Below are 55,687 nucleotides of genomic sequence, written 5' to 3'. Positions count from 1 at the left end.
TTGTGATCTTTAATCCCCACGCGGTGCAGCAGCTCAATGGCGCGGCGTTTGCGCCAGCCAAAACGCTGCCACCAACGGCCTTTATAGGTCCAGGCCGGGATGTTTTGCATTAACTGACGCCCCACACGTTCAGAAGGGTCGAGACACGATTGTGGTTCCTGAAAAATCATCGACACGTTGTGCCCAACCAGCTTGCGCCGTTCGCGCGCGGAAAGACGCAGCAGATCGATGTCATCAAAACGCATACGGTCAGCGGTAACACGCCAGTTATCTTTATTGACGCCACAAATCGCTTTCGCAATCAAACTTTTGCCGGAGCCGGATTCACCAACAAGGCCCCGGATTTCGCCTTCGGTTAAGGTCATACTCACGCGGTCAACGGCTTTAACCCACTCATCACCGGTTTTAAATTCAATGGTCAGGTTACGAATATCCAGTAACGGCATTATTCCACCCCCGCAATAATTGCACGACGCACACCATCACCAAGGAGGTTAACCAACAACACGCTGATCATAATTGCCGCCCCAGGAAGCATGACGGTCCACGGGGCGACATAAATCAGTTCCAGTGCATCGCCGAGCATCGCTCCCCATTCAGGAGAGGGAAGTTGCGCGCCGAGATCAAGAAAGCCCAGCGCGGCAATATCAAGAATTGCCATTGACAGTGCGCGGGTGATCTCAGTGACCAGTCCAGCGGTGATGTTTGGCAGTACGGCAAACCAGAGAATATTCAGCGTCGTTGCCCCATCCAGGCGAGCAGCGATAACGTACTCTTTTTCCAGTTCATCATGCACCATGCTGTAGACCGAACGCACCATACGCGGCAGCAGCGCCAGCCAGACGGCAAACATCGCGTGCGACAAACTCGGCCCGGCAAATGCCACAACGATAATTGCCAGCAGCAGGGACGGGATCGCCAGTAAGGTATCCAGAATATGATTAAGCACCGCTGACCGTAGACCATGCGTCGCACCGGCGAAGGTGCCGAGCACCAGACCACAGATGGTAGCAGCAAGTGTCACCACAAATGCGCCGCCAACGGTAGGCGCAGCGCCGCTCAATAAACGGCTTAAAACGTCGCGTCCGAGGTCGTCAGTCCCCAGGAAGAAAGAGACTTCGCCATAGCGAGACCATGACGGTGGCAACAATTGATAACCGAGAAATTGCTGGTCAATGCCGTAAGGCGCAAACCAGCCGCCAAAAATACACAGCACAGCCAGCCCCGCGCAGCCGTACAGGCCGACCATTGCAGCGGCATCACCATAGAATTTGCGCCAGGCGGTACGCAGCGTGCCCGGTGGGCGCTTCTCGCTGTATACGCTATCGTAAGGCATACCATTCCTTATGTTTCAGAGGGTTAGCCATAGCACCCAAAATATCAGAAATCACGTTAATAATAATGACCAGAGAGCCACACACCATCACACCGGCGGAAATCGCTGCGTAATCTTGTTGGCGAATGGCGTTAATTAACCAGCGCCCCAAACCAGGCCAGCTAAAGACCATTTCGGTGATCATCGCCAGCGTCAGCATGGTGGAAAATTGCAAGCCCAAACGAGGGATGACGGGGGGTAGCGCGTTATGCAGCACATGGCGACGCAAAATAGTAAAGCGTGACAAACCACGGGTCGCCGCCGCTTTCACATAGTTCTGGTCATACACTTCGATAGTGCTGATACGCATCAATCGGATCACTTCAGTTGTTGGCGCAACCGACAGGGTGATAACCGGCAACACCATATGGCGTATTGCGCTCATGATCATTTCATCCCGCCACGGAGAGTCTGAAAGCCAGGCATCAATCAACGCAAAGCCAGTAACAGGTTTCACTTCATAGAGCAAATCGAAACGCCCTGAAACGGGCAGCCAGCCCAGCGTCAGCGAACAAAACAGCGTCAGCAGAAGCGCCAGCCAGAAAACCGGGATTGAAAAGCCCAGCAACGCGATGGCATTGATCAAGTTATCTTGCCACTTATGGCGCGTAATCCCGGCAATCATGCCCACCGGGATGCCGACAATTAGCGCAAAGCCGAAAGCGAGGATGCATAGCTCAATCGTTGCCGGAAAAACCTCTTTTAACTGTTCGGCTATCGGTTGTCCGTTAATGCTGGAAACGCCAAAATCCCAGTGGATCAGGCCGTTAAACCAGAATACCCAGGCATTCCCCAGTGAAGCGCCTTGTAACGGCGCATGTGGCGTGAAATAGCTCAAACTGAAGCCAACAAAAGTCAGCAGGAACAGGGTCACGATCAATAATAAAACGCGGCGTAAGGTGAAGATAATCATGGTTTTTTCACCTCTTGCTTTTCGCGGTATACGCCAGCGAAGGAGGCGTTACCAAATGGGCTAAGAACCAGCCCTTTGATATCGTACCGATAGGCCTGCAAGCGTAATGATGAGGCCAGCGGCAGAATGGGTAACTCCTGCGCCAGAATACTTTGCGCTTCGTCATAGGCTTCAATACGCGCCGCCAGTTGCTGCGAAGAGAGCGCCTTACGCAACACGTTGTCGAATTTCGGGTCGCACCAGTGGGCGAGGTTGGTCTGCGAATGAATTGCCGCGCAGCTCAGTAGCGGACGGAAGAAACTGTCCGGGTCGTTACTGTCCGTCGCCCAACCGGATAACGTCAGATCATGGCTCATATCCATCAACCGCGCCTCCTGAAAACGACCTTCTACCGGCACAATCACCACTTTCACGCCGACCTGTGCCATATCCGCCTGAATCAGTTCGGCAGTTTTCAGCGGACTGGGGTTCCACGCCTGCGAACGTGTTGGCACCCACAGTTTCAGCGTTAAGTTTTCCAGCCCCAATGCCTTTAACTGTTCGCGTGATTTCGCCGGATTGTATTCGGTAATTTTAGCCTCGTTGTCATAAGCCCACGAGGCGCGCGGTAAAATAGAGGCCGCCGTTTCAGCCGTACCGTAATAGATAGATTGCATCAGGCGCTGGTTATTAATCGCCAGTGCCAGCGCATGACGGACAGCCGGATTATTTAGCGGCGGTTTGGCGGTGTTAAATGCCAGATAGGCGACGTTCATCCCCGGACGCAGCGTTAAACGCAAACGCGGGTCGTCGCGCAAAATGGATAGCTGGCTGGCAGCAGGCCAGGCCAGAACATCACATTCACCGGTCAATAGTTTCGACAGACGTCCGGTGCCACCAGAGCCTAAATCCACCACCACCTGCGGCATCAACGGTTTGCCTCGCCAGAACTCATCATGACGTTGCAGGCGAATATATTGCCCCGTGCGATTTTCCGACAGTTTATACGGCCCGGTGCCTACGGGTTGGCGGTCGAGTTGTTCCTGACGATCTTCTTTCTCTAATTTCTGCGCATATTCGGCAGACATTACTGACGCATAATGGGTCGCCAGATGCCATAAAAAAGAAGCATCCGGCTGGGCCAGACGGAACTCAACGGTATGATTATCCAGCTTGCGGACGCTTTTCACGTTATCAGCAAATTGCAGGCTGTCGAAATAGGGAAAGTTGCTCCCGTTGACGTTATGCCACGGGTTGTTACGGTCAAAAATTCGCTGGAAGGTAAACACCACATCGTCGGCATTCATTTTGCGAGTAGGCGTAAACCAGTCGGTTTTTTGAAACGGGACATCGCGACGCAGGTGGAAGCGATAGGTCGCGCCGTTGTCGAGCACTTCCCAGCTTTCGGCAAGTTCCGGCATCAGACGATAAGTATAAGGATCGACATCCAGTAGTCGATCATAAAACTGGGCGGCAAGGGTATCGACAATTAACCCACTGCTCGCTTTGGATGGGTTAAAGGTGTTGACCTGCCCGCTGACGCAATAGACAAAACCGCTGTCGCGGATATCAGCGTGCGGGGTGGGTTCAGGCGCGGCGATTGCCTGACCACTCACAAGTCCAGCAATCACCAAAAGAGACGATAATACCTGGCGCATAATATTAAGGGATTTTATGTAAAGAGGCTATCTTACTAATATTTAATGACATTTGCCATTACCGTTTGTGTTCAGGGGTCGCAATGAGGGCAGTATGGTTGGTTGTTGCACATGTGGCGTCGCCATCTGTTCAACATTCGTACCCGTGATTTCTTATAACTATAACTCACAGAACTACTTAGCGAGGTGCCGTTTGACTTGCTCGTAAGAAGCCAGCCCGAACTGGCCTTAATAAAGGATTACTCATTACCCCATTGATTCAAAAACTCTGCGATCTCATCAATGCGTGCGGGATTGATCCCCGCTTCAGCAGCCATGTCATGCTGAGCTTCTTCGCTGATCTCTTCATTATTCATCAAACGGGTGAGCAGTAACTGGAAGTAGTGAGCCAGTGGCGTGCGTTCAGCTTCTGCGACAGGTTCTGCGCATTCGGTCGCGTACTCATCGGCAATATCAAAATATTTTAGTGGGATATCGTGGTTCATTATCTGCCCTGGGGTTAATGCGTTAAGCACAGGGGCGGATGATAGCACTCGTGATCCGGGTCATACATCTTTTTATGGATAATGGCGCTGCGTATTGCCAACAGGCAGGGCAATACGCAGCGCATCCAACACATTACGTCTCGCTCACTGGTGTTCTGTCACCTTCATACAACGGCACTTTGCGATAGCGGCGGATCAGATACCACAAATATGCGCCGCCTAACGAGGTCCAAACCAGACCGAGCGTCAGTGAAGTTGACTCCAGGTTAACCCACAACACGCCTACCGTCAGCGCGCCAACCAGCGGCATCAGCAAATAGTGAAAGTGATCCTTCCAGCTTTTATTCATTCCTTTACGCCGCCAGAAATGATTAAACACCGACAAATTGACGAAGGTAAATGCCACCAACGCGCCGAAGTTAATCAATGCTGTAGCGGTGACTAAATCAAAGAACAGCGCCGACAACGCGACAATCCCGACCATAATGACGTTCAGCGCCGGGGTGCGCCATTTCGGGTGCACATAGCCAAACACGCGCTCCGGAAACACATTGTCACGCCCCATCACATACAGCAGACGCGACACGCTGGCATGTGAAGCCAGGCCAGACGCTAATGTGTTCACAAACGTGGTGCAGAGGAATATCGACTGGAACAGCTTGCCGCCGACGTACAGTGCAATCTCCGGCAGCGCGGCATCCGGGTCTTTAAAGCGGCTGATATCCGGGAAGAACAGTTGCATAAAGAACGACGCGGCAATAAATATAACGCCACCGTAAACCGCCGTCAGGAAGATGGCTTTCGGGATCACGCGCGCGGCGTCCGGCGTCTCTTCTGAAAGCGTGGTCACCGCATCAAAACCAAGAAACGAGAAGCACACGATCGTCGCCCCGGTAATAATCGGAATCAGATGCGCGTTCTCACTGATAAACGGCTGTAGCGACCAGACGGTGCCAACGCTTTCTCCTTTATGCAGTCCCTGAACCACCAGGAAGATAAACACCACCATGATGGAGATTTGCACCAGTACAAACAGGGTATTGAAGTTAGCAACCAGATTGACGCTCTTCAGATTCGCGGCGGTTAAAATGGCGACGAAGGTTACCACCCACACCCACGGCGGCACTTCCGGGAAGAGGGCGGAGAGATAGATTTTCGCCAACAAAACGTTGATCATCGGCAAAAAGAGATAATCCAGCAGCGATGACCAGCCGACCATAAAGCCGACGTGCGGGTTAATCGACTTTTGCGCGTAGGTATAGGCCGAACCGGCCTCCGGAAACTGGCGAACCAGTTTGCCGTAGCTGATAGCGGTAAACAGCACACCCGCCAGCGCCAGCAAATAGGACGCCGGAACGTGACCGTCGCTAATGCCAGATACAATACCAAAAGTATCAAATACGGTCATCGGCGTGAGATAGGCCAGACCCATCATCACCACCTGCCACAATTTCAGTGATTTTCGCAGACGGGTTTTGCCGGGTTGCGCAGCAATATTCAGTGGTGAATTAATAGCCATAATTGCTGCCTCCCCTGCGTAATAAGGTTTGCGGTCGTGTCGACCTGAAATCAAACCTGTTTAGCAAGGGAAGCAAAGGGGGCGGAGTCCAGTCAGTCGCAGGAGGGGCGCATACGCAGCCTCCCTCGCCATGCGGGGATTTAATCATCGGCATCATCTCATTTCCTCGTCACAGTCTTAATCGTTAACGGAAGCCCGTTGCCGCCTGCGCTCCATAACGCGACATCCGGGAAATGTCTGGATTACCAGCAAATGTCAGGCCTGGCTCCGCTCAGGCCGATGAAACAACCCCGCAAGGGGGATTACGCGTTTTTCAACATCCACTCAATTTCTGTTTCTGTGATAAGGCGCTCAAACTGCAACAGCTCATCATTTTTACAGGCGTGATACACATGACAGAAACGTTCGCCTAAATAGTGGCGCAGGTGATCATTCTCGATAAACTCACCCAGGGCATCGCTCTGGCGAATCGGGAAGGGTAAGCCTTCCTGTTCCAGGCCGTTGCCTTCGACTTCTTCCTGTAACGGCAGCTCGTTATCAAGGCCATGCAAAATACCGGCAAAAATCGCTGCCATCACCAGATATGGGTTGGCATCGGCACCCGCCACGCGATATTCCACGCGGTGGTTATGACGGTCGCCGCACGGAATACGCAGGGCGACGGTACGGTTGTTATGGCCCCACGACGCCTGCGTCGGTACATACATACCTGGCTGGAAGCGGCGATACGAGTTCACGTTTGGTGCCAGCAACGCCATTGATGACGGCATCAGGTCAATCATCCCGGCGAGCATCTTTTTCAGTAGCGGCGAATCTTCGCCTTCCGCGTCAGCTAGCACGTTCTCTCCACGATTATTTTGCATACTAATATGGATATGCATCCCGCTGCCCGCGTGTTCTTCATACGGCTTCGCCATAAAAGTGGCGTGCATCTTATGCTTTTCCGCCATCAAGCGCACCAGGCGTTTAAGGGCTAATGCATCATCGCAGGCTTCAAGTACGTTATCGGTATGGTAAAGGTTGATTTCAAACTGGCCTGGCGAAGCCTCGGCGACCGCACCATCTGCCGGAATCAGCTGTAATTGCGCCAGTTCATCAATATCATTGAGCACATCGGCGAAGTGGTTGAGGTTATCGACAGAGTAGACCTGGCTTTGGGTATTGCGGTCATCGGTGCCGGGCGCGCAGGGCGGTTGCAGATACCCTTCGGCGTCGCGCTGGCGATCCAGTAAATAGAACTCCAGCTCTACCGCTACGACCGGGAACAATCCGCGCTGGCGTAGCTGCTGCCACAGGCGGTTGAGTACATTCCTCGGCTCAACGTCAAAGGGAGCGCCATCTTCATCGACCATGGTCAGAAGCATTTGACCAATAAACTCAGGATCGGCGGCAGAAGGGGTTAAAGAACCGAGAATAGGGGCACAGGTACGATCTGGCTCGCCCATTTCTTGACCTAGCCCTGCTTCTTCTACCACATTGCCCAGAATATCCATCGCAAACACCGAAGCCGGGAAGTAGCATCCTTTCTCCAGTTTTTTCAGGCTGGAGAAGGGGACGCGTTTTCCACGAAAACAGCCATTAAGATCGGTAAGTAAAACATCAACATATTGCGTATTCGGGTAGCGTTCCAGATAGCGTTTCACTTCCTGCGTAAAGGCGCTACCCCGCCTCTCTTCTGACTGCTGAACAAAGTTCTCTACTTCAACGATATTGGTTTCCATGATTCTTCGCCTTTGGTTTTGTTTTCCACTCGTTATCAGAGCGTAAAATATAATGACCACTCTTCGAATCTGTATGTAAACTAAATGTTTGTCAAATGTTAAATTGAGTTTGCAAAAAAGAAAACTCACTGCTAGATTGAAAAAATATTGAACAGAAAGGTCATTTAAACCGCAGTAATGGCGATAATTTAGTCCACTTTGTGAGATTGAGCATGGAAAATATAATGAACAATCCTGTTATCGGTGTCGTAATGTGCAGGAACAGGCTTAAGGGGCATGAGACCCAGACTCTGCAAGAAAAGTACCTGAATGCCATCATTCACGCAGGTGGTTTGCCGATTGCGCTTCCCCATGCGCTGGCTGAGCCGTCATTACTTGAAGAACTTTTGCCGAAACTTGATGGCATTTATCTTCCTGGTAGCCCCAGCAATGTGCAGCCGCACCTATATGGTGAAAACGGCGATGAGCCTGACGCCGATCCCGGGCGTGATCTTCTGAGCATGGCGTTAATTAACGCTGCACTCGAAAGGCGCATCCCCATTTTCGCCATCTGCCGGGGGTTACAGGAACTGGTGGTGGCAACCGGAGGTTCGTTGCATCGCAAGCTGTGCGAACAGCCTGAATTGCTGGAACATCGGGAAGATCCCGAACTGCCGGTGGAGCAGCAATATGCGCCGTCGCATGAAGTTCAGGTTGAAGAGGGGGGATTACTGTCTGCGCTGTTACCTGAATGTAGCAACTTTTGGGTAAACTCTCTGCATGGACAAGGGGCGAAGGTTGTTAGCCCACGGTTGCGTGTTGAAGCTCGCTCGCCGGATGGCTTAGTTGAGGCGGTTAGCGTCATCAATCATCCTTTCGCGCTGGGCGTACAGTGGCACCCGGAATGGAACAGTAGCGAGTACGCGCTTTCGCGTATATTGTTCGAGGGCTTTATCACCGCTTGTCAGCACCATATCGCTGAAAAACAGCGACTCTGACCACTACAGTTTAAGGAAATGCAAATATGAGTGATGAGGGACTGGCGCCAGGAAAACGCTTGTCGGAAATCCGCCAGCAGCAGGGGCTTTCACAACGTCGTGCCGCCGAACTCTCCGGGCTGACTCACAGTGCTATCAGTACGATAGAACAGGATAAAGTCAGCCCTGCCATCAGTACGCTGCAAAAGCTGCTGAAGGTGTATGGACTGTCACTCTCGGAATTCTTTTCCGAGCCGGAGAAACCTGATGAGCCGCAGGTCGTCATTAATCAGGACGACTTAATTGAAATGGGCAGTCAGGGTGTGTCAATGAAGCTGGTTCATAACGGTAACCCGAATCGCACGTTGGCGATGATCTTTGAAACGTACCAGCCGGGCACAACCACTGGGGAAAGAATTAAGCATCAGGGTGAGGAAATAGGCACTGTACTGGAAGGTGAAATTGTTCTGACCATTAATGGACAGGATTATCACCTCGTCGCGGGGCAAAGTTATGCCATTAATACCGGCATCCCGCACAGTTTCAGCAATACGTCGGCAGGCATTTGCCGAATTATCAGCGCCCATACACCCACCACGTTTTAATCTTTTAGCTCTGTAAGCCGGGTAAGCGCAATGCGCCCGGCAATCTATAAAGAATGTCGCCAGAAATAAACGGGCATACGGCCCGGGGAGCTCTGCGCCCTGACGTTCACAAACTGCATATATCTGATAGACGTGAAACAGGAGTCATAATGAATTTTCATCATCTGGCTTACTGGCAGGATAAAGCGTTAAGTCTCGCCATTGAAACCCGCTTATTTATTAACGGTGAATATACCGCTGCGGCGGAAAACGAAACCTTCGAAACCGTTGATCCGGTCACCCAGGCGCCGCTAGCGAATATTGCGCGCGGTAAAAGCGCCGATATCGACCGCGCGGTGAGCGCGGCACGCAACGTATTTGAACGCGGCGACTGGTCGCTCTCTTCTCCGGCTAAACGCAAAGTGGTACTGAATAAACTCGCCGATTTAATGGAAGCCCACGCGGAAGAACTGGCGTTGCTGGAAACGCTCGATACCGGCAAACCGATTCGTCACAGCCTGCGTGATGATATTCCCGGCGCGGCACGCGCCATTCGCTGGTACGCCGAAGCGATCGATAAAGTGTATGGCGAAGTGGCGACCACCAGTAGCCATGAGCTGGCGATGATTGTGCGCGAACCGGTCGGCGTAATTGCCGCCATCGTCCCATGGAACTTCCCGCTGTTGCTGACCTGCTGGAAACTCGGCCCGGCGCTGGCGGCAGGTAACAGCATTGTCCTGAAACCGTCCGAAAAATCGCCGCTCAGTGCGATGCGCCTTGCGGGGCTGGCGAAAGAAGCCGGTCTGCCGGATGGCGTGTTGAACGTAGTAACTGGTTTTGGTCATGAGGCGGGGCAGGCGCTTTCTCGTCATAACGATATCGATGCCATCGCCTTTACCGGCTCCACGCGTACCGGTAAACAACTGCTGAAAGACGCAGGCGACAGCAACATGAAACGCGTCTGGCTGGAAGCAGGTGGTAAAAGCGCCAACATCGTTTTTGCTGACTGCCCGGATCTGCAAAAAGCGGCGAGCGCGACCGCCGCAGGTATCTTCTACAACCAGGGCCAGGTGTGCATCGCCGGAACGCGTTTGTTGCTGGAAGAGAGCATCGCCGATGAATTCTTAGCCCTGTTAAAACAGCAGGCGCAAAACTGGCAGCCGGGGCATCCGCTTGATCCCGCAACCACCATGGGCACCTTAATCGACTGCACGCATGCTGACTCGGTCCACACCTTTATTCGTGAAGGCGAAGGCAAAGGGCAACTGCTGCTGGATGGTCGTAACGCTGAACTGGCTGCGGCCATCGGCCCGACCATCTTTGTGGACGTAGACCCGAATGCGTCCTTAAGTCGCGAAGAGATTTTCGGCCCGGTGCTGGTGGTTACCCGTTTCACATCAGAAGATCAGGCGCTACAGCTTGCCAACGACAGCCAGTACGGGCTCGGCGCGGCGGTGTGGACGCGCGATCTCTCCCGCGCGCACCGCATGAGCCGCCGTTTGAAAGCGGGTTCCGTCTTCGTCAACAACTACAACGATGGCGATATGACCGTACCGTTTGGCGGTTATAAGCAGAGCGGCAACGGTCGCGACAAATCCCTGCACGCCCTTGAAAAATTCACCGAACTGAAAACCATCTGGATAAGCCTGGAGGCCTGAAATGACCGAACATACCAGCAGTTACTACGCCGCCAGTGCGAATAAATATGCCCCTTTCGAGACGCTGAATGAGTCAATCACCTGTGATGTTTGCGTGGTTGGCGGCGGCTATACCGGGCTTTCCTCTGCACTGCATCTGGCAGAAGCGGGCTTTGATGTGGTAGTACTCGAAGCCTCACGCATCGGCTTCGGCGCCAGCGGGCGCAACGGCGGCCAGCTTGTGAACTCCTACAGCCGCGACATCGACGTTATTGAAAAAAGCTACGGCATGGATACCGCCCGTATGCTCGGCAGCATGATGTTTGAAGGTGGCGAGATCATTCGCGAGCGCATCAAACGTTATCAGATTGACTGCGACTACCGCCCCGGCGGCCTGTTTGTGGCGATGAATGATAAACAGCTCGCGACTCTTGAAGAGCAGAAAGAGAACTGGGAACGCTATGGTAACAATCAACTCGAACTGCTGGACGCCAGTGCCATTCGCCGTGAAGTTGCCAGCGATCGCTACACCGGTGCGCTGCTGGATCACAGCGGCGGGCATATTCACCCGCTGAACCTCGCTATTGGTGAAGCCGACGCCATTCGTCTGAACGGCGGACGTGTGTATGAGCTTTCTGCGGTCACGCAGATCCAGCACACCACGCCAGCCGTGGTGCGGACTGCCAAAGGTCAGGTAACGGCGAAGTATGTGATTGTCGCCGGGAATGCGTATCTGGGCGATAAAGTGGAGCCGGAACTGGCGAAGCGCAGTATGCCGTGCGGCACGCAGGTAATCACCACCGAGCGGCTTTCCGATGATTTAGCCCGTTCGCTGATCCCGAAAAACTACTGTGTCGAAGACTGTAACTATCTGCTTGATTACTACCGCCTGACTGCCGATAACCGCCTGCTGTACGGTGGTGGCGTGGTGTATGGCGCACGTGACCCGGATGACGTTGAGCGCCTGGTGGTGCCGAAACTGCTGAAAACCTTCCCGCAGCTGAAGGGCGTAAAAATCGACTACCGCTGGACGGGCAACTTCTTGCTGACCCTGTCACGTATGCCACAGTTTGGTCGCCTTAATAAAAACATTTACTACATGCAGGGCTACAGCGGCCACGGCGTTACCTGTACCCATCTCGCCGGGCGTTTAATTGCTGAACTGCTACGCGGAGATGCCGAGCGTTTCGACGCCTTCGCCAATCTGCCGCATTACCCGTTCCCTGGCGGGCGCACGCTGCGCGTGCCGTTTACCGCGATGGGCGCAGTCTATTACAGCCTGCGCGATCGTCTGGGCGTTTAATTTCCGATTAACAGTGAAGAGTCAAAAGGTGTGAAACATGAGCAACAATGAATTCCATCAGCGTCGTCTTTCTGCCACCCCGCGCGGGGTTGGCGTAATGTGTAACTTCTTCGCCCAGTCGGCAGAAAACGCCACGTTGAAGGATGTTGAGGGCAACGAGTACATCGATTTCGCCGCAGGCATCGCGGTGCTGAACACCGGACATCGCCATCCTGAACTGGTGGCGGCAGTGGAACAGCAACTGCAACAGTTTACCCACACCGCGTACCAGATTGTGCCATACGAAAGCTACGTCACCCTGGCGGAGAAAATTAACGCCCTTGCCCCGGTGAGCGGTCAGGCCAAAACCGCGTTCTTCACCACCGGTGCGGAAGCAGTTGAGAATGCGGTGAAAATTGCCCGCGCCCATACCGGGCGTCCAGGCGTGATTGCGTTCAGCGGTGGCTTCCACGGCCGCACGTATATGACCATGGCGTTAACCGGAAAAGTTGCGCCGTATAAAATTGGCTTCGGCCCGTTCCCGGGGTCGGTGTATCACGTGCCGTATCCGTCAGAACTGCATGGCATTTCGACGCAAGATTCCCTCGACGCCATCGAGCGTCTGTTTAAATCAGACATCGAAGCGAAGCAGGTTGCCGCCATTATTTTCGAACCGGTGCAGGGCGAGGGCGGTTTTAACGTGGCGCCAAAAGAGCTGGTTTCTGCGATTCGCCGTCTGTGCGACGAGCACGGTATTGTGATGATTGTTGATGAAGTGCAAAGCGGTTTTGCGCGTACCGGAAAACTTTTTGCCATGGATCACTACGCCGATAAGCCGGACTTAATGACGATGGCGAAAAGCCTCGCGGGTGGTATGCCGCTTTCGGGCGTGGTCGGTAATGCCAACATTATGGATGCGCCCGCGCCGGGCGGGCTTGGCGGCACTTACGCCGGTAACCCGCTGGCAGTTGCCGCCGCGCACGCGGTGCTCAACATTATCGACAAAGAATCCCTTTGCGACCGTGCGAATCAACTCGGTCAGCGCCTGACGCAAACGCTGATTGAGGCCAAAGAAAGCATTCCGGCCATTGCTGCGGTACGCGGTCTGGGGTCGATGATTGCGGCAGAATTTAACGACCCGCAAACGGGCGAGCCGTCAGCCGCCATTGCGCAGAAAATTCAGCAACGCGCGCTGGCGCAGGGGCTGTTACTGTTGACCTGTGGCGCATACGGCAACGTGATTCGTTTCCTGTATCCGCTGACCATCCCGGATGCGCAATTCGATGCGGCAATGAAAATTTTGCAGGATGCGCTGAGAGATTAATAGCCCAACGCAATAATGCCTGATGCGCTGCGCTTATCAGGCCTACAAACGGCGTATTGATTTTGTAGGCTTGATCGCCTCATCCGGCAAGCCACATTGCCCAACTCCACTAAATCTGGTGCTTTTTAAGCAATGCGCGGAACTGATGATAGGTTAACCCCAGCAATTCAGCCGCGCGCTTCTGGTTATATTTCCCCTGTTGCAAACTGAGTTGCAGTAACTCTTTTTCCTGCTGCAGCTGAAACTCACGTAAATCCAGCGGCAGTGCCGGAAGCGAGGTGGTTTCTGAAACGGCGATAGTGTCTTCAGGCGGACGCCGTTTAAAGGGATCAATAATGATGTCATCAAGCGGATAATCGCTGGTGCCGTGGCGATACACTGAACGTTCCACCACGTTTTTCAATTCACGAATATTTCCCGGCCAGCGATAATTCAGCAATGTTTCTCTGGCGTGCTCGGTAAAACCCGGGAACAGAGGCAGCTTGATTTCCCGACACATCTGGATGGCAAAGTGTTCTGCCATCAACATAATGTCGCTTTCGCGCTCGCGCAGTGGTGGCAGTTGCACTACATCAAAAGCCAGCCGGTCGAGCAGGTCAGCGCGAAAAGTACCTTCATTGACCATCGCCGGGAGATCGGCATTCGTCGCGCATACCAACCGCACATTCACCTGCAATGGCTGGCTGCCGCCGACGCGTTCCAGTTCACCATATTCAATCACGCGTAATAACTTTTCCTGCACCATCATTGGTGCCGTAGCGAGTTCATCAAGAAACAGCGTTCCGCCGTCGGCACGTTCAAATCGTCCCGGATGGCGTTTTTGCGCTCCGGTAAACGCACCGGCTTCGTGACCAAACAGTTCGGAATCCAGCAGATTTTCATTTAACGCCGCGCAGTTAAGGGAAATAAACGGCCCTTGCCAGCGGGAGGAGAGATAATGCAAACGGCTGGCGATCAGCTCTTTACCGGTGCCGCGTTCGCCAATAATCAAAACCGGTTTGTCCAGCGGCGCGAGATGCGAAACCTGTTCCAGCACTTCAAGAAAGCTGTTCGCCTCACCGAGTAAGTTATCTTTGTATTCTGCCATGATGAAATTCGCCACTTGTTAGTGTAATTCGCTAATTCATCCTGGCATGTTGCTGTTGAATCTTCAATCAGATCTTTATAAATCAAAAAGATAAAAAATTGGCACGCAAATTGTATTAACAGTTCAGCAGGACAATCCTGAACGAAGAAATCAAGAGGACAACATTATGGGTATTTTTTCTCGCTTTGCCGACATCGTGAACGCCAACATCAACGCCCTGTTAGAGAAAGCGGAAGATCCGCAGAAACTGGTGCGTCTGATGATCCAGGAAATGGAAGATACATTAGTTGAAGTGCGTTCTACCTCGGCGCGTGCACTGGCGGAAAAGAAACAGCTGACTCGCCGTATTGAACAAGCGTCGGCACGTGAAGTTGAGTGGCAGGAAAAAGCCGAACTGGCGCTGCTGAAAGAGAGAGAAGATCTGGCGCGTGCGGCACTAATTGAAAAACAGAAACTGACCGATCTGATTAAGAGCCTGGAACATGAAGTGACGCTGGTGGACGATACGCTGGAGCGTATGAAGAAAGAGATTGGCGAGCTGGAAAACAAATTGAGCGAAACTCGCGCTCGCCAGCAGGCATTGATGTTGCGTCATCAAGCTGCAAACTCGTCGCGTGACGTGCGTCGTCAACTGGACAGTGGCAAACTGGATGAAGCAATGGCGCGTTTCGAATCTTTCGAACGTCGTATCGACCAGATGGAAGCGGAAGCAGAAAGCCACAGCTTCGGCAAACAAAAATCGCTGGACGATCAGTTTGCCGAACTGAAAGCCGATGATGCAATCAGTGAGCAACTGGCACAATTAAAAGCCAAAATGAAGCAAGACAATCAATAATAACATCCAGGCGGCGTCCGAACGCGCCGCCGCTCATCGTCTAAGGAGTACTTATGAGCGCGCTATTTCTGGCTATTCCGTTAACCATTTTTGTGCTGTTTGTTTTACCGATCTGGTTATGGCTGCATTACAGCAACCGATCCAGTCGCGGTGAATTGTCGCAAAGCGAACAGCAGCGATTAGCGCAACTGGCTGATGAAGCAAAACGGATGCGCGAACGCATTCAGGCGCTGGAATCCATTCTTGATGCAGAACATCCGAACTGGAGGGATCGCTAATGGCGGGCATTAATCTCAATAAAAAATTATGGCGTATTCCACAGCAGGGTATGGTGCGCGGCGTCTGCGCGGGGATTGCTAATTATTTTGATGTACCGGTAAAACTGGTGCGTATCCTCGTGGTGCTGTCGATTTTCTTCGGCCTGGCGCTATTTACCCTGGTTGCTTACATCATTTTGTCATTTGCTCTTGACCCGATGCCGGACAACATGGCGTATGGTGAACAACAACCTTCCAGCAGCGAATTGCTGGATGAAGTCGATCGTGAACTGGCGGCCAGTGAAACGCGTTTACGCGAGATGGAACGTTATGTCACTTCCGATACCTTCACGCTGCGTAGCCGTTTCCGTCAATTGTGAGGAAAGTTATGAATACTCGCTGGCAAAAAGCTGGGCAAAAGGTGAAGCCTGGTTTCAAATTAGCAGGCAAGCTGGTTCTTCTCACCGCTCTGCGCTACGGCCCGGCGGGTGTGGCGGGTTGGGCGATAAAATCTGTTGCTCGCCGACCACTGAAAATGTTGTTGGCTGTGGCGCTGGAACCGCTGTTAAGTCGTGCTGCCAATAAACTGGCGCAGCGTTATAAAAGGTGAGGGGAGTTTCGCAAAAATTGTTAAATCTCAGGCGTATAATGGATGGCAATTTTCATCCATAGAAGGACGCTTACATGTTTAAAAAAGGCTTACTTGCGCTGACGCTGGCGTTTTCACTGCCTGTTTTTGCTGCTGAACACTGGATCGATGTTCGTGTTCCAGAACAGTATCAGCAAGAACACGTTCAGGGAGCCATCAATATTCCCCTGAAGGAAGTGAAAGAGCGCATTGCCACCGCCGTTCCGGATAAAAACGACACCGTGAAAGTGTATTGCAACGCCGGACGCCAGTCCGGGCAGGCAAAAGAGATCCTCAACGAAATGGGATATACCCACGTTGAGAACGCCGGTGGTCTTAAAGACATTGCGATACCGAAGGTCAAAGGTTAACAAATTACTTATTGAGCGGTGTAAATAACGCCGCTTATTCATTTGATAAATCAAAATTAACCCACATTATTATCTCCAGCATCTCATCCTTTCTACAGCTTTCTGGCACAGGATAGCAATGAAGCGACTTAAAAATGAACTTAACGCGCTGGTGAATCGTGGCGTCGACAGGCACCTGCGACTGGCGGTAACCGGACTTAGCCGTAGTGGCAAAACGGCGTTTATCACCGCGATGGTCAATCAGTTGCTCAATATTCATGCAGGAGCACGCTTGCCGCTGTTAAGCGCGGTGCGTGAAGAGCGCCTGCTGGGTGTGAAGCGTATTCCACAGCGCGATTTTGGCATTCCGCGTTTTACTTACGACGAAGGGTTAGCGCAGCTGTACGGCGACCCTCCCGCCTGGCCGACGCCAACGCGTGGTGTCAGCGAAATCCGCCTGGCATTGCGTTATAAATCGAACGATTCGCTACTGCGTCACTTCAAAGACACCTCCACGCTGTATCTGGAGATTGTGGATTATCCCGGCGAGTGGCTACTCGATCTACCAATGCTGGCGCAGGACTATTTAAGTTGGTCACGCCAGATGACGGGCTTGCTTAATGGTCAGCGCGGCGAGTGGTCGGCAAAATGGCGGATGATGTGCGAAGGACTTGATCCGTTAGCGTCTGCCGACGAAAACCGTCTTGCAGATATCGCCGCCGCGTGGACCGATTATCTCCACCACTGCAAACAGCAGGGGCTGCACTTTATTCAACCGGGGCGCTTTGTTCTGCCGGGGGATATGGCAGGCGCACCCGCGCTGCAATTCTTCCCGTGGCCGGATGTCGATGCCTGGGGCGAATCGAAACTGGCACAAGCAGATAAGCATACCAACGCCGGAATGCTGCGCGAGCGGTTTAATTATTACTGCGAGAAAGTGGTGAAGGGGTTCTATAAAAACCACTTTTTGCGTTTTGACCGCCAGATTGTGCTGGTGGATTGCCTGCAACCGCTCAACAGTGGACCGCAGGCATTTAATGACATGCGTCTGGCGCTGACGCAGTTGATGCAAAGTTTCCACTACGGGCAACGTACGCTTTTCCGCCGCTTGTTCTCGCCAGTTATCGACAAATTGCTGTTTGCCGCGACGAAAGCGGATCATGTGACCATCGATCAGCACGCCAATATGGTTTCATTACTGCAACAACTGATTCAGGATGCCTGGCAAAATGCGGCGTTTGAAGGGATCAGCATGGATTGTCTGGGGCTGGCCTCCGTACAGGCGACCACCAGCGGCATTATCGACGTCAACGGCGAGAAAATCCCGGCTCTGCGCGGTAATCGACTGAGCGATGGCGCACCGCTCACCGTTTACCCTGGTGAAGTTCCTGCGCGTTTGCCCGGTCAGGCGTTCTGGGATAAGCAAGGCTTCCAGTTTGAAGCGTTTCGCCCGCAGGTGATGGATGTCGATAAACCGCTGCCGCATATTCGCCTTGATGCCGCGCTGGAATTTTTAATAGGAGATAAATTGCGATGACCGAACCGTTAAAACCACGTATTGATTTCGACGGTCCGCTGGAAGTCGATCAGAACCCTAAATTTAAGGCGCAGCAGACCTTTGATGAAAATCAGGCGCAAAATTTTGCCCCAGCGACGCTCGACGAAGCGCCGGAAGAAGAGGGGCAAGTCGAAGCGGTAATGGATGCGGCGCTGCGTCCGAAACGCAGTCTGTGGCGTAAAATGGTCATGGGTGGGGTGGCGCTGTTTGGCGCGAGCGTTGTTGGCCAGGGCGTGCAGTGGACGATGAATGCCTGGCAAACTCAGGATTGGGTAGCACTGGGCGGTTGTGCCGCTGGGGCATTGATTATCGGGGCTGGCGTTGGCTCAGTGGTAACAGAGTGGCGACGCTTATGGCGCTTGCGCCAGCGTGCGCACGAACGCGATGAAGCGCGCGATTTGTTGCATAGTCACGGCACTGGCAAAGGGCGCGCATTTTGCGAGAAACTGGCGCAGCAGGCCGGTATTGATCAGTCGCATCCGGCGCTGCAACGCTGGTATGCCTCAATCCATGAAACGCAGAACGATCGTGAAGTCGTCAGTCTGTACGCACATCTGGTTCAGCCAGTGCTGGATGCGCAGGCGCGCAGAGAAATCAGCCGTTCGGCGGCAGAATCTACCCTGATGATTGCCGTAAGCCCGTTGGCACTGGTGGATATGGCGTTTATTGCCTGGCGTAATCTGCGGTTGATTAATCGTATCGCTACGCTCTATGGCATTGAACTGGGTTATTACAGCCGTTTGCGCCTGTTCAAACTGGTATTGCTGAATATCGCTTTTGCCGGTGCTAGCGAGCTGGTGCGTGAAGTGGGGATGGACTGGATGTCACAAGATCTCGCTGCTCGTTTGTCAACGCGTGCTGCCCAGGGGATTGGCGCCGGACTCCTGACCGCGCGACTGGGAATTAAAGCTATGGAACTTTGCCGTCCGCTGCCGTGGATCGACGATGACAAACCTCGCCTGGGGGATTTTCGTCGCCAGCTTATCGGTCAGGTAAAGGAGACGCTGCAAAAGGGCAAAACGACCAGCGAATAATAACGCAATATCGGGTGCTGATCGGATATCTTTACGCCGAAGTGCCCGATTATCCGTCGTTGTGTCAATCTTTGTTGACAGAAATCTTCCTGCCACTCGAATAGTGTCATATCATCATATTAATTGTTCTTTTCTCAGGTGAAGGTTCCCATGCGTCTGGAAGTCTTTTGTGAAGACCGACTCGGTCTGACCCGCGAATTACTCGATCTACTGGTTCTAAGAGGCATCGATTTACGCGGTATTGAGATTGACCCAATCGGGCGGATTTACCTCAATTTTGCCGAACTGGATTTTGACAGTTTCAGCAGCCTGATGGCGGAAATTCGCCGTATTGCAGGTGTTACCGATGTGCGCACTGTGTCATGGATGCCTTCCGAGCGCGAACATCTGGCGTTGAGCGCATTGCTTGAGGCGTTGCCTGAACCCGTGCTTTCGGTCGATATGAAAAGCAAAGTGGATATGGCGAATCCGGCGAGCTGTCAGCTATTTGGTCAAAAACTTGATCGTTTGCGCAATCATACCGCTGCGCAATTGATTAACGGATTTAATTTTTTACGCTGGCTGGAGAGTGACCCGCAGGATTCGCATAACGAACATGTGGTGATTAACGGGCAAAATTTCTTGATGGAGATAACGCCGGTTTATTTGCAGGATGAACACGACCAACACGTCCTGACCGGTGCGGTAGTGATGCTGCGCTCGACGATTCGTATGGGGCGTCAGTTGCAAAATGTGGCTGCGCAGGATGTCAGCGCCTTTAGTCAGATTGTCGCCGTTAGCCCGAAAATGAAACACGTTGTCGAGCAGGCTCAGAAACTGGCGATGTTAAGCGCGCCACTGCTGATTACGGGTGACACGGGTACTGGTAAAGATCTCTTTGCTTACGCCTGTCACCAGGCCAGCCCTCGCGCCGGTAAACCTTACCTGGCGCTGAACTGCGCGTCTATACCGGAAGATGCCGTTGAGAGCGAACTGTTTGGACATGCCCCGGAAGGGAAGAAAGGGTTCTTTGAGCAGGCGAACTGCGGTTCAGTGCTGCTGGATGAGATTGGTGAGATGTCGCCGCGAATGCAGGCTAAATTGCTGCGTTTCCTTAATGATGGCACTTTCCGTCGGGTTGGCGAAGATCACGAGGTGCATGTCGATGTGCGGGTGATTTGCGCGACGCAAAAGAATCTGGTTGAGTTGGTGCAAAAAGGCGTATTTCGGGAAGATCTCTATTATCGCCTGAATGTGTTGACGCTGAATCTGCCACCGCTGCGAGACTGTCCGCAGGATATCATGCCGTTAACCGAATTGTTCGTCGCCCGCTTTGCTGACGAGCAGGGAGTACCCCGGCCGAAATTGGCTGCCGATCTGAATACCGTGCTGACACGTTATGGCTGGCCGGGTAACGTGAGGCAGTTGAAAAATGCTGTCTATCGTGCACTCACCCAACTGGACGGCTACGAACTGCGTCCACAAGACATTTTGCTGCCAGATTATGACGCGACAACCGTTGCCGTGGGCGAAGATGCGATGGAAGGTTCGCTGGATGAAATCACCAGTCGATTTGAGCGTTCGGTGTTAACCCAGCTTTATCGCAATTATCCCAGCACGCGCAAACTGGCAAAACGTCTGGGCGTTTCACATACCGCGATTGCCAACAAATTGCGTGAATACGGCCTGAGCCAGAAAAAGAGCGAAGAGTAAACACGTAAAATGCCTGATGGCGCAATACCATCAGGCATAATAAATTACGCTTTCAGTACCGCCAGAGCTGCTTCGTAATCCGGCTCAGTGGTGATTTCATTCACCAGCTGGCTGAAAATCACATTGTCATTTTCATCAATTACGACAACTGCGCGCGCAGCCAGACCTTTCAGTGGGCCTTCAGCGATCTCAACGCCGTAAGCTTGCAGAAATTCGCTATTACGGAAAGTGGAAAGGGTGATGACGTTGTTAAGACCTTCCGCACCGCAGAAACGAGACTGGGCGAACGGCAGATCGGCGGAAATACACAGTACAACGGTGTTGTCGATTTCTGTCGCCAGTTGGTTAAACTTACGTACTGATGCGGCGCAAACACCGGTATCAATACTTGGGAAAATGTTCAGCACTTTGCGTTTACCTGCAAACTGCGTGAGGGTGACGTCAGACAGATCTTTTGCCACGAGAGTAAAAGTCTGCGCTTTGCTACCCACTTGCGGGATGGAATTGGCGACTGTAACCGGGTTGCCCTGGAAATGAACGATTTGTGACATGATTATCTTTCCTGTTTACATATAGTTAACGTCATACCTAGTTTATGCTAACTGTCAATAACACAGCAATCGCTATTTGCGCTTAATCCGCAGTCCATCGCGGCAACAAGGAGTAAAGATGAGAACCGTAAAGGTATTTGAGGAAGCCTGGCCGTTACATACCCCGTTTGTAATTGCTCGTGGCAGCCGCAGTGAAGCGCGCGTGGTGGTTGTTGAACTGGAAGAAGATGGTGTTAAAGGTGCTGGGGAATGCACTCCCTATCCGCGCTATGGTGAAAGTGACGCTTCAGTAATGGCGCAAATTATGAGTGTTGTGCCGCAACTGGAAAAAGGGCTGACACGTGAAGAACTGCAAAAAATACTGCCAGCGGGCGCGGCGCGTAATGCGCTGGATTGTGCATTGTGGGATCTCTGTGCACGTAAACAGCAGCAGACGCTGGCTGAATTTATCGGTATAACGCTTCCCGACACCATTACCACTGCACAGACGGTTGTCATCGGTACGCCTGATCAAATGGCCAGCAGTGCTGCGGCACTATGGCAAGCAGGGGCGAAATTGCTGAAAGTGAAACTGGATAACCATCTTATTAGCGAGCGGATGGTGGCAATTCGCTCGGCTGTACCCGATGCGACGTTGATTGTTGATGCGAATGAATCCTGGCGCGCAGAAGGATTGGCAGCGCGATGTCAGTTGCTGGCTGACTTAGGCATCGCGATGCTGGAACAACCGCTTCCCGCACAGGACGATGCGGCGCTGGAGAATTTTATTCATCCGTTACCCATTTGCGCTGATGAAAGTTGTCATACCCGTAGCAATCTGAAGGCGCTGAAAGGGCGCTATGAGATGGTTAATATCAAACTCGATAAAACGGGGGGGCTGACCGAAGCCCTGGCATTGGTGACCGAAGCGCGTGCACAAGGTTTTAGTCTGATGCTGGGCTGCATGTTGTGTACCTCTCGTGCTATTAGCGCCGCTTTACCGCTGGTGCCGCAGGTCAGTTTTGCCGATCTTGATGGACCGACCTGGCTGGCGGTGGATGTGGAGCCGGCGCTACAGTTTACGACCGGCGAATTGCATCTTTAGGATGCCAGCGCAGTAAATTCGCCATTGCAAAGAGATACTTTTCACTGGCTTCATCGGAGGAGATGGGCGGAAACTCGGCGGTAATACAGTGCAGGTTCAGATCCGCACACCAACTGCCGAAGGAGCCGGGGGTTTCGTATCCGACGCTGGTCACCAGCGGCAATTCAAATGCCTGAGCCAGCCACTCACCTAATTCACTGTGTCGGGGATCTTCAATACAAGCCAGCGGATCGTGAAAAGAGACAATCCAGGCGGGGTGGATACGATGAATGAGCTGGCACAAAGCCTGAGTTTCAGGTTCGGAGCCGGGTTTATCGCCGGTCAGCAAGACCACGTCGCGCTCTTCGGCGGCACTGTTCCAGCGGTACACCGTTTCACCTTCCTTCCAGTTCGCCGCCGGAAAGTTTCTGTTTAGATCCACACCATTGGCATTAGCCCGCAGACCAAGCTGGCAACCGTCAGGATTCACACAGAGGACGACATGATGGCGGCGCAGAGACGGTGTTAACGTGCGTAATGCGCAGGAGAGGGTGACGACGGAAGAATTTTCGTCGCCGTGGGTGCCAGCCAGGATTAAACCACTTTCGCTGCTGGCGGCAGAAGCCGGAAACCAGATCAACGGCGCACCTAATAATGAACGTCCGTAATGTTCGGTTCCTGGCGGAAAAGCGCCCCGTTCGGCGCGCGGGCGGGTCACGGTCATAATCGTCTCGAATATAAGAAGTATTACAGGCAGTGTTGTGCAAATTTTGCGGATTATCAAATCCTTTTCGACAACGATATGTTATCGATCCTTTATCACTTTTTTGCCGGAAGTTATTTGCATTTCTTCAAGGAGAAACAAATAATTACGCATCATTATTAACGCAGGTTTGAGGGTAACTTATGAAGCACTCTGTTTCAGTCACGTGTTGTGCGCTGTTGGTCAGCAGCATTTCCCTGTCGTATGCTGCAGAAGTTCCGAGCGGCACAGTACTGGCAGAGAAGCAGGAGCTGGTGCGCCACATTAAAGATGAGCCTGCGTCGTTAGATCCCGCCAAAGCAGTGGGCCTGCCGGAGATTCAGGTCATTCGCGATTTGTTTGAAGGTCTGGTGAATCAAAACGAGAAAGGGGAGATTGTCCCCGGCGTTGCGACTCAGTGGAAAAGTAATGACAATCGTATCTGGACTTTTACCCTGCGCGATAACGCAAAATGGGCGGATGGCACACCGGTAACGGCGCAAGATTTTGTCTATAGCTGGCAACGTCTGGTGGATCCCAAAACATTGTCGCCATTTGCATGGTTTGCCGCGCTGGCGGGAATCAACAACGCACAAGCGATTATTGATGGTAAAGCCACGCCTGACCAGCTTGGCGTCACCGCAGTTGATGCCCATACTTTGAAAATTCAGCTTGATAAACCATTGCCGTGGTTTGTGAATTTAACCGCTAACTTTGCCTTCTTCCCGGTGCAAAAAGCCAACGTAGAAAGCAGTAAAGAGTGGACGAAACCCGGAAATCTGATCGGCAATGGCGCTTATGTTCTTAAAGAGCGCGTAGTTAATGAAAAACTGGTCGTGGTGCCGAATACCCATTATTGGGATAACGCCAAAACGGTGCTGCAAAAAGTGACCTTCCTGCCAATTAATCAGGAATCCGCAGCCACTAAGCGTTATCTTGCAGGCGATATTGATATCACTGAATCCTTCCCGAAAAATATGTACCAGAAACTGTTGAGGGATATTCCTGGGCAGGTTTACACGCCGCCACAGTTGGGGACGTATTATTATGCATTTAACACGCAAAAAGGGCCGACGGCAGATCAACGAGTGCGTCTGGCATTAAGTATGACGATTGATCGCCGCCTGATGACGGAAAAAGTGCTGGGTACAGGTGAAAAACCAGCATGGCATTTCACGCCAGATGTTACTGCCGGATTTACGCCAGAACCTTCGCCGTTTGAACAAATGAGTCAGGAAGAACTGAATGCCCAGGCGAAAACATTGTTGAGCGCCGCCGGGTATGGTCCACAGAAGCCGTTAAAACTTACACTGTTATATAACACTTCGGAAAATCACCAGAAAATTGCCATCGCTGTGGCGTCGATGTGGAAAAAGAATCTTGGCGTAGATGTCAAACTGCAAAATCAGGAATGGAAAACCTATATCGACAGCCGTAATACCGGCAATTTTGATGTTATCCGCGCCTCGTGGGTTGGGGATTATAATGAACCATCAACCTTCCTGACGCTGTTAACGTCAACGCACTCAGGAAATATTTCCCGCTTTAACAATCCGGCATACGACAAAGTGCTGACTCAGGCATCGACTGAAAACACCGTTAAAGCACGCAACGCCGATTACAACACGGCAGAGAAAATCCTCATGGAGCAAGCACCGATTGCGCCAATTTATCAATATACCAATGGACGGCTAATCAAGCCGTGGCTGAAAGGTTATCCCATTAATAACCCGGAAGATGTGGCTTATAGCCGGACTATGTATATTGTAAGACATTGATTATGTTCTCATCTGGCGCAAAAGTTGCGCCAGATTTTACAACCCCGATAAAATTTCTCTCTTTTTTAAATTTACCCTATAAAAGATTGCTCTCAAGATGAGACTGTGAAATTTCCAGTTTATATTAAGTACAAACTCTAATCATAAATTTTATTTGTCTGCTGTATTACATACTCCAAATATAAGCTGTGCTTTACTTTTTTTTACAACGTGAATGCATTTCATCACTTGTAAAACATCTTCATTTGAAAATAAACACACAGCTAAAAATGGGGTGGTAAAATGAAAAAAGCCTCTGCTATTCCGTTAGTTATCTCTCTATTCCTCTCTCATTATTCTTCTTTTAGTCTGGCCGCAGAGCCGCTTCCCGATGCCGCATCACTGGGACTGGAAAACTTAACTCATGATCTCTCACGACAGGAGTTATTTGTAAAAATCCTGGGATCAGATCTTTCCCGTGAAATGGAATATGACACGTTCGCAGTAAAAAAATACTTTAAATTTCCGACTGATGTCTCTTATGACTCGGTATTAAATCAACCGCGACCAAGTTCTTTATTTGGAGTGGATATCAGCCATCATAACGGTAAGAATTTTCCAATCGAACTGTTGGCAAAAAATAAGTCTGTGTTTCTGTATATGAAGTCCAGTCAAGGAACGCGTTATGTCGATCCCGAATTTTCCGGTTTCTGGCAACGGGCCGGGGATACGGAACGGGGGGTAAAATTACACCGTGGAGCATATCATTTTCTTTCCAGCGGCACTCCGGCAGACGACGCTGAAACATGGGGACGTAAGCAGGCGATGACGTTTGTTAAAATTATTAAAGCTAACGGGGGATTACGCGCAACGGATATGCCACCGGCGGTGGATGTGGAGTGGGATGTGGACTCATCAACGGGTAAGGATCGTTGGCAAAAGCGTAAACCTGCTGAAATTATAACGATGATCAAGGCGTTTACCGCACAGGTCGAAGCCGATTTAGGGCGTAAACCGGTTATCTACACTGCGCGAGCCTGGTGGAAAGATGCCGTTGGTGGGGAAAATAGTTTTGCCCAGGTTGCAGATCACAAACTGTGGCTGGCTGATTACTCTAATCAGGCTCAGGCCAGTGAAACCCCGCGTTCAATCAACCAGACAAAATGGGCGATCTGGCAGTTCACCGACGCAGCACAGCTTAATTTAGGATCGAGTAAGAAGTTTGATGCCAGTATTTATAAAGGTCCAATTGCTGAATTTTATACCACTTTGGGCGTGCAGGAATTTTAACTTATGAACAGACGATGGCTTACTTTATGTATATCAGTTCTGGGGCTATTCGTTGCCGGAATATCACAGGGAATATCAGATGCACGTGCAGATGATATTTGTAAAAATGGTGCAATGGTTCCTGATGAGTATTGTCGTTTTTTTATCCATTATGGGCCTGAGGCTCCTGGTAAACTGGATATCAGAATCAGTGATGCGTTAAAAATACCAGATCAGGATGCAGCGAAAACCCGCGCGATTGGGCTGATTATTTCAATTTCAAAATATCCACTGTTACATGCAGATATTCCAGCAGCTGCAGTAGACGGTCAAAGAATGGCTGATTTTCTTATTAATGGGCAAAAGTTTGATGAGGTTATTTTACTGAAAGATCAGGATGCGTCACTGGATAACATTAATTATTTTCTGAAAGAATATCTCCCTGCCAGAGGGATGATGTTTGATAAGAAAGCTCGCTTGTTAATTGCTTATTCAGGTCATGGGCGTTTTGGCACTCAAAATGGTAATTCTGATAAGGCACCGGCATTTGTTTTGAGTAATGCTACAGATATTGATGGTTCAAAAGGCATGTATGAAATGCCAGCTTTGAATGCTCAACTCAACATTCTGGCAAAGCGTTATTTCCATATTTTGACTTTAGTCAATGCTTGTTTTGGTTCAGGTCTTTTTGGCATGACAGATGGCGCAGGGAATTCAAACGCGTATAGTAAACCAGGTGCGTATGCGATAGCCGCTGGTGATGATAAAACAGAAGTTTATTCCCTGGAAAAAGATAAAGGCAGTGTATTTTTTGATACCCTTATAAAAGGAGTTGCTGATGGCGTTGCCGACGAACGCTTCGGGAAATCGTATATGGTAAAAATTGATGGTAAAAAGGAATACTACGCGGGCATTACCCGAACATTAAGTTTGTTTATCTATGTGAACGACCAATATATAAAAATCAATGAAAAACTGGACGAGGAAGGGAAAGGAATACATCTTAGTGATGCCTGGATAGGAGCAACAGAAAACCCAGCCGGACCGGGTGGATTCTTCTTTATTAACGATCCTGCGGTCAGTCATCTGGATAAAAAAACACAATTATCAGCCGGGAATGCAGATGAATTTACGAATGTTGATAAGACCGCATATTCTATTAAAGAACCGCCTACTGCGCCAGATGAACCAAAGAACAAAGATATAATACCTATTGAAATTCCTTATGGCCCCGTAAGTGCAATTCCCAACCGACCTGATATCCGTATCTTCAAAACACCGGATATTTACCCGATCAGTGGCCATGATATCTCGTCTAACGATGGCGAAATCGACTGGAAATTGTTTCAGGAGAAATCACCTGCGCGTTTTGTCTACGTGAGAGTGGTTAGCTGGAGAGGGCCAGACTCGTCGTTTAAGGCTCACTGGAAGCAATTAGCAGATTCAAAATTTGATCGCGGAGGCTATTTTAAATTTGATTTTTGCCGCACTCCTGAGGCGCAACTGGAAACAGCAAAAAGCCTGCTGCCTGAAGACCCGAAAATGTTGCCTCCCGGTATTTTACTGGTGAATCCAGAAGGTGAAGATACAACCCAACTGGCTTGTTTTAAAAAATCGGGAATGGTGAATGCACGGAATGATATTTTACGTTTTGCTGCCCTGATATATAAAAATTACCATAAAATACCAATATTTTATGGCAATCATAATAATTTGTCCCATTTCATGGACAGTCGGTTCGACCAGTATATGGTGTGGATGGGGTATTGGGGACAAGCTGGTGTGAAGCTTGAGGGGCGTAATCCCTGGACACTTTGGCAATATTCAGGAAACGAAAAGGTGCCAGGCATTGGTCACAGCACAGAGTCAGAAGTATTCTTTGGTACTGAAGAACAGTATGCCCAGTTTAAAGCGGGTGAGAATAATGTCGCTCTGGCTGCGGTAAATTGAGGTAATAAATAAAACCGGATGTCGAATATTATTATCGTCATCCGGTTTTGTTGAGTTTTATTTAAGCTGTTCGGGAGGTGTAATATTATCCATATACAGCGTCTGGCTGGGGAACGCAAAATCCGCGCCGTGCGACTGCACAATATCGATAATCTTCAAATAAACATCCTGCTGGGCGGCCAGCCATTCGGCCCAGACCGTGGTCTTAGTAAAGCAATAGACCATAATATTTAATGACGAATCGGCAAACTGGTTGAAATAAACCAGTAAGGTTTGTCGCTGGTCGATAGCAGGGTGATTTTTCAGCATCTCACGTACGGCTTCGACAATAGCCCCAACTTTTGCGGCATCTTCATAACGTAAACCAATGGTAGTAGTAATACGCCGGTTGGTCATTCGCCCCGGGTTTTCTACGCTAATGGACGAAAAAAGCGAGTTTGGTACGTACAGTGGGCGATTATCAAAGGTGGTGATTTTTGTAATACGCCAGCCAATTTCTGCTACTGTGCCTTCGATATTCCTGTCCGGTGAACGGATCCAGTCGCCAATACTAAAGGGGCGATCGAAATAGAGCATAATCCCGGAAAAGAAGTTACTCAGAATATCTTTACCGGCCATACCGACAGCCAGACCACCAATACCACCAAAGGTCAACAAACCGGAAAGGCTCATGCCGAAATGTTCGCCATAAAGCAGAACAATCACCACGATAATGCTGATTTTGATGATGCGCGACATAATCCGCGCGCTGGTGATATCTCGACCTTTTTTTATCTGTTGCCTTTCAAACTGATTAATCAGGAGAAATAACTTAACCGTCAGAATAAGCGCAATCAGTGACGTACAGATAAAATCGATAACGCCTGGGGTGATAAATTTGAGTTTGTAATTTTCAATAACATAATTAATGATGCTGCCGACAGCACTGATAATTATGGTGTAGATCAAAAATTGAACCGCATGGAATAAGAATCCTTTTCTTTTACGATTTCCACGACGAAACCAAAAGCTCATCAGAATCAATGCTGCGCAGCTACCGAAAATAATGACCAGATTAAGCGCATTATTTGTAAACAGTTCAGCGATCATTGTTTTATCAGGCTCCTCCAGATAATTGATGTCATGCCGGAAACCCCTGGCGGGGGTATTTTATCGCGATAATTCATTCATATCATCAATAGACAGGGAAGGAAGTAGCAACATTAGCGAATTTATCAATGGGTTGATGATTTGAACGACAACAATCTCGTGCTTTCGGGGCAGACAACGAGGAAATGTCATGATATTGTTACACACAAGTAACAAAGGGTTTATCTGCATAAGGATTACATCATGATCATGGCGAAGCTGAAGTCAGCAAAGGGGAAGAAGTTTCTCTTTGGTCTGTTGGCGGTTTTCATTATTGCGGCGTTAGTTGTGACTCGCGCGACTATCGGCGGTGTTATCGAACAATATAATATTCCGCTTTCTGACTGGACGACATCAATGTATGTGATTCAGTCATCGATGATTCTTGTTTATAGTCTGGTCTTTACTGTATTGCTGGCAATCCCGCTGGGAATTTATTTCCTCGGTGGTGATGAGAAGTAAATAAAAGAAAGGCCCGAGATATCGGGCCTTGCAAGTAATTGATAAACAATTAATCGTCTTCTTCGTCATCCAGTTCTACAGGCGTCTGGTACTGGTCAGGTTTAATCACCAGCAGGTCGCAGCGGAGATGATCAATCACCTGTTCAGCCGTATTACCAAGGAATGCCGCAGAGATACCGGTGCGTCCCACAGTGCCAAGAACGACAATCCCTGCCTGCAAATGTTCGGCCAGATCTGGAATCACTTCTTCTGGCAGACCTTTTTCAACGTGCGTCATGTTTTCATTAATGCCGAATTTCTGCCGCAGGGCTTTCATCGCCAGCAAATGTTGTCCACGAATGGCATCGTTATAAACACTTGGATCAAATTCCGGCAGTTCAATGGCAATATTGATAGGTGTTACGGGGTAGGCGCCAACCAGATGGACTTCGGTGTGATTTACCTGTTCCGCCAGCTCGATCGTTTCTTTCACCAGTTTTTCATTGAGCGCATTATGATATGGCTCTTCACTGGCGAGATTCACCGCCACCAGCGCCTTACCACCTTCCGGCCACGGCTGGTCTTTCACCATCCACACCGGGCTTGGGCATTTGCGTAACAGGTGCCAGTCGGTAGGGGTGAAAATAACCGCTTCCAGACGGTCATGTTGGTGCGCCATTTTTAGCACCAGATCGTGCCCACTGCTAACCACTTCCTGAATGATGGCTTCGAAAGGACGGTTATGCCATACCACTTTAATTTCAATCGGGACGCCAGCGTTGAGATAATACTTTGCCTGCTCATGGATCCAGGCTGTGCGCTGGCTGATAACCCCCTGACGCATAGCGGTACGCTCGTCGGGAGAGAGCAGGGTAGTCATTTCGTATGAGAAGTCATAAATCGGCAAAAAGGCTTTAATTTTGCCACCAATCCGTTGATGTAAATAAACAGCTCGCCGTAATGCCGGTTGATCGTCCTGGTTAGGATCGATAACAACGAGCATGTTCTGATACATAGCCATACAGGGTCTCCTTACAACAACTGTCAACGCAGTTTGTAATTAAAAGATTAACCCATATCTGGTGAATGAAACAGTGATGAACCTTCTGCCAGATCAATAAATCAGAAAAATTTAATGATATGACAGAAGGATAGTTGATTATGCGGAAAAATCAGGCAACGTTGCGCGTATGACCAGCAAGCTGAGCCAGCGCATCGTTATTTTCGATGGTGATGTATTTACCTTTGACCGCCAACATGCCGCTTTTCTGGAAACGACCCAGCAGACGACTGATGGTTTCTACCGTCAGGCCAAGATAGTTACCGATATCGCCACGAGTCATCGTCAGGCGGAATTCACGAGGGGAGAAGCCGCGTTGGGCAAAACGACGGGACAGGTTGTAGATAAAAGCAGCCAGGCGTTCTTCTGCATTTTTCTTCGACAACAGCAGGATCATGTCCTGATCGCCTTTGATTTCACCGCTCATCAGACGCATCATCTGCTGACGCAGATTCGGCATTTTACCAGACAGATCGTCCAGGGTTTCGAACGGGATTTCACATACCATTGAGGTTTCCAGCGCCTGGGCGAAACTCGGGTGATGACCGCTACCAATAGCGTCAAAACCTACCAGATCGCCTGCTAAATGGAAGCCAGTGATTTGCTCGTCGCCTTGCTCTGTGATGGTATAACTTTTAATCGTACCGGAGCGGATGGCATAAAGCGATTTAAGTTCATCACCAGCCTTAAACAGCGTCTGGCCTTTCTGAATAGGCTTCTTTCGCTCGATGATATTATCAAGCTGATCAAGCTCATGTTCGTTGAGTGTGAACGGGATGCAAAGCTGACTGATGCTGCAATCCTGGCAATGGATAGCACAACCGCCAGACTGAATGCGCCGTATAATTCGCTTTTCCGGGATCATAGGTCTGCTCAAGCCGTAATTGATATTTGTCAATTTTAACATCTTTTTAGGGAGCAAGTAAGTCTAAGCAAACCTTAACAGCGGAGAATTCCGATAATAGATGTAAATTTATGTCTATCCCTTTGAAAAGCTTTAAATTGTTAAGGGTAACTTTACATAAAACTGTGAAAAAATCGGCACAAATTGTTTAAGGTTTACAGTAGCAGATAGCCTTCATGGCGCAATAACCACTCTTTTCGCTGCACTCCGCCTGCATATCCTGTCATCGTGCCGTTTCGTCCAATAACCCGGTGGCAAGGGATGACGATGCTGATCGGATTAGAGCCATTTGCTGCGCCAACGGCACGCGCTGCACCTGGTCGACCCAGATATTCAGCCAGTTGACCGTAATGCATTACCTGCCCGCAGGGGATAGTGCGCAGTGCCTTCCAGACTTCGCGCTGAAATGGCGTGCCTCCCGTGGCGGTAGGAAGCGTATCAATAATGCTAAGATTCCCGGCGAAATAGTCACGAAGCTTGTCGCTTAAACCACCTGGGTTGGTGGCAGAAATGCGCTTATAACCTTCTTTGCGATAATGGATGTCCAGCAGCTGCACCATGCGTTCGCTGTACTCTTCCCATTCAACCGCCCGCAGACGAAATTGTTCATCGCAGATCACCCACAGCGGTCCCAGTGGCGTGGCAATTTTTTCTTCAAGTAATCTCAGCATCCGTTCTCTCTTAAGGCTTAAGACAAACGTGGGTAAATCCCCGAACCAATAGGCAGACCGATAAGATACCACGCCAGCAACATTAGCAGCCATACCACCAAAAAGATTAAGACTAACAAAGAGTAAGTAGCTGGTTTCGCGTCTGGTTTGTCGCAGTCTGGTAGCATAAAGCGATTTTTTGATTTTTCAGCCTGAAGAAATGAGGGCAATCCTTCACATGGATCGAGGCTGGAATAATTCCAGTCAGCGAAATTTTACCGTAGGCGACCTGTTATTTGATTCAGCAGCGTGATAGCCGCCAGGCACCACTGATCTCGTCATTCATCACCCAATCCCGGCGAGAATGTGGTTATTTACAGAGCTAAAAATGAATAAAAAAATAGAGCCTGTCGACATCCGCCAGACTCTACAGTACACACAGCAGTGCATCCGCGTCTTAAATCCGGCCTGGGTTCCTGGTGACCGGTGACCGGTGACAGTGTTATAACGGTTTTGCCCATCCGTTGCCAATTTTCTTCAGTGACAGATTTCACGAAAATATAAGTTAAATCATTCGTCTCGTGATTGCATAATCATGCATCGCTAATCGACTGGTAAATTTACCGGGCGAGTAACCCGTTCGACGCTTAAACATATTGCCGAACGATTCGGCTGAGGCATAGCCCAGACGATGGGCAATTTTGGCCAACGAATATCCATCATCAAGAAGCGTTACTGCAGAAATAACGTGCATTTGCTGAACCCAGTGGCGAAATGTTAATCCCGTTTCTTTAACAAATAAGCGCATGAGTGTACGGCTACTGACGTTAATTTTATCCGCCAGATTATCCAGTGTTGGCAGATACCCTTGGTTGTTTAGCAAATTCTCACAAAGCTGCTGTAGCCGCTCATCATTTGGCCAGGGGAGTTCAAGTGACATTTTCACCCCCATTTTTATTTCCTGAAGTATCAGTGTCTCGAGGGCTGAAAAACGTAACTGTTGTTTATCTGTGGTATTTTGCGACGGTGGAAGTTGGTTAATTGCAATTAGTAATTCCCTTAACAGGGGTGAAATACCGGTCATGAAGCAAACTTTTCCCAGCGTTTCACTTTCCGCTTCTGAAACCAGTACGGTTTTTAAAAGTACGTTGCCCGTCGCAACAAACTTATGCGGCATTTGTGGAGGCAGCCAAAGCGCGCTGCTGGCATGGACTAGCCAGACGCTTTCTCCAGCCCATACACGAACGACGCCTTCAGCCGGGTAAAGCAACTGGGCATAGAGATGTTTATGCTAGGGAACTGTGCCTCCATTCAGATGTTCCGAATCCAGTCCGATAATGTGATGCCCTGGTGATGCTTTGGGTTGCAGTGTGATTGTCATTTACAGTAGGTATTTTGTCATAAATCATCAAATAAGCCATGTTAAATTTTAAATATGACGTATGCAAGTTTCCGGATATATACGGTGTAAAGAGTGATGATAATTTCTAAAAAACAGCTTATTGGGGTGGTTGCGATCGGTATTCTTTTGGCTGGCGTTGTCTTTTTTATCTGGTGGGTAAGCAAAGGAAGATTTATACAGACGACGGATGATGCTTACATTGGTGGTAATATCACCACGGTGGCAAGTAAAGTTTCTGGTTATATTTCTGCTATAGAGGTGCTCGATAATCAGAGCGTAAAAAAAGGCGATATTATCCTGCGTCTCGATGATCGGGATTATCGTGCAAATGTCGCCAGGCTTGAGGCAAAAATAAAAAGTAGCAAAGCCAATCTCGAAAGTATTCAAGCCACTATTGCGATGCAGCAGTCGATAATTCAAAGTGCCAGTGAAACATGGCAGGCAGTAAAACATGAGGCGCAAAAGCGCCTGCGAGATACTGAACGTTATGAAAAACTCGCACAATCAGCGGCAATATCGCAACAAATTATTGATAACGCCAGGTTTGACTACCAGCAGGCCGCAGCAAAGGAGCGCAAAGCCGCGAACGATTTCCTGGTGGAGAAGCAACGGCTGGCGGTTTTATCTGCTCAGGAAGAAAATGCACGTGCGAGTATCGAAGAAGTTCAGGCCGCTCTGACTCAGGCACTACTGGATCTGGAATATACCCTTGTTCGTGCGCCGATTGATGGCATTGTCGCAAACCGCAGCGCCCATACAGGCAGTTGGGTGGAGGGCGGCACATCGTTAGTTTCACTAGTACCAGTCAGTGAGTTGTGGGTTGATGCAAATTTTAAAGAAAACCAAATAGCGGGAATGAAGCCTGGAATGAAGGCTGAGATCCGCGCAGATGTGCTCAAAGGGAAAGTGTTCAAGGGCTATGTTGAGAGTCTCGCCCCAGCGACAGGTGCCAGTTTCAGTTTGATCCCGATAGAAAATGCCACCGGAAATTTTACCAAAATTGTCCAGCGTGTTCCGGTACGGATTGCCTTTGACAGGCCAACAGAATTAAAGCAACTCCTTCGTCCGGGGCTGTCAGTCACTGTTAGTATTGATGAAAAATGATGATGGGGATGGCTATGCGTAAACATATTGCCTTCGCCAGTATGTGTATTGGGTTATTTATTGCTCAGCTTGATATTCAAATTGTTTCGTCATCCCTAAATGAAATAGGTGGTGGTCTGTCCGCAGGTAAAGACGAAATGGCCTGGCTTCAGACCAGCTATTTAATTGCTGAGATTATTATTATTCCGCTCTCTGGGTGGCTGTCACGGGTATTTTCCACTCGTTGGCTTTTTACGCTATCTGCGGGAATATTTACTTTAATGAGTATCGCTTGTGGTCTTGCATGGAATATTCAGAGCATGATTTTGTTTCGTGCTTTACAGGGAGCTGCTGGCGCATCCATGATCCCTTTAGTTTTCACGACGGCATTTATTTATTACCAGGGCAAAGAGTTGGGGTTGGCTGCTGCGGTAGTCAGTGCGCTGGCCTCATTGTCACCGACGCTAGGGCCAACTCTGGGGGGCTGGATCACTGATAACCTCGACTGGCGATGGCTATTTTATATCAATATATTACCGGGCATATATTTAGTTTTGAGTATTCCTTTTCTGGTTAATTTTGATAAACCTGATCTCTCTTTACTGAAAGTTGCTGATTATCCTGGTATTATCCTGTTGGCTCTGACACTAGGATGTCTGGAATATACCCTTGAAGAAGGAGCGCGCTGGGGATGGTTGAATGACAATACTATTTTGCTGACATCAGTTCTGGCATTGGTGAGTTTTATTTTATTTGCTGCGCGTACACTTACAATATCCAATCCGATCATGGATCTTCATGCTTTTAAGGATAAAAATTTTACGCTGGGATGTTTTTTTTCTTTTTCTGGAGGAGTTGGGATATTCTCTACTGTATATTTAATACCTGTATTTTTGGGGCGGGTTCGCGGATTAAATGCCGAAGAGATAGGTTTTGCCGTTTGCACAACAGGTATCTTCCAGTTACTTTCTGTTCCCTTTTACTTCTGGTTAACTAAAAAAATAAATCTGCGATGGCTGTTGATGGCGGGGCTGGGGGGATTTGTGTTTTCAATGTATCTTTTTACCCCTATAACCCACGAATGGGGATGGCAGGAGTTACTGTTTCCACAGGCCATCAGAGGGATTTCGCAGCAGTTTGCGATGGCTCCCATCGTAACATTAACGCTGGGAAGAATTCCCAAAGAACGGCTGAAGTTAGCCTCAGGTGTATTTAATTTAACACGTAATCTTGGGGGCGCGATTGGTATTGCTCTGTGTGGCACTATTCTCAATAACCGAACTAATTTTCATTTTTTGAGAATGGGTGAAAAAATGGTTTCTGTTCCCCATACGGTGAATGACTTCATTTCCAGAAGTGCTTTATTTTTTAATCGCAGTGGAAGTGACCAGACATCGGAAATACTGGCTTCAACCAAATTGTTGAGTCAATTGATGTTGCGGGAGGCACAAACTATGGCATTTTCGGATACCTTTCTGCTAATCAGTGGTCTGTTACTCATCGCATTTATGTTGACTCCTGCGATGAACAAATCACCCTGATCGGATGCCTGTGCTGAATTAAACCCGGTCTAAACTGTTCGATACTGTCACCAGGCTAGTATAAAATGCCCCGCCTGTGCAGACACCAGCAGGTATGGAGCAAAGTATTGTTTCAATCTGTGAAGTGAACGATGCCGCAAATATCAGATGTGTGAAGGTGCATAGGAGGTTACATGAACCTTGACGACAAATCGCTGTTTCTTGACGCCATGGAAGATGTCCAGCCACTGAAGCGCGCTACAGATGTCCACTGGCATCCAACGCGTAACCAACGTGCGCCGCAGCGTATCGACACGCTGCAACTTGATAATTTCCTTACTACTGGATTTCTCGACATCATCCCGCGAAGCCAGCCGCTGGAGTTTCGGCGAGAAGGGCTGCAACATGGGGTGCTGGATAAGTTACGCAGCGGTAAATATCCGCAGCAGGCCAGCCTGAATCTTCTACGTCAGCCGGTGGAAGAGTGCCGCAAAATGGTGTTCATTTTTATTCAACAGGCATTGGCGGATGGTTTACGTAACGTGCTGATTATTCATGGCAAAGGGCGGGACGATAAATCGCACGCCAACATTGTTCGCAGCTATGTGGCGCGCTGGCTGACTGAATTTGATGATGTCCAGGCATATTGTACCGCGCTACCGCATCATGGCGGCAGCGGGGCGTGTTACGTCGCACTCCGTAAAACGGCGCAGGCGAAGCAGGAAAACTGGGAGCGCCACGCTAAACGCAGCCGTTGATCACGGGACGCTTCCGTGGCTTATGCTGCCAGCACGCGGTTGCGTCCATCATTTTTTGCCCGATACAACGCATCATCGACCCGTTTAAACAGTTCATCGATACTTTCATTTCCTTCGTGATGCGCCACGCCAATACTGACGGTGAAGCGCGGCAAGCCCGAAATGCTCACTTTTGCCACGCTCAAGCGGATCGTTTCAGCCAAGGAAAGTGCAGTATCCAGAGGGGTTCTGGGCAATAATAAGACGAACTCTTCACCACCCCAGCGAAACACCAAATCGCCTTTGCGGGCGCTGCTTTCGAGTGTACGGGCAAGCGTGCATAACACTTCATCCCCTTTCTGATGACCGTATAAGTCATTGATATGTTTAAAACGATCGGTGTCGATGAGCAACAAACTGTAGTCCTGAGCGATTGCCAGGTGCTGCATCTGTCCTGGGTCAGTTATGTGGTAAAACTGTCGACGGTTAAGTAACCCCGTTAGCGCATCATGGTGGGCAGCATGTTCCAGCTGTTCCTCCAGCCTTTTTTGCTCAGTAATATCATGTACGATACATAACATTAACCTGTCACCGTAAATCTCAATTGGCCCAGCATAAGTTTGTACGTGTCGAACGGAACCATCTGCCAGTTTATGGACAAAATTGAGGGGTTTATGCCCGCCGGGCAAACGTGAAATTTCATGCATGACAGGCATAACGCGACGCCCAAGCATATTAATTTCCCAAGTGTGTTTCTGACACATTGTTTCATGGTTATAGCCATAGAAATTAAGCGCTGCCAGATTAGCATCGACGATTTGGCCATCACGCGAGGGATCTATCAACAACATTGGCGCGGAGTTAGTCAGAAAAAAACGAGCATAAAACCCTTGTTTTTTACGTTGATAATTCGCTGAACGGCTGGCCTTTAAACCCAGAGTTGCGGGTGTTTCCATTCCTTCAAATATAATGACTTTTCCAGTGTCACTAATCTCGTTGAGGGTCAACCGACAGCTTAATGCTGTATCTTCACCATTACGCTGGACAGTGAGGATTTCTACAATATCAAGCTGGTTATGCAGGTCTGTCAGGTATTTTGGCAGTTCGTTTTGCGAGGAGATGGAATAGAGCCCGGTACGTAGCTGACTAAAAGTGCGTTCTTGCATCAACAGTCGCGCAGCACTATTGGCATAAATTAATTTTTCCTCGAAAGGGGAAACGATCCAGACAGGACTTGTTAATAAGTCCAGAGTATTGAAGTTGTGCGTAGTCATTGAAATCCCGTTATTTTTATCAATCTTTTGTTGCTACCTGATCGCAAAAATGCCACGACAAATGATCAGATAATTCTGATAATGATAGACGCTATTTAACGCTTTACACGTTTTCAAATCAGGAAAAGTATTTTGCTTTCTGTATTTAATTTTGACAGGATTTTATTAATCATTTCAGGGTAATGGGGTGATGAGATTTTGCGTAACATGACCAGAAGACTAGACTACAAAATAATCCGTTGATGATGGAGGCAACTGTGGAAGTGATTAAGGGAGCGGACGTAAATGTCCCGGATGCAGTATTTGCCTGGATTCTGGATGGCAAAGGTGGCGTTAAACCGCTGGAAAATACAGATGAGATAGATGAAGCGCATCCTTGCTGGCTCCACCTCAATTATGTGCACCATGACAGCGCCCAGTGGCTGGCGACGACACCACTGCTGCCAAATAATGTGCGCGATGCGCTGGCGGGAGAAAGTACACGGCCCAGAGTCAGTCGTCTTGGCGAAGGGACGCTGATTACTTTGCGCTGCATTAATGGCAGTACTGATGAACGTCCCGACCAGTTGGTGGCCATGCGTGTTTATATGGACGGACGGTTAATTGTCTCGACCCGACAACGTAAAGTGTTGGCGTTGGATGATGTGGTTAGCGATCTGGAAGAGGGCACTGGTCCGACCGATTGCGGCGGCTGGTTGGTGGATGTTTGTGATGCGTTGACCGATCATTCCAGTGAGTTTATAGAACAACTGCACGATAAAATTATCGACCTGGAAGATAATCTACTCGATCAACAAATTCCTCCGCGCGGTTTCCTGGCGCTACTGCGTAAACAATTAATTGTTATGCGTCGCTATATGGCGCCTCAACGTGATGTTTATGCTCGTCTTGCCAGTGAGCGCCTGCCGTGGATGAATGACGACCAGCGCCGCCGAATGCAGGATATTGCCGATCGTCTCGGACGTGGTCTGGATGAGATTGACGCTTGTATTGCCCGAACTGGCGTGATGGCGGATGAAATCGCCCAGGTCATGCAGGAAAACTTAGCGCGTCGCACGTATACGATGTCCTTGATGGCAATGGTCTTTTTACCCAGTACGTTTTTAACGGGATTATTTGGTGTCAACCTTGGTGGTATTCCTGGCGGGGGATGGCAATTCGGTTTTTCGCTTTTTTGTATTCTGTTAGTTGTTCTTATTGGTGGTGTTGCTTTATGGTTGCATCGTAGTAAATGGTTGTAACAAAAGAAAATTTGTCTACTTCCTGTATACAAAAACGCCGTAAAGTTTGAGCGAAGTCAATAAACTCTCTACCCATTCAGGGCAATATCTTCCTCGCAGGTGAATGCAACGTCAAGCGATGGGCGTTGCGCTCCATATTGTCTTACTTCCTTTTTTGAATTACTGCATAGCACAATTGATTCGTACGACGCCGACTTAGATGAGTCGGCTTTTTTTTGCCTGTTATTTGTCAGCGTCTACCCTTTAAGAGTCCACCCAATGACCGGAGGGAAATATGACGACACTCATTTATTTGCAACTTCCTGTCCCTGAACCGATTCCTGGCGATCCCATTCCTGTGCCTGATCCGATTCCTCGTCCGCAACCTATGCCCGACCCGCCGCCAGATGAAGAACCGATTAAATTGTCGCATCGTGAGCGTAGATCTGCGAGGATACGCGCCTGCTAATTTTGCGTCGATGACCACGAGAATAGATTGTGACCGCTTTTTCTACCCTGAACGTTTTGCCTCCCGCCCAGCTCACTAACCTTAATGAGTTGGGTTATTTAACCATGACACCGGTACAGGCCGCCGCGCTTCCGGCGATCCTTGCTGGAAAAGACGTTCGCGTGCAGGCGAAAACCGGCAGCGGCAAAACGGCGGCATTTGGCCTCGGGTTGTTACAGCAAATTGATGCGTCGCTGTTTCAGACCCAGGCTTTAGTACTGTGTCCTACGCGTGAGCTGGCGGATCAGGTTGCCGGGGAGTTACGTCGGTTGGCGCGTTTTCTGCCGAATACCAAAATTTTGACCTTGTGCGGTGGTCAACCGTTCGGTATGCAGCGTGATTCGCTGCAACATGCGCCGCATATTATCGTGGCAACGCCGGGTCGTTTGCTGGATCACCTGCAAAAAGGCACGGTATCGTTGGATGCGTTGAATACGCTGGTGATGGATGAAGCCGACCGCATGTTGGATATGGGATTTAGTGATGCCATTGATGAGGTGATCCGTTTTGCACCGGTTTCTCGTCAGACGCTTTTGTTTTCGGCGACCTGGCCAGATGCAATTGCCGCGATTAGCGGTCGTGTTCAACGCGATCCTTTGGCGATTGAAATTGACTCAACAGATGCTCTGCCACCCATTGAACAACAATTTTATGAGACATCCAGCAAAGGCAAAATTCCGCTGTTGCAACGGTTATTAAGTTTGCATCAGCCATCCTCTTGCGTGGTGTTTTGCAATACCAAAAAAGATTGTCAGGCTGTGTGTGACGCGCTTAATGAAGTAGGGCAAAGTGCATTGTCGTTACATGGCGACCTGGAGCAACGTGATCGCGATCAGACCCTGGTACGTTTTGCTAACGGTAGCGCCCGCGTGCTGGTAGCGACCGATGTCGCAGCGCGCGGTCTGGATATCAAATCTCTTGAACTGGTAGTGAACTTTGAGCTGGCGTGGGATCCCGAAGTTCATGTACATCGCATCGGGCGTACAGCGCGTGCAGGAAATAGCGGACTGGCGATCAGTTTCTGTGCCCCGGAAGAAGCACAGCGCGCCAATATCATTTCTGACATGTTGCAGATAAAACTTAACTGGCAAACGCCGCCAGCCAGTAGTTCCATTGTGCCGCTGGAAGCAGAGATGGCGACGTTGTGCATTGATGGCGGGAAAAAAGCCAAAATGCGACCGGGTGATGTGTTAGGTGCGTTGACGGGCGATATCGGGCTTGATGGCGCAGATATTGGCAAAATCACTGTGCATCCGGCGCATGTTTATGTCGCAGTGCGTCAGGGTGTTGCCCATAAGGCATGGAAGCAGTTACAGGGCGGGAAGATTAAAGGGAAAACGTGCCGGGTGCGGTTATTAAAATAATGAAATGTTGTAATGCCGGATGCGACGCTGGTTGCGTCTTATCCGGCCTAAACAACAGTTGCCCGATAATCTTGCGCATCGGGCGCTATCCTGGTTATTTCACTTCAACCACATTCAGCCGTAATTCATCCAGCTGATTCTCATCTTCTTCAGGCTGCCAGCCCGCTGGCTGTAGTGGGATATCTTCGCGATCAAACGCCAGATCACCGCCGTTAACCACTTCGGAACCGTGGGTAATGCCTTTGAAATCGAAAAGAGTGGTATCGCACAAATGAGACGGCACAACATTCTGCATCGCGCTGAACATCGTCTCAATTCGCCCCGGATAACGCTTATCCCAGTCACGCAGCATATCGGCAATCACCTGACGTTGCAGGTTAGGCTGTGAACCGCAAAGGTTGCACGGAATAATCGGAAACGCTTTCGCATCGGCAAAACGTTGAATATCTTTTTCGCGGCAGTAGGCCAGCGGACGAATCACGATATGTTTGCCATCATCGCTCATCAGTTTCGGCGGCATACCTTTCATCTTGCCGCCGTAGAACATATTCAGGAACAACGTTTGCAGGATATCGTCACGATGGTGACCCAGCGCGATCTTCGTCGCACCCAGCTCCGTTGCAGTGCGGTAAAGGATACCGCGACGCAGACGAGAGCACAGTGAGCAGGTAGTTTTGCCCTCCGGGATCTTCTCTTTCACGATACCGTAAGTGTTCTCTTCAACAATCTTGTACTCAACGCCCAGCTTTTCAAGATACTCCGGCAGGACGTGTTCCGGGAAGCCAGGTTGTTTCTGGTCGAGGTTAACGGCAACCAGCGAAAAACTGATTGGCGCACTTTGCTGCAAATTACGCAAAATCTCCAGCATGGTATAGCTGTCCTTACCACCGGAGAGGCAAACCATAATGCGATCGCCATCTTCAATCATATTGAAGTCAGCAATGGCTTCGCCTACGTTACGACGCAGACGTTTTTGCAATTTGTTCAGGTTGTATTGTTCTTTCTTTGTAATTTGTTGATTTTCTTTCATTATTTCAGTTCTCTGGTACTAAATGGGGCAAATTGGGGGCAAACTTTGCAACTACGATAACCGCGCATTCAACATGGCTACCTGTTCGTCGTTCATGTCATCAATCCACATACCGTAAATTTCATACACCATCTGCGCAGTTTCATGCCCCATCTGGCTGGCTATAAACGCCGGGTTCGCTCCTGCCGTCAACAGCCAGCAGGCAAAAGTATGCCGCGTATGGTACGGATTACGGCGGCGAATACCAGCACGTTTTACTGCTGCATTCCATCTCGCACCCAAACTGCTTACCGAGTAATAAGGTTTCTGTTTTCCGTTACACACTCTGGGCATGAAAACAAAATGCAGTTTTTGCTTTTCGGTTCTGCCGTACTCCCGATGATAAAAAGTGATTTCGCTTTTGCGATGATGCCCGGTCAGTTTGTATTGCTCCTTCAGTGCTTCAAGAGCAGGCTGCAGTAGTGTTACTGTCCGGATCCCGGCATTTGTTTTTGGGGGACCGAACATATCAAGTATCGTCAGGTTTCTTCTGACATTCACTATTCCCTTTTCGAGATCCACATCCTCCCACGCCAGAGCTGCCAGTTCCCCGTGACGAAGTCCTGAGTAAACGGCAAATTTCCACAAGTTCTGGCTCTGTCCTTTTTCACTTTCCATTAATGCATTGAATTCTGTTTTAGATAACGGATCAGGCTTTATTCTGTTTCGCTGTAATTTTTTTACTCCTTCAAATGGTTTGGTTGATATAAACCCCGACTGATACGCAAAACGCAACAGCGAACAGAGCAGGGCGATATAGTTATCAACTGTGCGCACGGTTCTTCCTTTTTTGTTGGATCTTGGATTATCCAGGTAAAGCGTTTCTCCATGCAGCAGTTCATTCCGGTAGATTAAGATATCGCTATAACGAATATGTGATATCGGGGTACTTTCACAAATTATTATTCTGAGTGTTTTTAATTGTGATTTCGTTTTCTTCATTGTGTTTGTTGTTAACTCTGTCTCTTTAATTTTTGTCCAGATATCACAAAGTTCTCCGAACGTTTTTATGACTCTCGTTGTCACCATTTTTGCCCCAGTGCTGGACTGGGGAAAACGTCTTAAATACTCAAATTCACCGGAGTTTATTTCATGAACTATCAGCGATCTTAAATTTCCGGCCTTTTTAATATTACTGTTTGTAATCTCCCAGCCTTTTAATGTTTCCCGACATCGTTTTCCTCGAAACATGAACCAGATGCGAATGTATCTACCTCTAATCTCGACACCTGTTGGTAATTTAGACATATCATGAGTCTTTGATAAACTGATTTATCTTTGGATAGTTGTACCAGATAATCCCTCGCTTACTGTCTGGCTTCCCTAAAGGAGATACTCGTTTGAAGTGGAAGCCTTCCACCCAACAGTTCTGGCGGTATGCTTCAATTTGTCTGGCCCCCAGACCAGTGCGAAGCATCAGGCCGTATTCAACCATCCACTCTTCATTAAAGATTACTTGTGCCATCGCATCACCTCTGGCAGGCGCCAATGTTAGACTGAAATTGACGCCCGATGTTGATTATTAATAATCAGCTATGAAGTTTTAATTTGAATACAATGCAATTCACGAGGACTGAAGTCTCTCGCAATTAAAATTTATCAGTTTTACTTTCTGCTCTCTGGAAACGGCTGCTTCTTTTTTACCTGAGAGCATTTTTTCGCATTCTGATTTCGTTAGTTTAGATTTTGAATATCTTGTCCAGTTAGTAGGAGTGCCACCTTCCTTTTCAATAGTGGCGGTAATTTTATACATGAACACCTCCATTATTATTTCCAGTGGTTCGTTTATTCCATCTTTCGAGTGCTTCTTTTTCACTTCCACCATAACCGGTTCGGGATTCGCATCCGTTACACTTCGCTCGGTAATATCCTGAAATGGCTTTCACCGTTACTGATGGACAACCACAAAATGGACATGGTTTAACATTGTCATATCTCATAATTTTTCTCATAAAAAATATTTCAAGTTGGCGGTGCATTACACCGCCAGACTGAATTATTCCTCTGAATTATCGATTACACTGTATTCCCCGGTTAATACAGAGGAATCTGCAGGATCGATTGTCAGTGGTTCCTTTTCATCCATTGATACTGCACGCTGGATCTCAATTGATACGGGCAGATATTTGAACAGGCGACGAATAGCTGTTTTCTTTGCCATTTCTTCCCAGTGAGTTACCCACGGCCCGTTATTACCAGCTTTACTCTGGCTGCGCACCAGCTCAATCTGTCTGCGCGTCATAACTTCAAACTGAGTACCTCCGTCTTTCAGTCTTGCGACAGCATAGACGTGGGTAACCGGGGCATCTTCGTTTTCTCCTGGGCGGTGTATTAACTTTTCATCAAGGCCAAATTCGAAATTAAATTCGTCACCTTCACGGACAACACGGGCTGACAGACTGGCGATTTGACCTGAACGGCGAGCCAGATCAATCATGCCGCGATAGCCAATGATTAGCTGAACGTTTTTTTTACCGCTCTTTTCGTTTTTATTACCAAAAGGCAGTAAATATGCATGACCGAGGGCGCTACCTGGCTCAAGTCCGAGCTGTGAACACTGTACGATTGCACTGACAAAACTCATAGTGTCACAGTTTCCTAACGCCGGAACTTTACGAATTTCTGTGGTGGCGATACGGATCATACGTTCAGCCGTCATATGGCGTGGAAGAGCTGCTGCCAGTTGCTCTTTCATTGATGGCTGGTTAATAAAACTAATCACGTCGTTATTTTTAATTGCTGCTGGTGCACGGTTTTCCTGAGTTTTTTGCAGATCGGCTTTTGCGATTGGTGGTTGCTTAGTCATTTGCATATTCCTTAGCCCAGCGGGGCAGTGATAACGTCTTAATAGCTGGCCATTCATCGGTATTGAGGCAGTCAGCCAGGGTTCGCAGATTGCGGTGATATTCCAGCTGACCTGCTAGTTTTGCTTCTTCGCCCATCATGAAAATTTCAACCGGATAACGTCCGCATTCAATAGTTGTGCTGGCAACCAGAAAAACGAAAGTTGGCTGCACTCCAAACTGTGCTTCATAACCGTCACTGTAGAATGCATCCTGAACGTGATAGCGGTAGTCGTAATAAGCGGTTTTGAATCGTTGAATATCCGCCGTAGTTTTCACGTCCATGATCCAGTGAAATTCAGGGATAATTTTGTCCGGACGGCACCGACACAAAATTCCTGTTTCAGGATCTTCCCAGTAAATTGATGATTCAGCGTGTCCGGCGCTTTCAACAAGCCATTGCCCCAGCGGCAAAGCCATAACGCTTTGATACATCAGTTCAATTTTCCGGCCTTCTTCCGCAGTGATAACCATTTTTCCTGTGCTTGCGCATTCCATCAGAAACGCTTTCTCTTCTTCTTTTCCGGCGTTTGTACGGCGGTTAAATTCAGGTGCTACGATAAAGCGGTTACTGAATTCTTCCGGTTCAAGTACCCGGCAGTGGAAAGCGGTTCCTAAATCGAGCGTTTTTGTCTTTGTGGTGTCCACGGGGGCATTTTTACGCCACAAATACAGTGCCGGAGTATCAGCAATGTCATCGAGCTGAGACTTACTGACACCGGGACCTGCGTGGTAATTCTCATTCGAAATTCCGTAATAAATACCTGGCTCTATGTCTTCTACGATTACGGGATCTGCGACTTCGCCAGTTTCATCACTGCAATCGCGATGCGGATCGCTGCCAGCATTCTCATTGTGCGGATGTTCAGCGCCTTCCATTTCCTCCGGATCATTTTCCTTAGCTTCAACCTGATTCTCTTCATCGAATGTTTCCTGGTTTGTTGCGTCGCCCATCACCGCACCACAGTCAGGGCAGTTATCCCCGCCAGTCTGGCCGCAGGCATTGCAGGCTATTTCCGGTTCCTGTTGCACTACTGGCTCAGGTTGTTTCATATCCGGGCTGGTTTTTTCCGTTTCTGGCTGGTTCTGGTACACAGAATCGCGAGTCTGGATCCCCTTAACCCATTTCGGATCGTTCGGGTCGCTAATTCCGTCAACAAATTCACCACGTGATGCAGCAAGCAATTTATCGGCATCGACAGGATTTTTTGATGGAATGTTTTTCCGAGCTTCATGGAGTTCTGCCCGCAGTTCCTGATATTTCGCATCAACAGAATTTACCTGTGACTGAGCATCCAGCGGCTGCGTGTCCTGATGATGTTTAGTTGCGTCCGGTTCCATTGTTTCAGCCTCTCCCTGTTCATCTGCCGTTGTTCCAGATGGTTGCAGTTTTTCTTCATCATCCTGTTTTCCTTCTTCTGTTACTCGCTGCGGCATCGGGGCAGAGGAGCGACCGCAGGCAATATCCACGATTTCCGGATCAGGGTTGGCATGATCGGTTTCAGTCAGTACTTTGTTCAGATATGCAGTGACGTGAGCGGGGATGACCTCGATCCCAATTGGTGCTTCTTTCACGGACGCAACCACGATGGCGCGGGAATAATCCAGCCCGCCAGGCATGGTGATGAATTTGTCGCGGAAAACAGAAAAGGGCGGTTTATTTTCAGCGATAATTTCCTCAATGCGTTTAGCGTGTGCCGGATGAAGGTTATAGATGTCCACGTCCATTGAACGGGCCAGTACGCCAGTGGCTATATCGCGCGCCAGTGACGTCAGATCGTGGACGAAACCTTCGCCGCGATCTGTGAGGTTCCCGCCGCCAGCATTAGCACCGGAAGCCGTGCGAGTGATGCGTGAAACACGATTCCCTTTTCGCCATTCTTTTGTCAGAAGACCGCGATCAATGTGTTCGGTATCCAGCCAGGCTGAAATGAAATTCTTAAATTCATAGGGCTGATGTTTTTTAGTGATAGAGAAAACTGCCTTAATTGCATCAGTCAGGCGGAGCAGGGCGGCATTATCCAGAGTTGTCGGTTCTGCCATGCCGCGTATGGCCAACAGCAGATTCTGGACATAGCTGTTTTCCTGATCCATCTCAAGAGCAGTAATGTGTTCGCGTTGTTCTCGGGTGGCATGATGCAGGTATTTCCGATCCCCGGCCGCATACGTAAAAATGTGCAGAAGACGCTGTGTGAACCGCAAAGTGGCTACAGAGACTTCGCAATCCTGGCAATCCTCGTGGGCGTCTGCCTGCGCGTTTTCTTCCTGGCCTCCCGCCAGTTCGTTGGTTTCTTGAGCATTATCCTGGTGGTGAACGTCGTCTGGCGCTGCTCCCGGTTTTAGTTCCCATGTCATGGAGTCTTTGCTGAGTTGATAGCGTTCACTCCAGGTAAAATCGATCTCACCTTCAGGGGGAAGGTCATTAACGACAGGAAAATTTGTGGCAACAGCTTTAAAATAGTTGCTCAGTTTTTTACCTGACTTAACGATCAGGTAGTCCAGAGTGGCACAGGTCGATTCAAAATCGTCGCTTGCCCACAGGACGACGTCAGGTTCACCGGATGATTTTTTCGCTTTCCGTAACAGGAAGAGTGGTTTTGTGCTCATTGTTTTTTAACCTCAACTCAGATTAAAATTCGTTTTGTTCAGTGAATGATCTTGCCGGATACACACTGTTCATAGCCTGCGCCATACGCAGGCTATTTCTTTCAGATTTCACCTTTTAATTTCATTGCAATTAGAGTTGCCAGAAATTCGGCTTTTTTTTCTGCGGGCAGATTCTTTCCGGTATGCACCAGGCACATTTTTTTGACACCTTCGTGAAGTGTTTTAACGTTGCCTGATGGACCGTCGATATCAACCACAGTGAATGGGGTTTCTTTATTTTCTGTTTTAATCACGTAGCCAATACGCTTTCCTTCCAGATTAACCTCGTGAACAATGTCATCAGTAGTTACAACAGTGGCTTCATAACTGGTAATCATGTTTTTCTCCTTAATTAAGGTTGAGCGAATCCCTGCCATTGCTGGCATAAATTCAGTTTCGCATAGTCAGTTAATTAAAGTTCGTGTGCCATCTGGTCTTTTTCGGCACAACTTTCACTACAATATTTTTTCATTTCCGTCGTTTGGATAACTCCACGCATGAAATGAAGTGGTCTTTTGATACTTTTGCTTTCTTCAATTTCTTTATTGCAAAGGTGGTAAGCACATTTTATTTTCTTAGTCATCACCATGACTCCGCCTTTACAGGTAAACCATTACGACCGAGGAAGACTTTAATCATGCAGTCAGTAATGCATGTTTTTGTGGTCAGGTTACGAATATAAAGTTTTCGCTTTTTAATATTGTTTGCCGAGGCAATATATGTCCGGCCTTCATGAAGAACATAGTCACCAGGAGTCACACACTGACGTGGTATTTCATCAGTTCCGAAGTGATGTGCAATCATAATTATCTCCATTTTTACAAATGAACTTTGTTGATGCGGTGCCTGGTGCCTCCAGGTGACTGCAACCAGTTAACAATTACAGTCGGCTTTCCCACCCAAACCAATAAGGACTAACATGACTTTTAACTGTGCCGCGTGCGCTTAGCCGCATTCACCGCATCACAAAATTCACTTTAAAAAGGGCGGGCATCAGTCGAACTTCAAGAAAAAACTGATGCCGCCAAGACTACACATAGCAGTGTTGTTATCCACAACCGGAGGCGCACTCCCACCATTTAAATTTAACAGACAAGACCGACTCTTTATGGATATCGGAAATGCGCCTTCGTGTTGTGCCCGGTTTTATTTCACCACCTCCGGGCTTTGGTGGTTTCTGCTATACCCCTACAGCGAGAATATTGAATTAATCCAAATAATGGATTAGCAAGTATTTCTGGCAAGCCAGCGACGTGCGCCTGTTTCTGTTTTAAATGTTTTGCTTTTGGTATACGTCATAGCAGTGAACGTTCCATCTTGGTTAGGGAACACGCCGCACACCATGGATTCGTTATTGCCGAGGTCGATTTTTTGCATTTTTCGCACCTCACATCTTGTTGTTGCGGATAGAGGCTTCTGCTTGCCAGAGATCCCAGTCGTTGCTACGTAAAGCCTGCACAGCCTGGCTGTAAGTGATACCGCAACAATCCATCAAATACTGAACTACTTCGTAATGCACCATCTTATCTCTCCCCTTAACGCCGGGTGGCGGAACTAACTGCTGCACTGCAAAATTTGAATCCCGCCGTCATGTTCATACGCCTCGGGCTGGCTACTTAACCCCTGACCACTGCCTGGTAACTCGAAGTATTGCCTGGCGTTCTGTGGGGCGGGGTGGGTGGTATGCTGGAGCTATAGGTAATGCCTAATTGATTGTCAATAGGCTATGCCTAATATTTTAAGCGTAACCTAATAGGTGATGGCGACTGGAGAAAGTGATGGGGGGGTTAAATAACGGAATCCAGGAGTTTTCCGTCAGACCATATAAGTTTAAGTTCCAGTTTTTGTGATGTTCTGGCTTTTCCGTTCAGATTCTAGAGCTTTCAGATACTTACCCACTTTCATTTCCATCGCTGCTATGTAGGCGCGAACATCGTGGTCAACCCAATCTGGTTCTGTAGCATTTCCAGATAACAGGAAAGCTACAATCGCTCTTATTTCATCAGAGGCTGCTTGATAAAGGTTGTTTATATCTAAAAGTTCACTTTTTGTATCTGGATTGGTGGGGGTTGGTATGGGGTATTCGTTAAGCCCCCAATGCTCTGGACCAACAACATCAGCAAAGAAACGCCATAATTCTGGAAGTTTATCTTTACTTATGGAGCCTTTCTTAATCCAGTCATAGATTGATGGTGGTTGGACTTTGAAGTGGCGTGCGACCTCCGCCTTTGATTTGACGGATCCCGATGCGATTTTTTTGTTAATGGCCTGCTCTATCGCTCGGCCTAAGTCTTTACCACTAAGCATTGCTTAATATTCTCCTATGCTCATTGCATTAGGCAATCCCTACTCTCATTGTATTAGGCATAGCCTATTGACATTTGTATTAGGCGTCGCCTAATATCTCTGTGTGTTTTTGGAGTTCATTCGATGAAAAAAGAGAACTATTCATTCAAGCAAGCTTGTGCTGTTGTCGGTGGGCAAACAGCAATGGCTAGGCTTTTAGGTGTATCACCTCCAAGCGTAAATCAATGGATCAAAGGGGTACGTCAATTGCCTGCCGAGAGATGTCCAGCAATTGAACGTGCAACAAGAGGTGAGGTGCTGTGCGAAGAACTTCGTCCTGATATTGACTGGTCATATTTACGACGTTCGGCATGTTGTTCGCAGAATATGTCAGTGAAGCAACTAAATGACAGTAACAAATCCTCATTTGATCATACCTGAAACATCAAGAGGCAAATGATTCATGAAAATCAAGCATGAGCACATCGAATCGGTGTTGTTTGCCCTGGCAGCCGAAAAAGGGCAGGCATGGGTAGCCAATGCAATTACTGAAGAATATCTGCGCCAGGGGGGCGGCGAATTGCCCCTGGTTCCAGGCAAGGACTGGAACAATCAGCAGAATATCTATCACCGTTGGTTGAAAGGTGAAACGAATGCGCAAAGGGAAAAAATTCAGAAGCTGATCCCAGCAATTCTGGCAATCCTTCCGCGCGAGCTGCGTCACCGACTCTGCATCTTCGATACCCTGGAACGCCGTGCATTACTGGCGGCGCAGGAAGCGTTAAGTACGGCAATTGATGCGCATGATGATGCAGTCCAAGCCGTTTACCGGAAAGCGCATTTCAGCGGCGGCGGGTCTTCCGACGATTCTGTCATTGTTCATTAAGCAAAAGTTTTCATGCTGTTTGTGCTTATTCTAAGCCACCGGGCAGCATCATACGGGGCAATTATGGCCGCATTACCATACATGCAACTGTACATAGCTGATTACCTGGCTGACACCATGCATTTGTCAGCAGAGGAGCATGGTGCGTATTTGTTGCTGATGTTCAATTACTGGCAAACAGGAAAGCCAATACCTAAAAACAGGCTGGCAAAAATTGCCCGTCTGACTAACGAGCGATGGGCTGATGTTGAACCATCCTTGCAGGAGTTTTTTTGCGATAACGGCGAGGAATGGGTGCATCTTCGGATTGCGGAAGATCTGGCATCAGTCAGGGAAAAATTAACCAAAAAATCAGCCGCAGGAAAAGCATCTGTTCAGGCCAGAAGAAGCAGAAAGGAAGCAGATGTTCAAACAAAACAAGAGAGAAATTTAACAGGTGTTCAAACAGATGTTGAAGTGGTGTTTGAACATGATGTCAACACAAAGGCAACTAATAAAGATACAGATAAAGATCTAAAAACAGATCCCCCCCTAAATCCCCCCCGGGGGAATCGAGGTGTCAAAAAGTTTGACCCTCTGGATATTGCTTTGCCGAACTGGATTTCTGTCTCGCTTTGGCGTGAGTGGGTTGAATTTCGCCAGGCATTGCGAAAACCGATTCGAACGGAGCAGGGCGCTAACGGGGCGATACGGGAGCTGGAAAAATTCCGCCAGCAGGGTTTTTCACCTGAGCAGGTGATTAGACACAGCATCGCCAATGAATACCAGGGCTTGTTCGCGCCGAAAGGTGTTCGACCTGAGACGTTACTCCGACAGGTTAACACCGTCTCGTTACCGGATAGTGCGATCCCGCCAGGCTTCAGGGGGTAACTGTCCATGAAAAATATTGCGACAGGCGACGTTCTTGAACGTATCCGCAGACTGGCCCCGTCACATGTAACCGCGCCATTCAAGACGGTAGCGGAGTGGCGCGAGTGGCAACTTTCCGAAGGCCAGAAACGTTGTGAGGAGATCAACCGTCAGAATCGTCAGTTGCGGGTGGAAAAAATTCTGAATCGCTCTGGCATCCAGCCATTGCACCGCAAATGCTCGTTTTCGAATTACCAGGTGCAGAACGAAGCGCAGCGATACGCGTTGAGTCAGGCGAAATCCATCGCTGATGAACTGATGACCGGGTGTACAAATTTTGCGTTCAGCGGAAAACCTGGTACCGGGAAGAACCACTTAGCGGCAGCTATCGGGAATCGCCTGCTGAAAGACGGTCAGACAGTGATTGTGGTTACCGTGGCTGATGTTATGAGTGCCCTGCACGCCAGCTATGACGATGGGCAGTCAGGCGAAAAATTTTTGCGGGAACTGTGCGAAGTGGATCTGCTGGTTCTTGATGAAATTGGCATTCAGCGCGAGACAAAAAACGAGCAGGTGGTGCTGCACCAGATTGTTGATCGCCGGACAGCGTCGATGCGCAGCGTGGGGATGCTGACAAACCTGAACTATGAGGCCATGAAAACATTGCTCGGCGAGCGGATTATGGATCGCATGACCATGAACGGCGGACGCTGGGTGAATTTTAACTGGGAGAGCTGGCGTCCGAATGTCGTCCAGCCAGGAATTGCGAAGTGATTTTTACCGGGAGGAAATTTTAATGGAGACTGTTTTTGACGCACTGAAAGCAATGGGAAAAGCCACGTCGGTAGAACTGGCTGCGCGACTTGATATCAGTCGTGAAGAGGTACTGAACGAGCTGTGGGAGCTGAAAAAGGCTGGTTTCGTTGATAAAAGCGTATACACCTGGCGTGTGGCTGATAACAACGTTCAGCAGGAACAGCCAGAGCAGGCAGAACCGCCGGAAGAAACCACCACGGCAACAGTCGCGAAAATTTCGGAGTGCGATTTAACTGCGACGATTGAACAACGTGGACCACAAACGGCGGATGAGTTGGCTACATGGTTCGGTACCACATCACGCAAAGTGGCTTCAACGCTGGCAATGGCAATCAGCAAAGGTCGTCTGATTCGCGTTAATCAGAACGGTAAATTTCGTTACTGCATACCGGGCGATAATTTACCAGCAAAGCCGAAAGCTGCATCGGTAACGGAAACTGATTTTAAAGCCTTTCCTCAGCCAGCAGATGTTGCGTTACCAGTACAGGAAGCTGCAACACAGGAAGATATTAAAACAGAAACTGTGGCGGACATTGTGCAGTCGCTGCCATCGTTTACTGAAACGCGAGCTGATGACCTGATTTTGCCATCGCTGCATATGGCAAACCGCGAACTGCGTCGGGCGAAAAATCATGTCCAGAAGTGGGAGCGAGTCTGCGCCGCGCTGCGGGAGCTGAACAAGCACCGGGATATTGTTCGACAGATTGCTGATTCTTCCCGCCGTGTTGTATCGGAAAAGTGATTGCCGGAGGCGCTTATGGCAAAAGTATTTACACAAGAAGAGCGGGAAAAAATTAAAGGGCAGGTTGTTGAGCTAGTACGCCGGAGTGGACGCGAGACGTTACGACAACTGGAGGCCAAGACAGGTGCGACAAGATATCTGATGAGCGTTCTCGCCAGAGAGCTGGTTGCCAGTGGCGATGTATACAACTCTGGTTACGGGTTATTCCCGTCTGAACAGGCTCGTAAGGACTGGCAAAATGCCCGCAAAAAACTATCCAGGGCAAAGGTGAAGAAACCATCTGTGGTTGATCCGGACCTTATCTGGTCATTACCAGACGGAGAAATACGCCGCTACGACAGGCGTCTGAACATAATCTGTCGCGAGTGCCGGAAGAGTGAAGTTATGCAGCGTGTGCTGGCGTTTTATCAGAATGGTTTTCGAGAGAGGCTTGGAGATCAGGGATGAATAGAACGATGAAGGATGGAAGCTACATATTCTCGGTACTAAGATTTATTTTTCTGACACAAAATGACCATTTGGCGTTACATAATCCCAAAAAAACGTATCAAAAATCTCAAAATGCGTTACGATTAGAGAGTATTTTGATTCTGCGTGCTCATTTTTTGATTGCTGTGGCTTTTTGTTGTGGGAGTGTTGAATGGATTATTTATCAGAAGTGTTAAAAATCATTGAAGGTGCAACAAAGGCAAATGCTTCGATGGCTAGTAATTATGCTGGGTTGCTGGCAGATAAGCTCGAACAAAAAGGGGAGGTCAAGCAAGCCAGAATGATAAGAGAAAGGTTGCTTAGAGCTCCCCAGGCGTTGGCAGGAGCTCAAAGGGCTGGAGGTGGGATATCTCTGGGCTCATTACCGGTAGATATTGATAGTCGACTCAACACTGTTGATGTCAGTTATCCTAAATTAGACAGTTCAGAGATTTTTCTGCCTGCAGCAATCAGTACCCGTGTTGAAGAGTTTATCACTAATGTTCAACGTTATGATGAGTTTGTTAAAGCTGATGCAGCATTGCCGAGTCGTATGCTCGTGTATGGAAAGCCAGGAACAGGTAAGACTATGTTATCTAAGTACATCGCTACCCGCTTAGATTTTCCACTTCTTACAGTGCGTTGCGATACTTTGATTAGTAGTTTATTGGGACAAACCAGCAAAAATCTTAGACAGGTTTTCGATTATGTAATGCAGAGGCCATCAGTGCTTTTTTTAGACGAATTTGATGCTTTAGCTGGAGCAAGAGGTAATGAGAGAGATATAGGTGAGCTTCAGCGAGTTGTCATTTCACTATTGCAGAATATGGATGCGGCATCAGAGGATACGGTAATTATTGCCTCAACTAACCATGAGCAACTTCTGGATCCTGCAATCTGGAGGCGATTTAGCTTCAGAATTCCAATGCCTCTGCCTGACATACATCAGAGAGAGTTAATTTGGAAAAATCGTTTAAAGAATATGATATGTAGCGATCTAGATTTAAGTGATTTATCAAGAAAATCGGAAGGATTATCCGGAGCAATAATTGAACAGGTGAGCTTGGATGCACGTAGGGATGCAGTTATTGAAGGTGCAAGTGTGATAAATCACCATAAATTGTATAGGCGTTTGTATCTTGCTCAATCGCTTATGGAAGGTGTAAATTTAAGCACTTACGAAGATGAAATTCGTTGGTTACGTTCTAAAGATAAAAAATTATTTTCTATCAGAGTTCTTGCTAATTTGTACAAACTTACATCAAGAGTAATTTCAAACATTCTGAAGGAGTCAGGAGCATATGAGCAGAAGGGGTACACAGTTTAGTAACGCAAAAGTTACAAACCCAATGTTAAGAATCCCTTTTTCCAGTAGTGACTTGGGTGCAATAGTAAACGCTGGCGGTGGGGCAAAGGTATTGGTTGATGTAACAGCCGAATATAGACAAGGGCTAGTAAGAAATTTAACAACCAGTAAACATTATTTAGAATCCAAACTTTCAGAGTACCCTGGAAGCTTGGGTTGTAGTGGTCAACAAAAACTGGCCACAGCTTTAGAGTTTTTCCAGAACAATCGTTCTGATTC

General features: G+C 48.8%; 61 protein-coding genes and 4 pseudogenes (1 of these 65 cut by a window edge). 34 read left to right on the top strand and 31 right to left on the bottom strand.

The window, feature by feature from the left end; translation table 11 throughout:
* The 8 genes from sapD to puuA form a co-directional block, all read right to left on the bottom strand.
* On the bottom strand, positions 1 to 446 hold the 5' end (the start) of the coding sequence (gene sapD, locus A7098_RS06515; protein WP_001128858.1) for a peptide ABC transporter ATP-binding protein SapD. Its footprint begins 547 nt before the window's first position; only the first 446 of its 993 coding nucleotides appear in the window; its start codon is at positions 444 to 446; its stop codon lies beyond the left edge, outside the window.
* Positions 446 to 1,336, bottom strand: coding sequence for a peptide ABC transporter permease SapC (gene sapC, locus A7098_RS06510; protein ID WP_001146145.1), 891 nt, complete (start codon positions 1,334 to 1,336; stop codon positions 446 to 448). The genes sapD and sapC overlap by 1 nt, the downstream gene beginning before the upstream one ends.
* Positions 1,323 to 2,288 carry a putrescine export ABC transporter permease SapB gene (sapB, locus tag A7098_RS06505; RefSeq protein ID WP_000583301.1) on the bottom strand — a complete coding sequence of 322 codons (966 nt, stop codon included), beginning with the start codon at positions 2,286 to 2,288 and terminating at the stop codon, positions 1,323 to 1,325. The genes sapC and sapB overlap by 14 nt, the downstream gene beginning before the upstream one ends.
* A complete protein-coding gene (gene sapA / locus A7098_RS06500; RefSeq protein WP_001250190.1) occupies positions 2,285 to 3,925 on the bottom strand; it encodes an ABC transporter substrate-binding protein SapA in 1,641 nt (546 codons plus the stop codon). The genes sapB and sapA overlap by 4 nt, the downstream gene beginning before the upstream one ends.
* Positions 3,926 to 4,164: 239 nt before the next feature.
* Positions 4,165 to 4,410, bottom strand: coding sequence for a DUF2543 family protein (locus tag A7098_RS06490; RefSeq protein ID WP_001015108.1), 246 nt, complete (start codon positions 4,408 to 4,410; stop codon positions 4,165 to 4,167).
* Between the two features lie 133 nt (positions 4,411 to 4,543).
* Positions 4,544 to 5,929, bottom strand: coding sequence for a putrescine/proton symporter PuuP (gene puuP, locus A7098_RS06485; protein WP_105280523.1), 1,386 nt, complete (start codon positions 5,927 to 5,929; stop codon positions 4,544 to 4,546).
* The gene (locus A7098_RS23665; protein ID WP_120795382.1) at positions 5,919 to 6,083 is read right to left on the bottom strand and encodes a protein YmjE; all 165 of its coding nucleotides are present in this window, start codon (positions 6,081 to 6,083) and stop codon (positions 5,919 to 5,921) included. The genes puuP and A7098_RS23665 overlap by 11 nt, the downstream gene beginning before the upstream one ends.
* Positions 6,084 to 6,231: 148 nt before the next feature.
* Positions 6,232 to 7,650 carry a glutamate-putrescine ligase gene (gene puuA, locus A7098_RS06480; RefSeq protein WP_105280522.1) on the bottom strand — a complete coding sequence of 473 codons (1,419 nt, stop codon included), beginning with the start codon at positions 7,648 to 7,650 and terminating at the stop codon, positions 6,232 to 6,234.
* A gap of 212 nt (positions 7,651 to 7,862) precedes the next feature.
* On the opposite strand from puuA, the gene puuD reads away from it, so the two are divergent.
* From puuD to puuE, 5 genes are all read left to right on the top strand, one after another.
* Positions 7,863 to 8,627: a gamma-glutamyl-gamma-aminobutyrate hydrolase gene (puuD, locus tag A7098_RS06475; protein ID WP_010344757.1), complete on the top strand. Its 765-nt coding sequence runs from the start codon at positions 7,863 to 7,865 to the stop codon at positions 8,625 to 8,627.
* A gap of 26 nt (positions 8,628 to 8,653) precedes the next feature.
* Positions 8,654 to 9,211 carry an HTH-type transcriptional regulator PuuR gene (gene puuR / locus A7098_RS06470; RefSeq protein WP_001278727.1) on the top strand — a complete coding sequence of 186 codons (558 nt, stop codon included), beginning with the start codon at positions 8,654 to 8,656 and terminating at the stop codon, positions 9,209 to 9,211.
* Between the two features lie 149 nt (positions 9,212 to 9,360).
* On the top strand, positions 9,361 to 10,848 hold the full coding sequence (gene puuC, locus A7098_RS06465) for an aldehyde dehydrogenase PuuC (RefSeq protein ID WP_105280521.1): 1,488 nt from the start codon (positions 9,361 to 9,363) through the stop codon (positions 10,846 to 10,848).
* Between the two features lies 1 nt (position 10,849).
* Positions 10,850 to 12,130 carry a gamma-glutamylputrescine oxidase gene (gene puuB / locus A7098_RS06460; protein ID WP_105280520.1) on the top strand — a complete coding sequence of 427 codons (1,281 nt, stop codon included), beginning with the start codon at positions 10,850 to 10,852 and terminating at the stop codon, positions 12,128 to 12,130.
* Positions 12,131 to 12,167: 37 nt separating this feature from the next.
* On the top strand, positions 12,168 to 13,433 hold the full coding sequence (gene puuE / locus A7098_RS06455; protein ID WP_105280519.1) for a 4-aminobutyrate transaminase: 1,266 nt from the start codon (positions 12,168 to 12,170) through the stop codon (positions 13,431 to 13,433).
* A 109-nt stretch (positions 13,434 to 13,542) separates the two neighbouring features.
* On the opposite strand, the gene pspF is transcribed toward puuE, so the two are convergent.
* Positions 13,543 to 14,520: a phage shock protein operon transcriptional activator gene (gene pspF, locus A7098_RS06450; protein WP_065228219.1), complete on the bottom strand. Its 978-nt coding sequence runs from the start codon at positions 14,518 to 14,520 to the stop codon at positions 13,543 to 13,545.
* 166 nt (positions 14,521 to 14,686) lie between these two features.
* On the opposite strand from pspF, the gene pspA reads away from it, so the two are divergent.
* From pspA to tyrR, 8 genes are all read left to right on the top strand, one after another.
* Positions 14,687 to 15,355, top strand: coding sequence for a phage shock protein PspA (gene pspA, locus A7098_RS06445; RefSeq protein WP_000511032.1), 669 nt, complete (start codon positions 14,687 to 14,689; stop codon positions 15,353 to 15,355).
* A 53-nt stretch (positions 15,356 to 15,408) separates the two neighbouring features.
* A complete protein-coding gene (pspB, locus tag A7098_RS06440; protein WP_001274965.1) occupies positions 15,409 to 15,633 on the top strand; it encodes an envelope stress response membrane protein PspB in 225 nt (74 codons plus the stop codon).
* Positions 15,633 to 15,992: an envelope stress response membrane protein PspC gene (pspC, locus tag A7098_RS06435; protein ID WP_000907390.1), complete on the top strand. Its 360-nt coding sequence runs from the start codon at positions 15,633 to 15,635 to the stop codon at positions 15,990 to 15,992. Before pspB ends, pspC begins: the two co-directional genes overlap by 1 nt.
* Positions 15,993 to 16,000: 8 nt before the next feature.
* Positions 16,001 to 16,222, top strand: coding sequence for a phage shock protein PspD (pspD, locus tag A7098_RS06430; protein WP_032225093.1), 222 nt, complete (start codon positions 16,001 to 16,003; stop codon positions 16,220 to 16,222).
* Between the two features lie 74 nt (positions 16,223 to 16,296).
* A complete protein-coding gene (gene pspE, locus A7098_RS06425; protein ID WP_105280518.1) occupies positions 16,297 to 16,611 on the top strand; it encodes a thiosulfate sulfurtransferase PspE in 315 nt (104 codons plus the stop codon).
* A gap of 118 nt (positions 16,612 to 16,729) precedes the next feature.
* Positions 16,730 to 18,127, top strand: coding sequence for a YcjX family protein (locus tag A7098_RS06420; protein ID WP_105280517.1), 1,398 nt, complete (start codon positions 16,730 to 16,732; stop codon positions 18,125 to 18,127).
* On the top strand, positions 18,124 to 19,182 hold the full coding sequence (locus tag A7098_RS06415; protein ID WP_105280516.1) for a YcjF family protein: 1,059 nt from the start codon (positions 18,124 to 18,126) through the stop codon (positions 19,180 to 19,182). The genes A7098_RS06420 and A7098_RS06415 overlap by 4 nt, the downstream gene beginning before the upstream one ends.
* 150 nt (positions 19,183 to 19,332) lie before the next feature.
* Entirely contained in the window at positions 19,333 to 20,874 is a 1,542-nt protein-coding gene (gene tyrR, locus A7098_RS06410) for a transcriptional regulator TyrR (RefSeq protein WP_105280515.1), read from the top strand.
* Positions 20,875 to 20,918: 44 nt separating this feature from the next.
* On the opposite strand, the gene tpx is transcribed toward tyrR, so the two are convergent.
* Complete coding sequence (tpx, locus tag A7098_RS06405) at positions 20,919 to 21,425, bottom strand: thiol peroxidase (RefSeq protein WP_000078460.1); 507 nt, start codon at positions 21,423 to 21,425, stop codon at positions 20,919 to 20,921.
* A gap of 118 nt (positions 21,426 to 21,543) precedes the next feature.
* On the opposite strand from tpx, the gene ycjG reads away from it, so the two are divergent.
* The gene (ycjG, locus tag A7098_RS06400; RefSeq protein ID WP_105280514.1) at positions 21,544 to 22,509 is read left to right on the top strand and encodes an L-Ala-D/L-Glu epimerase; all 966 of its coding nucleotides are present in this window, start codon (positions 21,544 to 21,546) and stop codon (positions 22,507 to 22,509) included.
* On the opposite strand, the gene mpaA is transcribed toward ycjG, so the two are convergent.
* Positions 22,484 to 23,212, bottom strand: a complete 729-nt coding sequence (gene mpaA, locus A7098_RS06395; protein WP_010344731.1) for a murein tripeptide amidase MpaA — start codon at positions 23,210 to 23,212, stop codon at positions 22,484 to 22,486. The two genes, ycjG and mpaA, sit on opposite strands and share 26 nt — an antisense overlap.
* A gap of 182 nt (positions 23,213 to 23,394) precedes the next feature.
* On the opposite strand from mpaA, the gene mppA reads away from it, so the two are divergent.
* The 3 genes from mppA to A7098_RS06380 all read left to right on the top strand — a co-directional run bounded on the left by mppA (position 23,395) and on the right by A7098_RS06380 (position 28,206).
* Positions 23,395 to 25,008 carry a murein tripeptide ABC transporter substrate-binding protein MppA gene (gene mppA / locus A7098_RS06390; RefSeq protein ID WP_105280513.1) on the top strand — a complete coding sequence of 538 codons (1,614 nt, stop codon included), beginning with the start codon at positions 23,395 to 23,397 and terminating at the stop codon, positions 25,006 to 25,008.
* 282 nt (positions 25,009 to 25,290) lie between these two features.
* Positions 25,291 to 26,277 (top strand): GH25 family lysozyme, encoded by a 987-nt coding sequence (locus A7098_RS06385; RefSeq protein ID WP_105279362.1) that lies wholly within the window; start codon positions 25,291 to 25,293, stop codon positions 26,275 to 26,277.
* Positions 26,278 to 26,280: 3 nt separating this feature from the next.
* A complete protein-coding gene (locus A7098_RS06380; protein WP_105280512.1) occupies positions 26,281 to 28,206 on the top strand; it encodes a GH25 family lysozyme in 1,926 nt (641 codons plus the stop codon).
* A 57-nt stretch (positions 28,207 to 28,263) separates the two neighbouring features.
* Here the strand turns inward: A7098_RS06380 and ynaI are convergent, their stop codons facing one another.
* Positions 28,264 to 29,295 (bottom strand): low conductance mechanosensitive channel YnaI, encoded by a 1,032-nt coding sequence (gene ynaI, locus A7098_RS06375; RefSeq protein ID WP_000559884.1) that lies wholly within the window; start codon positions 29,293 to 29,295, stop codon positions 28,264 to 28,266.
* Between the two features lie 243 nt (positions 29,296 to 29,538).
* Between ynaI and A7098_RS06370 the strand changes: the two genes are divergently transcribed.
* A complete protein-coding gene (locus A7098_RS06370) occupies positions 29,539 to 29,796 on the top strand; it encodes a DUF2534 family protein (protein WP_105280511.1) in 258 nt (85 codons plus the stop codon).
* 49 nt (positions 29,797 to 29,845) lie between these two features.
* On the opposite strand, the gene uspE is transcribed toward A7098_RS06370, so the two are convergent.
* The 4 genes and pseudogenes from uspE to A7098_RS06350 all read right to left on the bottom strand — a co-directional run.
* The gene (gene uspE, locus A7098_RS06365) at positions 29,846 to 30,796 is read right to left on the bottom strand and encodes a universal stress protein UspE (protein WP_001262134.1); all 951 of its coding nucleotides are present in this window, start codon (positions 30,794 to 30,796) and stop codon (positions 29,846 to 29,848) included.
* A gap of 151 nt (positions 30,797 to 30,947) precedes the next feature.
* Positions 30,948 to 31,700: a fumarate/nitrate reduction transcriptional regulator Fnr gene (gene fnr / locus A7098_RS06360; protein ID WP_000611911.1), complete on the bottom strand. Its 753-nt coding sequence runs from the start codon at positions 31,698 to 31,700 to the stop codon at positions 30,948 to 30,950.
* Positions 31,701 to 31,894: 194 nt separating this feature from the next.
* The gene (gene ogt, locus A7098_RS06355; RefSeq protein ID WP_105280510.1) at positions 31,895 to 32,410 is read right to left on the bottom strand and encodes a methylated-DNA--[protein]-cysteine S-methyltransferase; all 516 of its coding nucleotides are present in this window, start codon (positions 32,408 to 32,410) and stop codon (positions 31,895 to 31,897) included.
* A 17-nt stretch (positions 32,411 to 32,427) separates the two neighbouring features.
* A pseudogene (locus A7098_RS06350) lies at positions 32,428 to 32,559 on the bottom strand (hypothetical protein); the annotation flags it as partial.
* Between A7098_RS06350 and A7098_RS24170 the strand changes: the two are divergent.
* Positions 32,559 to 32,775, top strand: a pseudogene (locus tag A7098_RS24170) (LysR family transcriptional regulator); the annotation flags it as partial. The pseudogenes A7098_RS06350 and A7098_RS24170 overlap by 1 nt on opposite strands.
* Before the next feature lie 179 nt (positions 32,776 to 32,954).
* On the opposite strand, the pseudogene A7098_RS06340 reads toward A7098_RS24170, so the two are convergent.
* A pseudogene (locus A7098_RS06340) lies at positions 32,955 to 33,770 on the bottom strand (helix-turn-helix transcriptional regulator).
* Between the two features lie 96 nt (positions 33,771 to 33,866).
* Here A7098_RS06340 and A7098_RS06335 point away from each other — a divergent pair.
* The 3 genes from A7098_RS06335 (at position 33,867) to smrA (ending at position 37,152) form a co-directional block, all read left to right on the top strand.
* The gene (locus A7098_RS06335) at positions 33,867 to 34,895 is read left to right on the top strand and encodes an HlyD family secretion protein (protein ID WP_000587193.1); all 1,029 of its coding nucleotides are present in this window, start codon (positions 33,867 to 33,869) and stop codon (positions 34,893 to 34,895) included.
* A gap of 8 nt (positions 34,896 to 34,903) precedes the next feature.
* Complete coding sequence (locus A7098_RS06330) at positions 34,904 to 36,415, top strand: DHA2 family efflux MFS transporter permease subunit (RefSeq protein ID WP_105280532.1); 1,512 nt, start codon at positions 34,904 to 34,906, stop codon at positions 36,413 to 36,415.
* 173 nt (positions 36,416 to 36,588) lie between these two features.
* The gene (gene smrA, locus A7098_RS06325) at positions 36,589 to 37,152 is read left to right on the top strand and encodes a DNA endonuclease SmrA (RefSeq protein ID WP_001046841.1); all 564 of its coding nucleotides are present in this window, start codon (positions 36,589 to 36,591) and stop codon (positions 37,150 to 37,152) included.
* A gap of 20 nt (positions 37,153 to 37,172) precedes the next feature.
* Here smrA and A7098_RS06320 read toward each other — a convergent pair whose 3' ends face one another.
* Entirely contained in the window at positions 37,173 to 38,405 is a 1,233-nt protein-coding gene (locus tag A7098_RS06320; RefSeq protein WP_000207188.1) for a sensor domain-containing diguanylate cyclase, read from the bottom strand.
* Positions 38,406 to 38,600: 195 nt separating this feature from the next.
* Between A7098_RS06320 and A7098_RS24165 the strand changes: the two genes are divergently transcribed.
* The 4 genes from A7098_RS24165 (at position 38,601) to dbpA (ending at position 41,497) form a co-directional block, all read left to right on the top strand.
* Positions 38,601 to 38,648 (top strand): hypothetical protein, encoded by a 48-nt coding sequence (locus tag A7098_RS24165; RefSeq protein ID WP_212741833.1) that lies wholly within the window; start codon positions 38,601 to 38,603, stop codon positions 38,646 to 38,648.
* A 14-nt stretch (positions 38,649 to 38,662) separates the two neighbouring features.
* Positions 38,663 to 39,646 carry a zinc transporter ZntB gene (gene zntB, locus A7098_RS06315; RefSeq protein ID WP_016158374.1) on the top strand — a complete coding sequence of 328 codons (984 nt, stop codon included), beginning with the start codon at positions 38,663 to 38,665 and terminating at the stop codon, positions 39,644 to 39,646.
* Positions 39,647 to 39,920: 274 nt separating this feature from the next.
* Entirely contained in the window at positions 39,921 to 40,094 is a 174-nt protein-coding gene (gene ynaL, locus A7098_RS24160; protein ID WP_105280509.1) for a protein YnaL, read from the top strand.
* 29 nt (positions 40,095 to 40,123) lie between these two features.
* On the top strand, positions 40,124 to 41,497 hold the full coding sequence (gene dbpA / locus A7098_RS06305) for an ATP-dependent RNA helicase DbpA (protein WP_000123764.1): 1,374 nt from the start codon (positions 40,124 to 40,126) through the stop codon (positions 41,495 to 41,497).
* Positions 41,498 to 41,591: 94 nt separating this feature from the next.
* Here the strand turns inward: dbpA and ttcA are convergent, their stop codons facing one another.
* The 13 genes from ttcA to racR all read right to left on the bottom strand — a co-directional run bounded on the left by ttcA (position 41,592) and on the right by racR (position 50,362).
* Positions 41,592 to 42,527, bottom strand: coding sequence for a tRNA 2-thiocytidine(32) synthetase TtcA (ttcA, locus tag A7098_RS06300; protein WP_000662471.1), 936 nt, complete (start codon positions 42,525 to 42,527; stop codon positions 41,592 to 41,594).
* Positions 42,528 to 42,578: 51 nt separating this feature from the next.
* On the bottom strand, positions 42,579 to 43,814 hold the full coding sequence (locus A7098_RS06295; RefSeq protein WP_001551035.1) for a site-specific integrase: 1,236 nt from the start codon (positions 43,812 to 43,814) through the stop codon (positions 42,579 to 42,581).
* A 1-nt stretch (position 43,815) separates the two neighbouring features.
* Entirely contained in the window at positions 43,816 to 44,031 is a 216-nt protein-coding gene (gene xisR / locus A7098_RS06290; protein ID WP_000079604.1) for an excisionase XisR, read from the bottom strand.
* 99 nt (positions 44,032 to 44,130) lie between these two features.
* Positions 44,131 to 44,319 (bottom strand): DUF1187 family protein, encoded by a 189-nt coding sequence (locus A7098_RS06285; protein WP_001551036.1) that lies wholly within the window; start codon positions 44,317 to 44,319, stop codon positions 44,131 to 44,133.
* Positions 44,312 to 44,506, bottom strand: a complete 195-nt coding sequence (gene ralR, locus A7098_RS06280) for a type I toxin-antitoxin system endodeoxyribonuclease toxin RalR (protein WP_001317028.1) — start codon at positions 44,504 to 44,506, stop codon at positions 44,312 to 44,314. Before ralR ends, A7098_RS06285 begins: the two co-directional genes overlap by 8 nt.
* A gap of 56 nt (positions 44,507 to 44,562) precedes the next feature.
* Positions 44,563 to 45,372: a recombination protein RecT gene (recT, locus tag A7098_RS06275; RefSeq protein ID WP_001551037.1), complete on the bottom strand. Its 810-nt coding sequence runs from the start codon at positions 45,370 to 45,372 to the stop codon at positions 44,563 to 44,565.
* Entirely contained in the window at positions 45,365 to 48,016 is a 2,652-nt protein-coding gene (recE, locus tag A7098_RS06270; protein WP_042028471.1) for an exodeoxyribonuclease VIII, read from the bottom strand. The genes recT and recE overlap by 8 nt, the downstream gene beginning before the upstream one ends.
* 101 nt (positions 48,017 to 48,117) lie before the next feature.
* Positions 48,118 to 48,393, bottom strand: coding sequence for a hypothetical protein (locus tag A7098_RS06265; RefSeq protein ID WP_001314664.1), 276 nt, complete (start codon positions 48,391 to 48,393; stop codon positions 48,118 to 48,120).
* Positions 48,394 to 48,467: 74 nt separating this feature from the next.
* Complete coding sequence (locus A7098_RS06260) at positions 48,468 to 48,638, bottom strand: YdaE family protein (RefSeq protein WP_001551041.1); 171 nt, start codon at positions 48,636 to 48,638, stop codon at positions 48,468 to 48,470.
* Positions 48,638 to 48,859 carry a killing protein KilR gene (gene kilR, locus A7098_RS06255; protein ID WP_000560221.1) on the bottom strand — a complete coding sequence of 74 codons (222 nt, stop codon included), beginning with the start codon at positions 48,857 to 48,859 and terminating at the stop codon, positions 48,638 to 48,640. The genes A7098_RS06260 and kilR overlap by 1 nt, the downstream gene beginning before the upstream one ends.
* Before the next feature lie 420 nt (positions 48,860 to 49,279).
* Positions 49,280 to 49,432 carry a DUF1391 family protein gene (locus A7098_RS06250; protein WP_001551042.1) on the bottom strand — a complete coding sequence of 51 codons (153 nt, stop codon included), beginning with the start codon at positions 49,430 to 49,432 and terminating at the stop codon, positions 49,280 to 49,282.
* Between the two features lie 10 nt (positions 49,433 to 49,442).
* Positions 49,443 to 49,577: a hypothetical protein gene (locus A7098_RS24155; protein WP_000233813.1), complete on the bottom strand. Its 135-nt coding sequence runs from the start codon at positions 49,575 to 49,577 to the stop codon at positions 49,443 to 49,445.
* Positions 49,578 to 49,885: 308 nt separating this feature from the next.
* A complete protein-coding gene (gene racR / locus A7098_RS06240) occupies positions 49,886 to 50,362 on the bottom strand; it encodes a DNA-binding transcriptional repressor RacR (RefSeq protein WP_001551043.1) in 477 nt (158 codons plus the stop codon).
* Positions 50,363 to 50,485: 123 nt separating this feature from the next.
* Between racR and ydaS the strand changes: the two genes are divergently transcribed.
* From ydaS to A7098_RS24025, 8 genes and pseudogenes are all read left to right on the top strand, one after another.
* Positions 50,486 to 50,782 (top strand): toxin YdaS, encoded by a 297-nt coding sequence (ydaS, locus tag A7098_RS06235; RefSeq protein ID WP_001551044.1) that lies wholly within the window; start codon positions 50,486 to 50,488, stop codon positions 50,780 to 50,782.
* 22 nt (positions 50,783 to 50,804) lie between these two features.
* Entirely contained in the window at positions 50,805 to 51,227 is a 423-nt protein-coding gene (locus A7098_RS06230) for a toxin YdaT family protein (RefSeq protein WP_001551045.1), read from the top strand.
* Between the two features lie 12 nt (positions 51,228 to 51,239).
* On the top strand, positions 51,240 to 52,097 hold the full coding sequence (locus tag A7098_RS06225; RefSeq protein ID WP_001551046.1) for a YdaU family protein: 858 nt from the start codon (positions 51,240 to 51,242) through the stop codon (positions 52,095 to 52,097).
* A 6-nt stretch (positions 52,098 to 52,103) separates the two neighbouring features.
* Entirely contained in the window at positions 52,104 to 52,850 is a 747-nt protein-coding gene (locus A7098_RS06220) for an ATP-binding protein (RefSeq protein WP_001551047.1), read from the top strand.
* 22 nt (positions 52,851 to 52,872) lie between these two features.
* Positions 52,873 to 53,634, top strand: coding sequence for a DUF1627 domain-containing protein (locus A7098_RS06215; RefSeq protein ID WP_001551048.1), 762 nt, complete (start codon positions 52,873 to 52,875; stop codon positions 53,632 to 53,634).
* Positions 53,635 to 53,649: 15 nt separating this feature from the next.
* Positions 53,650 to 54,081 carry a DUF977 family protein gene (locus A7098_RS06210; RefSeq protein ID WP_001403739.1) on the top strand — a complete coding sequence of 144 codons (432 nt, stop codon included), beginning with the start codon at positions 53,650 to 53,652 and terminating at the stop codon, positions 54,079 to 54,081.
* A gap of 193 nt (positions 54,082 to 54,274) precedes the next feature.
* Positions 54,275 to 55,429: an anti-phage ATPase IteA gene (gene iteA, locus A7098_RS06200; protein ID WP_000385105.1), complete on the top strand. Its 1,155-nt coding sequence runs from the start codon at positions 54,275 to 54,277 to the stop codon at positions 55,427 to 55,429.
* Positions 55,404 to 55,687, top strand: a pseudogene (locus A7098_RS24025) (hypothetical protein); the annotation flags it as partial. The gene iteA and the pseudogene A7098_RS24025, both read left to right, overlap by 26 nt.

Origin of the sequence: Escherichia sp. MOD1-EC7011 (assembly GCF_002965005.1) — a bacterium.
In the GTDB taxonomy this organism is placed as follows: domain Bacteria; phylum Pseudomonadota; class Gammaproteobacteria; order Enterobacterales; family Enterobacteriaceae; genus Escherichia; species Escherichia ruysiae.
This window is presented reverse-complemented; position numbering and strand designations above follow the sequence as displayed.

What these genes read in the sequence shown, in the direction of transcription:
- sapC (WP_001146145.1), bottom strand. Translation starts at nt 1,336, where the DNA reads ATGCCTTACGATAGCGTATACAGCGAGAAGCGCCCACCGGGCACGCTG.
- sapB (WP_000583301.1), bottom strand. Translation starts at nt 2,288, where the DNA reads ATGATTATCTTCACCTTACGCCGCGTTTTATTATTGATCGTGACCCTG.
- sapA (WP_001250190.1), bottom strand. Translation starts at nt 3,925, where the DNA reads ATGCGCCAGGTATTATCGTCTCTTTTGGTGATTGCTGGACTTGTGAGT.
- A7098_RS06490 (WP_001015108.1), bottom strand. Translation starts at nt 4,410, where the DNA reads ATGAACCACGATATCCCACTAAAATATTTTGATATTGCCGATGAGTAC.
- puuP (WP_105280523.1), bottom strand. Translation starts at nt 5,929, where the DNA reads ATGGCTATTAATTCACCACTGAATATTGCTGCGCAACCCGGCAAAACC.
- A7098_RS23665 (WP_120795382.1), bottom strand. Translation starts at nt 6,083, where the DNA reads ATGCCGATGATTAAATCCCCGCATGGCGAGGGAGGCTGCGTATGCGCC.
- puuA (WP_105280522.1), bottom strand. Translation starts at nt 7,650, where the DNA reads ATGGAAACCAATATCGTTGAAGTAGAGAACTTTGTTCAGCAGTCAGAA.
- puuD (WP_010344757.1), top strand. Translation starts at nt 7,863, where the DNA reads ATGGAAAATATAATGAACAATCCTGTTATCGGTGTCGTAATGTGCAGG.
- puuR (WP_001278727.1), top strand. Translation starts at nt 8,654, where the DNA reads ATGAGTGATGAGGGACTGGCGCCAGGAAAACGCTTGTCGGAAATCCGC.
- puuC (WP_105280521.1), top strand. Translation starts at nt 9,361, where the DNA reads ATGAATTTTCATCATCTGGCTTACTGGCAGGATAAAGCGTTAAGTCTC.
- puuB (WP_105280520.1), top strand. Translation starts at nt 10,850, where the DNA reads ATGACCGAACATACCAGCAGTTACTACGCCGCCAGTGCGAATAAATAT.
- puuE (WP_105280519.1), top strand. Translation starts at nt 12,168, where the DNA reads ATGAGCAACAATGAATTCCATCAGCGTCGTCTTTCTGCCACCCCGCGC.
- pspF (WP_065228219.1), bottom strand. Translation starts at nt 14,520, where the DNA reads ATGGCAGAATACAAAGATAACTTACTCGGTGAGGCGAACAGCTTTCTT.
- pspA (WP_000511032.1), top strand. Translation starts at nt 14,687, where the DNA reads ATGGGTATTTTTTCTCGCTTTGCCGACATCGTGAACGCCAACATCAAC.
- pspB (WP_001274965.1), top strand. Translation starts at nt 15,409, where the DNA reads ATGAGCGCGCTATTTCTGGCTATTCCGTTAACCATTTTTGTGCTGTTT.
- pspC (WP_000907390.1), top strand. Translation starts at nt 15,633, where the DNA reads ATGGCGGGCATTAATCTCAATAAAAAATTATGGCGTATTCCACAGCAG.
- pspD (WP_032225093.1), top strand. Translation starts at nt 16,001, where the DNA reads ATGAATACTCGCTGGCAAAAAGCTGGGCAAAAGGTGAAGCCTGGTTTC.
- pspE (WP_105280518.1), top strand. Translation starts at nt 16,297, where the DNA reads ATGTTTAAAAAAGGCTTACTTGCGCTGACGCTGGCGTTTTCACTGCCT.
- A7098_RS06420 (WP_105280517.1), top strand. Translation starts at nt 16,730, where the DNA reads ATGAAGCGACTTAAAAATGAACTTAACGCGCTGGTGAATCGTGGCGTC.
- A7098_RS06415 (WP_105280516.1), top strand. Translation starts at nt 18,124, where the DNA reads ATGACCGAACCGTTAAAACCACGTATTGATTTCGACGGTCCGCTGGAA.
- tyrR (WP_105280515.1), top strand. Translation starts at nt 19,333, where the DNA reads ATGCGTCTGGAAGTCTTTTGTGAAGACCGACTCGGTCTGACCCGCGAA.
- tpx (WP_000078460.1), bottom strand. Translation starts at nt 21,425, where the DNA reads ATGTCACAAATCGTTCATTTCCAGGGCAACCCGGTTACAGTCGCCAAT.
- ycjG (WP_105280514.1), top strand. Translation starts at nt 21,544, where the DNA reads ATGAGAACCGTAAAGGTATTTGAGGAAGCCTGGCCGTTACATACCCCG.
- mpaA (WP_010344731.1), bottom strand. Translation starts at nt 23,212, where the DNA reads ATGACCGTGACCCGCCCGCGCGCCGAACGGGGCGCTTTTCCGCCAGGA.
- mppA (WP_105280513.1), top strand. Translation starts at nt 23,395, where the DNA reads ATGAAGCACTCTGTTTCAGTCACGTGTTGTGCGCTGTTGGTCAGCAGC.
- A7098_RS06385 (WP_105279362.1), top strand. Translation starts at nt 25,291, where the DNA reads ATGAAAAAAGCCTCTGCTATTCCGTTAGTTATCTCTCTATTCCTCTCT.
- A7098_RS06380 (WP_105280512.1), top strand. Translation starts at nt 26,281, where the DNA reads ATGAACAGACGATGGCTTACTTTATGTATATCAGTTCTGGGGCTATTC.
- ynaI (WP_000559884.1), bottom strand. Translation starts at nt 29,295, where the DNA reads ATGATCGCTGAACTGTTTACAAATAATGCGCTTAATCTGGTCATTATT.
- A7098_RS06370 (WP_105280511.1), top strand. Translation starts at nt 29,539, where the DNA reads ATGATCATGGCGAAGCTGAAGTCAGCAAAGGGGAAGAAGTTTCTCTTT.
- uspE (WP_001262134.1), bottom strand. Translation starts at nt 30,796, where the DNA reads ATGGCTATGTATCAGAACATGCTCGTTGTTATCGATCCTAACCAGGAC.
- fnr (WP_000611911.1), bottom strand. Translation starts at nt 31,700, where the DNA reads ATGATCCCGGAAAAGCGAATTATACGGCGCATTCAGTCTGGCGGTTGT.
- ogt (WP_105280510.1), bottom strand. Translation starts at nt 32,410, where the DNA reads ATGCTGAGATTACTTGAAGAAAAAATTGCCACGCCACTGGGACCGCTG.
- A7098_RS06335 (WP_000587193.1), top strand. Translation starts at nt 33,867, where the DNA reads ATGATAATTTCTAAAAAACAGCTTATTGGGGTGGTTGCGATCGGTATT.
- A7098_RS06330 (WP_105280532.1), top strand. Translation starts at nt 34,904, where the DNA reads ATGGCTATGCGTAAACATATTGCCTTCGCCAGTATGTGTATTGGGTTA.
- smrA (WP_001046841.1), top strand. Translation starts at nt 36,589, where the DNA reads ATGAACCTTGACGACAAATCGCTGTTTCTTGACGCCATGGAAGATGTC.
- A7098_RS06320 (WP_000207188.1), bottom strand. Translation starts at nt 38,405, where the DNA reads ATGACTACGCACAACTTCAATACTCTGGACTTATTAACAAGTCCTGTC.
- ynaL (WP_105280509.1), top strand. Translation starts at nt 39,921, where the DNA reads ATGACGACACTCATTTATTTGCAACTTCCTGTCCCTGAACCGATTCCT.
- ttcA (WP_000662471.1), bottom strand. Translation starts at nt 42,527, where the DNA reads ATGAAAGAAAATCAACAAATTACAAAGAAAGAACAATACAACCTGAAC.
- A7098_RS06295 (WP_001551035.1), bottom strand. Translation starts at nt 43,814, where the DNA reads ATGTCTAAATTACCAACAGGTGTCGAGATTAGAGGTAGATACATTCGC.
- xisR (WP_000079604.1), bottom strand. Translation starts at nt 44,031, where the DNA reads ATGGCACAAGTAATCTTTAATGAAGAGTGGATGGTTGAATACGGCCTG.
- A7098_RS06285 (WP_001551036.1), bottom strand. Translation starts at nt 44,319, where the DNA reads ATGTATAAAATTACCGCCACTATTGAAAAGGAAGGTGGCACTCCTACT.
- ralR (WP_001317028.1), bottom strand. Translation starts at nt 44,506, where the DNA reads ATGAGATATGACAATGTTAAACCATGTCCATTTTGTGGTTGTCCATCA.
- recT (WP_001551037.1), bottom strand. Translation starts at nt 45,372, where the DNA reads ATGACTAAGCAACCACCAATCGCAAAAGCCGATCTGCAAAAAACTCAG.
- recE (WP_042028471.1), bottom strand. Translation starts at nt 48,016, where the DNA reads ATGAGCACAAAACCACTCTTCCTGTTACGGAAAGCGAAAAAATCATCC.
- A7098_RS06265 (WP_001314664.1), bottom strand. Translation starts at nt 48,393, where the DNA reads ATGATTACCAGTTATGAAGCCACTGTTGTAACTACTGATGACATTGTT.
- A7098_RS06260 (WP_001551041.1), bottom strand. Translation starts at nt 48,638, where the DNA reads ATGACTAAGAAAATAAAATGTGCTTACCACCTTTGCAATAAAGAAATT.
- kilR (WP_000560221.1), bottom strand. Translation starts at nt 48,859, where the DNA reads ATGATTGCACATCACTTCGGAACTGATGAAATACCACGTCAGTGTGTG.
- A7098_RS06250 (WP_001551042.1), bottom strand. Translation starts at nt 49,432, where the DNA reads ATGCAAAAAATCGACCTCGGCAATAACGAATCCATGGTGTGCGGCGTG.
- A7098_RS24155 (WP_000233813.1), bottom strand. Translation starts at nt 49,577, where the DNA reads ATGGTGCATTACGAAGTAGTTCAGTATTTGATGGATTGTTGCGGTATC.
- racR (WP_001551043.1), bottom strand. Translation starts at nt 50,362, where the DNA reads ATGCTTAGTGGTAAAGACTTAGGCCGAGCGATAGAGCAGGCCATTAAC.
- ydaS (WP_001551044.1), top strand. Translation starts at nt 50,486, where the DNA reads ATGAAAAAAGAGAACTATTCATTCAAGCAAGCTTGTGCTGTTGTCGGT.
- A7098_RS06230 (WP_001551045.1), top strand. Translation starts at nt 50,805, where the DNA reads ATGAAAATCAAGCATGAGCACATCGAATCGGTGTTGTTTGCCCTGGCA.
- A7098_RS06225 (WP_001551046.1), top strand. Translation starts at nt 51,240, where the DNA reads ATGCTGTTTGTGCTTATTCTAAGCCACCGGGCAGCATCATACGGGGCA.
- A7098_RS06220 (WP_001551047.1), top strand. Translation starts at nt 52,104, where the DNA reads ATGAAAAATATTGCGACAGGCGACGTTCTTGAACGTATCCGCAGACTG.
- A7098_RS06215 (WP_001551048.1), top strand. Translation starts at nt 52,873, where the DNA reads ATGGAGACTGTTTTTGACGCACTGAAAGCAATGGGAAAAGCCACGTCG.
- A7098_RS06210 (WP_001403739.1), top strand. Translation starts at nt 53,650, where the DNA reads ATGGCAAAAGTATTTACACAAGAAGAGCGGGAAAAAATTAAAGGGCAG.
- iteA (WP_000385105.1), top strand. Translation starts at nt 54,275, where the DNA reads ATGGATTATTTATCAGAAGTGTTAAAAATCATTGAAGGTGCAACAAAG.